The following is a 51,489-nucleotide window of genomic DNA, read 5'->3' on the forward strand; positions in this document are numbered from 1 at the left end:
GTTGCAGCAGGTCGTGGTCGCTTAGTCTCATGGGTGATACTGTACAATTTTTTTAGGCGACTTGGTGATTTTTTAATTTAGAGGGGTCTGAATTTTTACTACCTTTATAGCCTTTATATTCAATCAGTATTGGGAAAAATTTTAAATTTTTATCTTTCAGTAGTAGTTTTGTATCAGGACGATTTGCTCCTACCCCACCATTTTTAGTAAAGTAATCAGCAAGTGCTTTGTCTATTTCAGTATTTAAAGATTCTTGTTCTAATTTGTAATCTAACTTATAAGATTTAAGCCAGCCATTAGCTAAATCAGCAATATTTGGCTCTATTGATTGTGCCATTTTCTGTCCTTTTGTTTCTTTGTGCGGTTGCTACATAATGCCGGGCAATATTTGGAATAGATATAATTCCTCGAAAACATCCACGCTTGCATTGGCCAAAACCTCATCTTCCATTTCCAAAATCAAGTCTTTGAGCGATTTCTTTTGGTTGACGAGCTTGTCCATTCTGATCAAGTCGTCAATTTTCCAGCGTTCACTCAAAATGTCAGAAAGTTTTTCGTATGCCGAAGGGATTGTTGGAATATCTTCAAAGTAGTTTGGATCTTTACGGTGATAATAAGAAATACTGTCACCGTTGCTCCACACCCCCATCGGTGCGCCAGTAGCCTTGAATTTGGGCGGGTTTAAATTGCGTGAGTTTGTAGGCAGAATCGCGTAACAATTCGGCTAATGTGATGGATTGGGACATTATTTCCTTCGGATGGAATGCGGTGTAAAAATGAGTGGCAATGTACTACAACGGCAAATACATAGCTATTCTAATGTGAGTTCAGTATTTCGTTTTACGAATCCGAGTAAAAGGGTGGGGATTCATGCTATCTTGCTGCTTTTAACGCAGCGATGGTTTAATCCAAGCAAAAATATTGCTATTGGTACATTGAAAATGTATTTATCACCAAGCAGGTTGGGATTGGAAATGAAATATTCAGTTGTTTTGCACAAAGACCCTCAGTCAGATTACAGCGTTACCGTTCCTGATTTACCGGGCTGTTTTTCCGCCGGAAGCACCATTGAAGAAGCATTATCAATGGCTAAGGAAGCTATAGAGTGCCATATTGAAGGTATGTTTTTGGATGGTGAATTCATCCCAAAATTGCTTCCCTTTGAAGAACATCAAGCCAACCCTAAATACTCGGATGGCATTTGGGGAATTGTCGAAATAGATATAAGCCAATTATCTTCAAAATCCAAACGAGTCAATATCACATTGCCCGAATATCTTTTAAACACCGTTGATAATTATGCAAAAAAACATGGCGAAACAAGGTCTGGTTTATTGGCTCATGCGGTTACGGAATACATAAGAAGTCACGAATAAAATACCGAACAAGAGCTTTTTGTTGAAATTTGTCTTCTCGCAAATCCCAACAAGCCAAGTTCGTGGTTCGATCAACTCACCACGAACGACTTGATTAACTTAATTACCAACTACCCGTATTAACCATAGAAAGCCACGGCTCTTGTGGCGGCAAAGCCTGACCTTTTTGCAAAAACTCAATAGAAATATTGTCCGGCGAGCGTATAAATGCCATATTGCCATCGCGTGGCGGGCGGTTAATCAATACCCCGGCATCCATCAATTTCTGGCAGGTTTCATAAATATCATCCACTTCAAAAGCCAAATGGCCAAAGTTACGGCCTCCGCTATAGTCTTCCGTATCCCAATTAAAGGTTAACTCTATTAGCGGGACATGTGTTTCAAGCGCCTGTTTTTTATCGGCTACCGTACACAAATAGACCAACGTAAAACGCCCCGCTTCACTGTCTATTCTGTCGCATTCAATCATGCCCAACTTAGTACAAAAAAAATCCAGTGATTGTTGTAAATCACGTACTCTTATCATAGTGTGTAAATAACGCATTGTTATTGCTCCTGTTTAGGTTGGTTTAATTGGGCATGTCGATAACAATCAACAGTATGATCATTCACCATACCGGTAGCCTGCATATGGGCATAGCAAATAGTGCTGCCCATAAACTTAAAGCCACGTTTTTTTAAATCTTTGCTGATTAAATCGGATAATGGGGCAGAGGCGGGCAATTCATGATGATTTTTCCAGGTATTTTGTATCGGATTGCCATCGACAAAACCCCAAATATAATCATTAAAACTATCGAACTCCTGTTGAATTTTCAAAAATGCCTTTGCATTGCTGATGACAGAACGAATTTTAAGTTGGTTTCTAACAATATTTGCATTAGTTAACAAGCGACGGATTTTTTCATCGTCGTATTGGGCTATTTTCAAGACATCAAAGTTATCAAAAGCTTGCCGATAACCTTCACGCTTATTTAAAATAGTCAGCCAGCTTAAGCCAGCCTGAGCGCCTTCCAAAGTAATAAACTCAAATAATAAGCGATCATCATGCACCGGAACACCCCATTCCCTATCATGGTAGTGTTCTTCAATGGAAGTTTTAAGTGCCCATGTGCATTTTTTGTTCATAAGTTGTCCTAAAAATTACTGCTATTGTACTGATTATAAAATGACAGAAATAAATCAACTGACTAAAAATGACAAATACTGCTTTTCTATGCCAAAAACTTTAAAAATAGTTAGCCCCTAAAATTTAATTTAAAAATAATAGCTTATAAATCAATCGATTTATATTATTACTCAATAATGGTACGCTATGTGCTATATAAATCCTATAGGGCATAACTCGTTATTTAATGGAGGGGGCGCGAACCTCCTGCTGTGCAATATTTTAAAAGCACGTGTCTTGAAAAGACAGTGAAATAACCTATACTTAAGCCAACTATTTGGCATCTTACTTTGAGGCTTCACAATGAGCAATTCAAACCCGCAATCTGAACTACAAAAGCTAGAAAGTAATGCTGACAAGCTTTCAACACGAAGACGCGCTTTCATTAAAGGTTCTGCTGCGGTATTACCGGTGGTATTAACCTTACGGAATGGTTCTGCTTTTGCGGCAGACAGTATTTCTTGTTTAGCAAAACAAGCCAATATAACGCCACCCACCCTTGCAGCAGCACCTGATGGTTATGTCAGAGACCAAACCGTCTACCGGAATTTAAAAGGCAACGGTTTGAAGATTGATGTTTACCAGTATCCCCAAGGTACAGGAAATTGGTTTCCGGTTACGGAGAACAGTAACAATCAGGCCGCTTCTTACGTGATGGTATCTGGAACCAATAAAATGGTTAAATTTGGCACTACTACTCCCCCATATAATGCGGGTACAGTATTACCGTGTTATGTTTTAGCTCAGCTTAGTCCTAATGGCCTGCGTATTGATCCACCTCAAGCCGGTCCCAAAGGCAGTAACCAGAGTGCTATTGTTACCACCAATTCTTGCATGACTTCACTGGCACATTAATGTTGTCTTATTAGTCTTTAATAGATGAATGAAAGCACGAGGTGGCAAAGCGTTAATCATATAGAAACGTATAGCACCCAAGGCGACGACGATACGATTGTATATAATCCGTTATCTGGTGAAACGCATCAACTGAATTTAATGGCCATTGATGCGTTAAACTTTATGCAGCAACCAGCCAATTTACAATCCTTAACCGATCATATTTGTTTGCTTTATCAATCACCTAACACCGATGAAATAAACCAGCAAATGCGGCAACTTGTTGAACAATTTGATGATCTCGGTTTAATCACAGTTTGCTGGCCATGAATATAGGCCATTATTCGCTACAAGAATTACTGAAAAAAACCTCTTGCACTCAAGGTGTGTGCTTTGATGTCGGTTCATTTACGGTACGGCTGCGCAGTAGCCATAAAGACTTTATCAGCACGTTTCGGCAGTTGTATTTCGACTTTCCGGTTATTAGCGACGATCAGCTGATCGATTTTTTTATCGATATGCAAGCCCCAAAAAGTTTACGACGCTGGATACGACCACAAATTATCGCCCGCATTGATGGCCAGGAACCTTTCCAGCCCTTTGCACCCAGCCATGCTATGCCTTTATTTGAGTGGGCATTAAACTGGTGTATTGCACGTCAGGGACAGCACCAATTAATGCTCCATGCTGCTGTGTTGGAAAAGCACGGTAAAGCCCTTATTTTGCCGGCGTTGCCAGGTTCCGGTAAAAGTACTCTAGCAGGTGCTTTAGCGCAACGCGGCTGGCGTTTTCTGTCTGATGAGTTTTGCTTGATTCACCTACAACATGGGCAAGTCATCCCTATACCTAGGCCAACGCCTTTAAAAAACGAATCCATTGATGTCATCCGTAATTTTGCCGACAGTGTTTTTATTGGGCCGTTATTTGAAAAAACCCGCAAAGGCACTATTGGCCATTTAAGGGCGCCAACGGCAAGCATTGAACGCATGAAAGAAACTGCAACGCCCGCCTGGGTTATTTTTCCACAATATCAAAGTCAGTCTCCGGTAATCCTCGAGCCACTTAACAAGTCGGCGGCCTTTCTTAAATTGGCTACCAACTCGTTTAATTATAGCTTGCTCGGCGATAGTGGTTTTAAGGCTATTAAATCAATAATAGAAAGCTGCGCTTGTTACAATCTTAATTACAGCAACTTAAATGACGTTATTGCCCAACTCGATGCCCTGTCAAACCATGCCGAACCAGCGCTATAAAATAGGTCAAGACTTACTGTTGAGTTGCTTAATAAATCCGCATAGCGTCACTGGTTTTACTGTTCCTCAGTGGTCGCTGTTGCTTAGAATGGCTAAAACCTGCAAGCTGACTGCGCATATTGCGTGGTTGATAGAACAGCATAATCTGGGTCATTGCATACCTGCCAAAGTTGTCAATCATTTTCAGGCTGCACAGGCAATAGTTGTGTACCGTCGACGTATAGCATTTTGGGAGATGAACCGGTTGCAACGCGCTTTGGCAGATTGCAATATTGATATTATCGTCTTAAAAGGCTGCGCTTATTTACTCACCGACATTCCATTTGCTAATGCACGCCTGTTTTCGGATGTCGATATTCTGGTTGAAAAGTCTGCAATTGATCATATCGAACAAAGTCTGCTGGCACAAAACTGGCAAACTTTAACGCTTGATGATTATGATCAAAGTTACTACCGACTTTGGATGCACGAAATACCGCCATTACGCCATGTATCAAGAACAATGGAAGTGGACATACACCACGCCATTATTCCCCCCACTAGCGATTTACAGCCTAATCCAATGTTGTTGATTCTGGATGCTATTGGGCTGGATAACAGTCGATTTAAAATTTTATCACCTTGCGATATGGTATTGCACAGCGCGGTGCATCTGTTTTTTGATTCTGACCTTAGCAACAAGCTGCGTGATTTGGTGGATTTAGATCAGCTGTTAAAGTATTTTGATGCGAGGAATGTCGGTTTTTTTGAGAAGTTGCTAAAGCGTGCCGAGGTGTTGGGCTTGCAACGACCACTGTATTATACGTTGCGTTATAGTCATCAGTTACTTGCTACGCCTATTTCCAATGATATATTGCAGCGCAGCCAAATCTCCGCTCCTTGCACGCCAATAAAGATGCTTATGGATGCTTTAATACCGTTAGCTTTATTGCCAGAACATCCGGATGAATCTTCGCAAACAGTAAGATTCGCACGCTGGCTGCTTTACGTGCGTTCGCATTATTTACGTATGCCTCTTAAGCTGCTGATACCGCATCTGGCACGTAAAAGCCTGATGCGGTTTACTTCCGTACAAAGCGTTAACTAGCGTTACGCAAAAACGCATCAAACATCAACAAGCTCCATATTGCCGAGCTGTAATCGCGTAAGCCGCTTTGATGCTGGTTGAGCATGTGCAGAATAAAATCCTGATTAAATAAGCCGCACTGCTGGATTCTTTCCCCTAACAGCGCTTTCTTTACCTTGTCTTTTAAAGCACCTTTAAACCAGGCAGTTAACGGCACAGAAAAGCCCATTTTCGGGCGGTATAAAATCTCATTGGACAAGTACTTTTCTAAAGATTTTTTGAAAATATATTTGCCTTCCCCGCCGTTAAGCTTCATTTCAGGTTGCAGTCCCGCTATCCATTCCACTAGTTTATGATCCAGCAAGGGTACGCGCACTTCCAAAGCATGCGCCATGCTGGCGCGATCCACTTTGGTTAAAATATCGCCGGGTAAGTAAGTTTTAAGATCCAGATATTGCACCACTGATAAAGGATTGTCAGTTGGTGCTTTAGCCATGTGCTTTCTAAACACTTCGATAGCTTGATAACCTTGCAGGTCAGTCTTTAGTTGCTCACTGAACAGTTGGTTACGTATTTCATTGGACAGCACTGATACGCTATGAAAATAACCTTCTACCGAGTCTCTCGCTAGCGATTCAAAGGTTGATTTAGCGCGAAATATTTTTGGTGCCCAATCGGCTTTAGGATAGATTTGCCCTAATAAACCAAATACCGGTTTTCTTACCGAGTAGGGTAATTTTGAGCGCACCCGCTCTTCATACAAGTGCCAGCGGTGTCGTCGATAACCGGCTAAATTCTCATCGCCTCCATCGCCGGACAATACCACGGTCACCTGTTTTTTGGCCAACTCACAGACCCGATAGGTAGGTAAGGCCGAGCTGTCGGCGTAAGGCTCATCATAAAGTCCAGCCAATTGTTCAAGTAGGCTAAAATCGTCAGGATCAACTTGTTCAACACGGTGGGAAGTGTTGTAGCGTTTGGCAACTTGCGCGGCAAACTTGGCTTCATTAAAAGCAGGATCGCCAAAAGAGATTGAACAGGTATTAACCGGATCAGGCGATAACCCAGACATCATGGCCACAACAGCACTGGAATCTACTCCGCCCGATAAAAAAGCGCCTAACGGTACATCGGCAACCATGCGGATTTTTACCGCTTCACGCAACCGCTCTACTAGCTCATCAGCTATTGCCTGTTCTTTTTGAATGGGTCCGGGGGCGAAATTTATATCCCAATATTGACGCGGCTGATAAATGTCACTGCCATGGGTGATGGTTAAACAGTATCCGGGTTCTAATTTATAAACGTTTTTGTAAATGGTTTTGGGGTCGGGAATATAGCCAAAACCAAAATAGTCTTCAACCGCAGTCGGATCCATTGTTTTAGAACATTGCGGATGCTGCATTAATGCTTTTAATTCAGAGCCAAAAATAAATTGCCCGTTCGCCAATTCTGTATAAAAAAGCGGTTTAACACCAAGGCGATCTCTTGCTAAAAACAAGCATTGCTGATCTCGATCCCAAATAGCAAAGGCAAACATACCGCGAAATTTGTTTATGCAAGATTCGCCCCACGCTTGCCAGGCATATAAAATAACTTCGGTATCACAATGGGTATCAAAACTATAGCCTAATGATTCCAGCTCTTGCCGTAACTCAATAAAGTTATACACTTCACCGTTGTAAGTGATGATCACATTTTTATCGCGGCTGACCATGGGTTGTTGTCCGCTGGCCAGATCAATAATCGATAAGCGCCGATGGCCGAATCCCAATCCTGGTTCAATATACAACCCGCCTTCGTTTGGCCCTCTATGGAACTGGATTTCATTCATTCCAGAAAGCAAATCGCGGTTGATTTCACGTTTTTCTCTTATATCAAAAATACCGACAATACCGCACATAATGCATTGAGTCCTGTTATAAAGATTGAATCACAAATCGGTAAGTGTCGGCTTGAAGAGCAATCCGGGGCACTTATTTGCTTTACCTAGCTTTTTAAAGTTAGCAGCAAATAATATAGTACAAATTTTTACTTTCGGCAGATCAAGTGTGCTGTTAGAAAAGGATCAAATCAAGGGATAAGGCTTGCTATTGATAGCAGTAAGTTTCAACGCTGAACGCGATAAGAACTAAAAAAGAGGATAAGTATTGATTTCAAGCGCATATTATCAACGAATTGACATTGGCTTATGTAAGGCAGGGAACCTTGTAGAAGAAACCGAGTGTTACTTCTACAAGGTGTTGTGTCGCAGGTTAGGGTGTTAAACCTTGGCCGACAATAATAACTTTTAACGCGTTAGTACCGCCTTCTACGCCATTTAAATCGCCTTTGGTAATAATGAACTTATCACCGTCCTTGGCCAAGCCCCATTTACGTAATTCTTTCACTATATCCCGATTAACTTCGGCATGATCGTTATGTTCTTTTAAAGTGAAATGAAGCGGAAAAACACCACGGAATAAGGTCACTTTACCCAGGGTTTTTTCACGGCCGCTCATAGCAAAAATAGGAATACCGGAACTGATTCGGGACATCCACAACGGGGTTGAGCCTGATTCAGTTAAGGCAACAATACCCTTAATTTTAGTATGGTTTGCCATATACATCGCAGACATAGCAACGGCTTCGTCATCACGTTCAAACTGGATGTTAACGCGGTGATCAGACATACGGACGCTAGGCTGTTTTTCGGCTTCCAGGCAAATACGATCCATTGCTTCAATCGCTCTGACAGGATATTTACCAGATGCCGTTTCTGCCGATAGCATAATCGCATCGGTACCGTCATATACCGCATTGGCCACGTCAAACACTTCGGCGCGTGTGGGGATCGGATTGTCAATCATCGATTCCATCATTTGCGTTGCAGTAATGGCAACACGGTCAAGCTCGCGAGCGCGTTTAATGAGTTGCTTTTGAACGGCAGGTAAATTAGCATCGCCAATTTCAACACCCAAGTCGCCACGCGCCACCATCACCGCATCAGATGCGAGTATGATTTCGTCCATAGCGCTGGGTACAATGGCTTCTGCGCGTTCTACTTTGGCCACGATACCGGCATAACAGCCCGCAGCGTGCAATAAACGACGCGCTTCGTGAAGATCTTCAGCGCAGCGTGGAAAAGATACCGCCACGTAATCACATTCCATCTTGGCGATAGTGAGGATATCTTCTTTATCTTTATCGGTTAAAGCTGCCGCAGAAAGACCGCCCCCTAACAAATTAATACCTTTGTTATTGGACAAATCACCAGCGACAACCACTGTACAATTAACGCGCATGTTAACGACATTGACGACATCCAGGACAATACGGCCATCGTCGAGTAATAACCGGCTACCCGGTACAACTTCCAGGGCTAAGGGTTCGTAGGTAATACCGACTTGGGTATTATCGCCGGCTAACGGGTCAAAGTTAATATCCAAAGCAAAATCCTGACCTTCAATAAGGTTTACTTTGGTGTCTTTAAAACGTGCAATACGAATTTTAGGGCCTTGCAAATCAGCAAGAATGCCTACGCGCCGTCCCACTTTTTGGCTAATCTCACGAACGGCTTGCGCTCTATCGATATGATCTTGTGCGGAGCCATGCGAAAAGTTCATACGAACCACATCGACACCCGCTCTAATCATCTGCTCAAGAACGCCTGGCTTGTCTGACGCAGGTCCCAATGTTGCTAAAATTTTGGTTCTTCTTAACATTAGGCTATTGAATCCTTATTTGGCGTTAAATAACGCAACAGTGGTGTCTAGCATACGGTTTGAAAAACCCCATTCGTTATCGTACCAAGACAGGACTTTAACAAAATTACCGCCGGTAACTTTGGTTAACGCAGACTCGTAGATTGAAGAATGTGGGTTGTGGTTAAAATCTGATGATACTAATGGCTCATCATTGACAGCCAAAATACCTTTTAAAGAATCTGCCGCAGCAGCTCTTAACACGCTGTCGACTTCTTCTTTGGTGGTGTTGCGTGAGGCTTGGAAGCACAAGTCAACAACAGAGACGTTAATCGTCGGTACGCGCATCGCGAAACCATCCAGCTTGCCTTTCATTTCAGGCAATACCAAACCTACCGCAGCGGCTGCACCGGTTTTGGTTGGAATCATGGATTGAGTAGCAGAGCGGGCACGCAGTAAGTCACTGTGATACACGTCAGTCAATACTTGGTCATTGGTGTATGAGTGGATTGTTGTCATCAAACCGTGATCCACACCGATGGCATCCATCAATGGTTTAACTAAAGGCGCTAAACAGTTGGTGGTGCAAGAAGCGTTAGAGATAACGGTATCAGACGCTTTTAAGGTATTGTCGTTAACGCCGAATACAATCGTGGCATCAACATCGTCACCGCCCGGTGCGGAGATGATTACTTTTTTGGCACCAGCCGCAATGTGGGCAGAGGCTTTGGCTTTGCTGGTGAAGAAACCAGTGCATTCATGGACCACATCAATGCCTAATTCTGCCCAAGGTAATTTAGACGGATCTCTTTCGGCAAAAACACGGATTCTGTCGCCATTAATAACAATGTAATCACCGTCAACACTGACGTCAAACGGAAATTTGCCATGAACGGTATCATATTTTGTCAAGTGTGCATTGGTTTTGGAATCGCCTAAGTCATTAATAGCAACCACTTGAATTTCATTGGTGCGGCCTGACTCGTACAACGCACGCATGACATTTCGGCCGATGCGTCCATAACCGTTAATTGCAACTTTAATTGGCATTGAGTTTCTCCAGAAGGTGAAATGAAAACTTAAAAAAGAAGGGTGAAAATACCCATAAAGCTTTAGAGTATACCAAAATTTGTAGTCTTTAGTCTACGTGGTGGCAGGGCTTAATTATAATTTGTCAATACGACAGCAGTATTAAATCGATTTGTTTGAGACGCTGTATTTAGCGTGGATGCTGAGTATAAGCTTGGCCTATATAGCAGGCAGCATGCTTATTCATCAGTGCTTAGTTGTCGATAAGCGCCGCGATAATATAGCAACGGATCACCGCTACGACTGATGGCTTCCATGACTTCGCCGATGATAATCCAATGCGTACCTGCTGCAATTTTTTCAACCACTTTGCACTCTAGCGACATAATGCTTTCCGTGAGCACAGGTGTGCCGTGTGGGCCGATTTCCCAGGTGGTATTTGAAAAGCGTTGTTCTTGATTGCTACCGCCAGAAAAATTATTGGAATCGGCTTGTTGGTCGGCATTTAACACATTAACAGCGAACGCGCCGCTAACATCAATATTTTCGCCGGTATCGGCAGATTGATTAATACACACCAATATTTGTGGCGGTTGTGCAGAAACACTGGAAAATGCCGTTACTGTCATGCCGCGGACGCCGTGTTTTTCTGATAGTGTAGTGACTATGGCGACACCACTGGCCCACAGTTGTAAGGCTTTTTTAAAATCATCTGCATTTGCCGCCATTGATTACTCCATAAATAAATATTTGCGTTTTAGGCCTGCTTTGCTGATGTGAAACAACGCAAGCCTGTGGAACATTAACACTATTTTAGCACTATTAGCACGGCTGTTCTGCTCTTTGCAGTCTTAAAAATCATGGTTATAATAACTACCATGAACAGTAGAGAATTGATTAGACAATTACAAAGCGATGGCTGGACATTGCGTGGCATCAAAGGCAGTCATCATATCTTTGTGCATCCGGCCAAGCCAGGGCATATCAGTGTGCCGCATCCCAAAAGTGATTTGGGTAAAGGCTTGCTGAGTAAATTATTAAAACAAGCGGGGTTAAAGGTATGAAGTTTATTATTGCGATTGAACCAGGCGATGAAAATCATGCTTTTGGTGTGGTGGTATCGGATTTACCTGGCTGCTTTTCGGCGGGTGATACGCTGGATGAAGCGTTTGATAATGCCCGTGAGGCGATTGATTTATGGTGTGAAACCGTGATTCAGGATAATGGGATGATTCCGGCGGGTAAGAGTTTGGCACATCATCAGGCCGATCCTGAATTTGCGGGCTGGATATGGTCCGTTGTAGATGTACCGGTTGAGCGCTATATGGGACCTGCTGAAAAAATCAATATTACCCTGCCAAGAATGTTATTAAGTCATATTGACGATTATGCCAAAGCCCACGGCATTAGCCGCAGCGGTTTTTTGGCACAAGCTGCACAGCAAGCCATGCGGCAATGATGACCATCAACCAGCTCAATTGGGTGTCACCCTAAGTATTGTAATAATGCCATGCTACAATTATAGAGCATCAAGCTATCTAGCTACTGTATTGCCTAACCTGTAATGGAACAAACATGGTATTTCAAAAAGCAAGGGCTACTCACAAGCCTATTGCAGCGAGCAGTGCGTTTATTATTTTTGGTTTAATTATTTTAAGTTCATTGCTTTCCGGCTGTATGGTAGGGCCTAATTTTAAAAGACCTATCGGCCCCAGTTTAAAAACTTATAAAACTAACGGGCACAAACCAAACAATTCTTTAACTGCAATCGCTCAGCAAAAACTGATATTGGGTAAAGATATTCCACGGCAATGGTGGACGGTGTTCCGTTCGCCGCAACTGAATCAGCTCATTGAAAAGGCAATTAAAAATAATCCTAATCTGCAAGCTGGGCAAGCTGCACTCGCTCAAGCGCAGGAAAATGCATTTGCCCAGCGCGGCGCATTATATCCTTCTGTAGATGCTTCTTTTAAAGGCAATCGACAACAGGTGTCTGGTGCCCAGTTCGGTAACCCCAGTTTTAAGGGTTCGGTGTTTAATCTGTATAACGCGTCCGTTCAAGTCTCTTATACGCTGGATGTTTTTGGCGGTATCCGGCGGCAGATTGAAAGCTTGAAGGCACAAGCAGAATACCAGCGCTTTCAGCTAGAGGGTGTGTTTTTAACATTAGCCGCTAATGTGGTCACTACTGCCATCGAAGAAGCCAGTTTACGGGAGCAAATTGCGCTTACCGAAGAAATTATCCGCACCCGTGAAGATCAACTGAACATTACCCGGCAGCAATTTGAGTTGGGTACCAGTTCAAAAGCCCCCTTGGTTGCTCAACAAACCGATCTGGCACAGCTACGCACAACCTTGCCGACATTACAGCAACAGCTCGCAGTTGCACGGCATCGTTTATCGGTATTAGTCGGTGACTTGCCCACACAAGAAGAGGCCAGTCAATTTCAACTGGCTGATTTAACCTTACCTGATGACGTACCGCTCAGCTTGCCATCCAGATTAGTTGAGCAACGCCCGGACATTCGTGCGCAAGAGGCCGTATTACATGCCGCCAGTGCGCAAATTGGCGTAGTGCAAGCCAGTATTCTTCCCGATTTCACCCTGAATGCCAATATCGGCACTATTGCTACGCAAGTAGGAAACCTATTTATGCCCGGTAGCTTGATCTGGAGTGTTGGCGGTAATTTATTACAGCCGATTTTTAAGGGCGGGGAATTTGTCCATAAAAAACGTGCAGCGCTAGCCAGTTATCAAGAAGCGGCCGGATATTACAAAAACACCGTATTACAATCTTTTCAGAATGTGGTGGATGTGCTGAGTGCTTTAGAATTTGATGCCGCGCAATTACAAGCTCAGGACAACGCTGCACAGGTGGCTCTAGAAAATGTCGAGCTGACCCGTCAGCAATTTCAGTTGGGAGCAAGCAGCTATTTGCCGCTGCTCGATGCGCAAAGAAGCTATCAGCAAATACAGTTAGGACAGATTAAAGCGAAGGCCATGCGCTTAGCGGATACCGCTGCTTTGTTTCAAGCTTTGGGTGGTGGTTGGTGGAATCGGCCGGAAATTGCCGCACCCACTAAACCTATCAAAAAAACTAAAAGCGCCATGCCCTGGTTAGACCCTATTAAAGAAACCTTTCAGGAAATCCAAAAATGATTAAACGCATGCTCATTATGCTGCTTATTGTCGGGCTGTTGCTGGGGGGGATTTTTGGCTTTATCCGTTTTAAAAATCAGATGATTAAAAAATTCATCACCGCAGGAGGCGTGCCGGTACAAACCGTGTCTACTACCATAGCTTCGGCAATAGCATGGACGTCTGGACTGGAATCAGTGGGCACTGTGCGTGCTGTGCAAGGCGTAGAGGTCAGCTCGGAAATTGCCGGCATTGTAGAGCGCCTTTATTTTCAGCAGGGCGATAATGTTAAAGCCGGTACAGCGTTGCTGCAATTACGCGACAAAGAGGAACGGAGCAAATTAAAGTCATTAACCAGTGCCGCTGAAATAGCCCGTATCACCTATAGCCGCGATCAATCATTGCTGCGCGTTAATGCTATTAGCCAGCAGATTGTTGATAACGACAAGGCAAATCTTGATATTGCACTGGCTAATATTGCTGAGCAACAGGTGTTAATCGCTAAAAAACGCATAGCTGCACCCTTTGATGGCAAGCTCGGTATTCGTAATGTGGATGTAGGGCAATATCTGAATGTGGGTACACCTATTGTTAGTTTGCAGACGTTGCAACAAGTGTATGTCGATTTTTTTATGCCCCAGCAGGCATTGGCTAGCTTAAAAACCGGGCAACAGGTTGTGGTAAAAACCGATGTTTATCCAGAACTGACGTTTCCTGGCGAAATTTTAGTCATCAACCCTACTGTGGATGAAAAAACCCGAAATGTTAAAGTGAGAGGGCTATTCGCAAATTCTGCCCATAAGTTACTGCCGGGTTTATATGTTACCGTCACTATTGCCACTGGCCGCGAGCAGCATTTTATTACTTTACCACGCACAGCAATTAGCTTTAACCCTTATGGGGCGCTAGTGTATAGAATAGAAAATAAGGGCAAGGACGATAAAGGCAATCCTAAGCTGCTAGCCAAACAGGTTTTTGTAACGACGGGCGAAAGCCGCGGCGATCAAATTGCGGTTATTAAGGGGTTGCAGGAAGGCGATACTATTATTACTTCCGGGCAGATTAAGCTACGAAATGGTTCGGCGGTGCGTGTGGATAATAGCGTACAGCCGAAAAACGATGCTGCGCCTACTCCAATCGACCGCTAAGCTCTATGAATATTACTGATATTTTTATTCATCGTCCGGTATTGGCCACTGTTGTCAGTATGATATTGCTGGTATTAGGCCTGCGGGCTTTGGCTAGTTTGCCGGTATTGCAGTATCCGCGCACGGAAAATGCCGTAGTCACCGTTACTACAGCGTATTATGGCGCTGATCCGGATGTTATCGCCGGATTTATTACCACACCCTTAGAAAACATTATTGCAGAAGCTAATGGCATAGATTACATCACTTCCAACAGCCGAAGTGGCATTAGTACCATTACCGCTAATTTACGGTTGAATTTTGATCCTAATAAAGCCCTGACTGAAATCAATTCCAAAATCAGCTCAGTGTTAAACCAGTTGCCCCCTGAAACCCAGCGTCCTGTAGTGAGTATTTCTGTAGGTCAGACCATTGATGCCATGTACATTGGTTTTTCCAGTGCCAGTCTACCGGCGAATAACATCACCGATTATTTAATCCGCTCGGTACAGCCCAGATTGCAAGCCGTGGAAGGCATTCAAACTGCGGAACTTTTAGGCGGTAAGAATTTTTCCCTGCGGGTGTGGTTAGACCCCAATAAGCTGGCAGCTTATAGTTTAACGGCATCGGATGTTAAAGATGCGTTGCTTAAAAATGACTTTATCGCCGGATTGGGCGCCAGCAAAGGCCAAATGGTGCAGGTGAATTTAAGCGCCTCGACCAGTTTGCATTCGGTCACTGAGTTTGAAAACCTGATTCTTAAGCAAACTGATGGCGCCATCATGCGTCTTAAAGATGTCGCCCGTGTAACCTTGGGTGCCGATGATTACGATGCCAGCGTTAGTTTTGATGGCAACAAAGCGGTTTATATTGGTTTAAAAGTGGCGCCCAGTGCTAACTTATTAGAGGTCATTGGCCGGGTTCGCGATGTTTTTCCGGATGTACAAGCCCAGTTACCCGAAGGCATTCATGGTGAAATTGTTTACGATTCTACTAAATTTGTCGACAGCTCCATCCACGAAGTCATACACACCTTGTTAGAGGCTTTGGTGATTGTTGCGCTGGTGGTGTTTGCTTTTTTGGGAGCGCCGCGTTCCGTACTTATTCCGGTAATCGCGATTCCGTTGTCCTTAATTGGCACTTTTATTTTAATGCTGGCGCTAGGGTTTTCAATTAATTTGTTAACGCTACTGGCTTTGGTGCTGGCGATTGGTCTGGTGGTGGATGATGCCATTATTATCGTCGAAAATGTTAACCGCCATCTCGAAGAAGGTATGCAGCCTATACCTGCTGCACTGCTTGCCGCCCAGGAACTTACAGGGCCTATTATTGCCATGACCATTGTACTGGTGGCAGTTTATGTGCCGGTGGGTTTTCAGAGTGGCTTGACCGGCGCTTTGTTTTCAGAGTTTGCTTTTACCGTGGTTGGCGCGGTAACGGTTTCAACTATTGTGGCTTTAACCTTGTCACCGATGATGTGTTCCAAGTTGTTAAAGCCGCACAACGCTGACAATAAAGGTCTGGAACAGCGTCTTGTGCAATTGATTGACCGCAACTTTGAGCGCATAAGCCAGCGTTATGCTAAATCATTGCATGGATCACTTAATTATTTACCGGTTACCAGTGTATTTGCCGCCCTTATTTTGGGTAGTATTTATTTTCTGTACAGCAGCTCTAACAGTGAGCTGGCACCGCAAGAAGACCAGGGTGTTATTTTTGCTTTTTCTACGGCGGCGCCCGATGCTACGCTAGAGCAGCGCCTGCTATACGCTGAGCAGGTCTACAAAAAATTTGTGGGTCATACAGAACACGATCACGTTTTTCAATTGGATATGCCCGGGCAATCCATATCGGGATTGGTGTTAAAGCCGTGGGAGCAGCGTAGCCAAACCAGCAACCAGTTGCAACCTATTATTCAAGAAGAAATGAACCAGATTGCAGGCGTCAGTGTGGCCGCGTTTCAACCGCCACCACTGCCAGGCAGTAGCGGTTTGCCTGCGCAGTTTGTTATTGGCAGTACCGAATCTTTTGAGCAATTACATACGGTAGCACAGCAGTTTATGCAAGAGGTGCAGGCCAGCGGCATGTTTATCTTTTTAGATACTGATTTAAAATATGACCAACCGCAAGCCCGTGTTGATATAGACCGTGATAAAGCGGCGTTATTAGGGTTAACCATGCAGGATATCGGCTCTTCGCTGTCTTCAATGTTGGGCGGTGGTTATGTGAATTATTTTAGTATGGCGGGGCGTTCTTATAAAGTAATTCCCCAAGCGCAGCAACAGGCGAGGCTAAATCCACAACAGTTAAGCAACTACCGCATACGTGTTGCCGATGGCTCTACCGTACCTATATCGACGTTTGCTACACTCAGTACGCAAACTGTGCCGCAATCGTTAAACCATTTTCAGCAAATGAACGCCGCTACGGTTTCTGGTGTGCCTTTTCCGGGGGTCACCTTAGGTGATGGCATTGCGACGATGAAGGAAATTGCTGCGCGGGTATTGCCACCGGGTTATACCATTGATTTTGGTGGGCAGTCGCGGCAACTGGAACGTGAATCCAGCGGTTTTGTATTTACGTTTTTATTTGCGATTATCATTATTTTTTTAGTGCTGGCTGCCCAGTTTGAAAGCTTCCGTGATCCATTAATTATTCTGGTTTCGGTGCCGATGTCGATTGCGGGTGCTTTGGTGTTTATTGCTTTAGGCATAGGCGGGGCTACGTTAAATATTTATACCGAAGTGGGCTTGGTGACGCTGATGGGTTTAATCAGCAAGCACGGTATTTTAATTGTGGAGTTTGCCAATAATAAGCAAAAACAGGGTTTTTCCAAACGTGATGCGATTGAATCGGCAGCCCGTACGCGTCTTCGACCTATTTTGATGACCACAGCCGCCATGGTTTTGGGCGTATTACCGCTTATTTTTGCCACCGGTGCAGGCGCAATATCACGCTTTAATATGGGATTGGTAATTGCTACCGGTATCTCTATTGGCACTTTGTTTACGCTGTTTGTAGTGCCTGCGGTGTATTTGTTAATTGGTGAAAATCATACAAAGCAAGCTACTCAAAATAAGTAGATTAAATGGCGCACACCGTGGTTTTAAAAGCAGTTAGCGAATCTCGGCAATAAGCTGCGCCATAATGTTTTCGGCTTGTTTTAAATAGCCTCCACCAAACATATTCAAATGATTTAAAATATGGTAAAGGTTATAAAGATTTTTTCGGGTTTTATAGCCTTCATCCAAAGGCCAAACCTGTTGGTAACTGGCATAAAAATCATCACTGAAACCGCCGAATAACTCGGTCATGGCTATATCGGCTTCCCGGTCGCCATAGTAACAAGCCGGATCAAATATGACCGGTTGCCCTTGCTTATCAACAGCAGCATTGCCAGCCCATAAATCGCCATGTAGCAACGAAGCTTGGACAGCGTGTCCGGCAAATAACGCGGCCATATCGTTGCAAAGTTGCTCACCCAACGTTTGTAAACGTCCATCGTAGCCGTTTTTTACTGCCAGATTTAATTGAAATACAAGGCGATTATCGCGCCAAAAACTCTGCCAATTCTGTTGCGGCGTGTTAATTTGTAGAGTAATGCCAATGGTATTATTTCTAGACCAGCCATAATAGCCTTGGCATTTTTGATGTAGCAACGCCAGTTGCTGGCCTAGCAATTTATCTGAAACCTTGCTGGCTCTGCTAAACTCAATATATTCCAACACTAAAAAAGCTTGGTGGTCTGTTTTGCCATAAACAATAGGATGAGGCACAGCAATAGTGTCGGTGTATGCTATTTCTTGCAAACCCACAAACTCCGCTTCAAACATGGTGATTAAATCACTGCTGTTTAATTTTATAAAATAAGATTGATCGGCGCTTTTTAAATGATAGGCCGCATTAATGTCTCCGCCGCTGAGCGCTTGAGCAGAGATAATTTTAAACGCGTTTCCCGTTGCTTGTTCAATGTGTTTTGAAATTAAATGCCAATTCATAAGGTTACCATTACAAAATTTTAGGCAAAGGTATTAATATGGAGACTTGTTTGAATAAAATGGATAGATAATACACCGCTGGAACTCCTGTGATTTTGAAGTGTATTAAAACTTGGCCTGCAAGGGTGCTGTGTATTCTACCCATTTTATGTTTTGCCGATATTACAAGATGCTACCTAAGTTTGCCTAGTGTTCAGCCCTTAGTGAAATGCAGTCAGCATTAAGCTTTGTTTTCTCCGCCAAATAACTCCAACAAACGCGGCAAAAAATTAGCCAGTTCCGCAGACATAATAGAGAAGTCAGCATCAAACCTTGCAGCAGCATCATCAGCACTGCTTTCTGCCACCTGATCTTGAACCATATCCAGAAACTTCAAACGTTTAATGGATAAAATATCATCAATCACAAATGAAATTCGTTGATCCCAACTGATGGCCAGTTTAATCACTTCTTTGCCGGTATCTAAATGATTTTTAATTTCCGGCACAAACAGATTATGGCGCTTACAACGGATACTGCCGCCTTCTTCTTCCGGTGAACGCAATTCGCACTCATCTTCTATATTAATGTCGTCTGGGAATTGTTCTGTAGTCAGCCATTCCGTCATCACCGTGGTGGGTTTATTGATGGTATTAAGCGGTACAGCAGGCAACGAACCCAAACTTTTACGTAACAAACTCAGTAAATCTTCGGCCTTTTTGGCAGATGCGCTATCCACCACTAACCAGCCACCTTTAGGGTCAATGTAAGCGTAGGTATTGTTGGAAAAGGTGAAGGCTCTGGGCAGCAATTCAAAAATCAGCTCATCTTTAATCTCAGTGCGCTCTTTTTTGGATAATTTGCGGCCTTGTTGTTCTTCTTTTTCAAAAATCTTTTCTGCCGTCATTTCATTAACCACAGAAGAAGGTAACACGCGCTCTTCTTTTTTGGCACATAGCATCATGAAACCATTGGTACTGTGCAGGAGTTGTTGAGCCGATTTACCTAATGGCGCAGTCCAGCCCATGGCAGATAATTCGTGTGGCCCACAGGCACTAAACTGCATAGGCTCAAGTTGTTGTTCCAATTCTTCAGGGGTGAGGGTGAATGTTTCAGTAAGACGAAAAACGCTAAGATTTTTAAACCACATGGTGTGTAGATACTCTCTGAAATAAGGATGGACTATTATCGCAAATTTAACCCGTTAAGCCGGAAGTAAATTTGCTTGTGTTAACTATAGCAAAACTTATAAATAACAACGTGTTTTATGGTCTATGGTAAAGTACCTACCATTTGCTGGAGGTGTGTATGCAAGCATTGTCTACGTGGGAAAATTTGTTACTGGGCGCAATAGTCGTGTTGATGATTTTTTGGGCAGGACCTGGTATTAAACAATCAATCGCCCGTAGCAAACAGGCCAAATCTGATTGGCCCGCGTTTTTATTGCCTTTAGCGGTGGTAGTTTTATTTGTAATTTTTTTGATTGCGATGGTTTGAAGACATGATGGAACACGAGTACCTGTACGAAGAACAAGAAGATGAGGTTGAATACTATGCGGTTCGGCCTAATAAAACACTGATTAAAAAAGAGATTGGTGTGCTTTTTAAATTAGCCGAGGAAATGTCTGTGTTATCGGCGGCGCATTTGAAAAGTTTGGAGCTGCCAGAGAAGATTCACAACGCCGTGGTTGAAGTGTCGGTGATGAAACTGAATGGCGCACGTAAACGTTTATTAAAGTTTATTGCCGGGCAGTTGCATAAAATGGATGTCGATCCTATTTTAGAAAGATTGGCTCGCATTAAAACCCAAAGTGCGCACGTAGTCAGAGAGCATCATATTACCGAGCGCTGGCGTGATCGTTTGATTAACGATGGCAACGATGCCTTGGCTGAGTTGATGGAGGAGCATCCGCAAGCTGATCGGCAAAAACTACGGCATTTGGTGCGTAGTGCACAAAAAGAAGCAGAGCTTGCTGCGCCACCGAAGTCATCACGCTTGTTATACCAATATTTGAAAGTGTTGTTCAGCAGCTTAGAAGATGAGGAAAACGATGACGCTGAGTATGACGAATTTGACGATGGGGATGAAGAAGGGGACGATTAATTAATGGGAAAGCTTTGTCCACGAAAAACACGAAAGGTACGAAAAAAGCCATAGACAGACTTGTTCGTTTGCAATCCGTTAATCCAATCAAAATATTACACTTAATCCCTGCAAAGTAGAACCTGCATTTTTTTTGTGTCTTCCGTGGACAGAAAATCTCTTATAAATTGTTAAACATTAAACAAGTCGATTTGCTGGGGTGGTTGCAACTGAGATGCAGGGTTTAACGATGATAGCGTGATGCCCAGCAAACGCACGCCGCGCTTGCCTACGTCGGTATTTTTCAGCAAGTCTTCTAAAATGCCGTATGAGCTTAGCGCGGGTGTAATTGCCTGTGTTAGGGTACGGCTGCGGGTAATTTGTATAAAGTCATGATATTTGATTTTCACTGTCAATGTATACGCAGACAGATGCTTGTCAGCGACCTTGCTGGCCGCATTTTTTAACAGCACTTGCAAATGATCAAGAATTTCCTGTCTGGTAGTAATATCCTGCTGCAACGTGGTTTCTACCCCTATCGACTTACTGGCTCTGTGATTGTTAACAGGGCGATGATCGATACCCCTACAAATCGCGTAGTAGTGCAAACCCGCTTTGCCGAAATGCTGCTGTAAAGTTTCAAGTGGTATTTTTTTCAGGTCACTGCCGGTATGCACATCCAAATCGTGCATTTTTTCCGCAGTGGCTTTACCAATGCCATGAAATTTACCAATAGCAAGCCGTTCGGCAAATGCCTCGCCTTGTGCGGGTGTAATCAAATATAAACCGTCGGGCTTATTAATGTCTGAGGCCATTTTGGCCAGAAATTTATTGTAAGAAATACCAGCAGACGCGGTGAGTCGCGTTTTTTGCTGGATGGCGGCTTTAATGGCATTGGCGATTAACGTTGCCGAACCTTGATGCAAAGCTACATCGCTGACATCCAGATAGGCTTCATCCAGCGATACGGGTTCAACAATGTCAGTGTAGTCAGCAAAAATGCTGCGGATGATGTTGGAGGCTTCTTTGTAGGCCTCAAAACGTGGCTTAACAAATATGGCCTGAGGGCATAATCGGTAAGCCTTGGATGAAGGCATGGCAGAATGAATGCCATATTTTCGGGCTTCGTAGCTACAAGCAGCAACCACGCCACGAGCAAAGGGTTGGCCACCGACGATAAGCGGTTTATTTTGATATTGGGGGAAATCACGTTGCTCTACAGCGGCAAAAAAAGCATCCATATCAATATGGATGATTTTGCGTGTAGAGCTCATAAACGTTTATTTGCCGGAAGCGTCCGGTATTTTTAACTCAGCAGTTAAGTTCCAGGCGGCAAACGGAAAAGGCAGTATATCGGTATTGAAAGATAAAAATAGCCAGATGTGGTAGGTATAAATAGACAGGCTACGCCCAAAATCTAAAATATTAGTGTTGATTTTGCCGGTTAATAACAAGGAAGCAATTTGCAATATAATCACAGCCCATAACAACATCCGGACCAACATGCCAATAGCGGCGAAAATCAGCATAAAGAAGATTCTTTTCCAGGTACTGAGTTTTTTTAAATTTTCGTTGATTTGCTCATCCATAATTTTTAACCTCTGTTCATAATATCGCGTAAATCCAGTGCCGCAGCGTTAGCGCGAGCAATGTAGGTTGCCATTGTTAATGAATAATTGGCAAACAAACCATAACCGCCACCATTGAGAATCATGGGGCTTAAAATCGGGTTCATGGCATTTTCTAAAGCTTTAATCATAATATCCACGGTACGCATGGCACGCTTATCAAGCAAAATATCTTTAAAATCATGCTTAATAGCCCGAAGAATATGCAGCAACGCCCAGCTTGCGCCGCGGGCTTCATAAAAAACGTCATCAATTTCTAACCAAGATATTTTGGCTAATGGCGTGCCTAGTTTTTCGGCTTCTTCTCTTTCTTCAATAGATATACCAGGGCCTAGGTTTTCGCTAGAGCTATTGGCGCTAAGACGCGTAGAAAGTCCGCCTAAACGTTTAATAACCACTTCGGTATATTGCCATAGGTTGTCGGCTCTTGAATAAAATTGCGCCTGTTTTACGTTGCCACCATATTTTTGCAAACGTATCATGTACTTATGCAAGGCATCAATGCCTTTTTGGTACTCAGCCTCTGTGGAAGGCAGCGCCCAGGAATCATTTTCATAATAAAAATAAGGCTCGGCAATGGCTAAGTCAGAATCTTCGGCAGATTGCGATTGATCTCGGGCAAAGTGATTCCTGAGCGCCGAGGTTGCATCGCGTAACATAACCAACGCACCGTACTCGAAGTTTTTGACGTTATCCAGTAATAATCCTGGGGGGGCTACGTCGTTGGTAATGTAACCACCGCTTTTGTGTAGCAGAACCTCAGAAATATGTGCCAAGGTGTTCGTGTAGGTATAACCAAGAGGCGCTTCGGTTGTATTGGTTTCCTTCATCCGCTTAGTGGCTTCATCGTTGATGTTGAACTGCTCTGGCTCTGCCCCCCACCATGCGCCCAATATAATAAGAACGATTGTTGTGACCAAGCCAAGCACACCAAACCCCCAAAGTATGCCTTTAGATTTTTCGTCGTGCTGCGTATCGCTGTCCGCCATTTTGGTATCCTAACTAAAAGAGGTATGTTTGGTGATAAAAAGATTGCTTTCTGTATTGAAATTTTTTTCACATGGTAGCAGGTTTTTCAGTTTTTTGCTTATTGACAGTAGGGCTGTCAATTTTTTTTTTGGCACGCGGATGGGCGTTATCATAGACTTGGGCCAGATGCTGAAAATCCAGATGGGTATAGATTTGCGTGGTGTTAATATCGCTATGGCCAAGTAATTCTTGTACGGCACGCAAGTCTTGGCTAGATTCTAACAGATGGCTGGCAAAGGAATGCCTGAGCATGTGGGGATGAATGTGTTCCGCGATGCCTTTTTTTTGACACCATTGCTTGAGCCGAGCTTGAATGCTGCGTTGCCCCAATCGCGTACCTTTGTGCGACACAAATAAGGCTGTTTCACAGGTTTGGGCGATTTTGGCGCGTAATGCTAACCACGTCATGAGGGTGCTAATGGCCTTGCTGCCTATGGGGAGTAAGCGTGCTTTTCCGCCTTTGCCAACGCGTACAATCAGCGAATGATCAAGTAGATCAATGTCATTAACATCGAGTGCAGCCAGTTCGCTAAGACGAAGGCCCGATGAATAAAACAACTCAAACATGGCGATATCACGTGTTTCCAAATGCGAGCTGGTTTCAGCTTCCAACAGACCGGTTATTTGGTCGACATCTAAAGTTTTAGGCAGTTTCCGTACTGGTTTAGGCGATTTAACATACTGAGCCGGATTACTGTTTGTATCATTATTTTTAAGTAAATAATTGTAAAAACTACGAATGGCTGATAATTCACGCTGCAAGCTTTTGCCGCTAATGCCTAGACGATAACGGCTGGCAATATGATAGCGGATATCGGCTTGTTTAACTTCTGAGCAATTTTTAATGGCTTTGTCACTACAGTAGCGCATCAGTTGCTTGAGGTCGCGTTGATAGCTTTTTAGGGTATGGGGTGATGCGCTTTGTTCAACACTGAGCTGTCTTAGAAAATCATTTAACAGCTGCTCAAAATCCGCTGACATTTAAGGCTTCGGAATAAACGAAATGAGTCGGGTGGCGATAATTTCGCTCATTTGTGTTAATAACATATTGCCCATACCGTATTGAAACCGGCCTTCTTTACGGCTACCAATGGCCAGTATGCCTTCCAGCTCAGTAAATAACAGCGGAATAATGACGCATGAGCGAACTTCTAATGCTGAATCGCCAAACAGTGTTTTGGCCTGGGTTAGCGTAGGGCGTCCGCAACTGGGTTGATTGCTGGCCAGTTCACTGGCAAATGGTTTTAAGCTGTCAGTGTCGGAGCCGATAAATAAATCGGCCAGCGTAGAATTGCCAGTCGGTTTAATAATGCGCAAGGCAACAAAATCGGTTAAAAAATATTCCGATAACACGATATTAAGATGATTTATAACTTCTTCCAGGCTAGTCGCATCAAGCAAAGCCAAGGTGAGCTTGTGCATGCGGGTGCAAGCAATATCATTTTCACGGGCGATTTCTATTAAATTCACCAGCTGCTTTTCTTGTTCATCGTGCTTGGTTCTAAATATTTCCAGTTGTTTAGAAACCAATGAAACCGCATTGCCACTGGGATGCGGGATATGCATGTGTTCCAGTAAAGCCAGGTGTTTATTGAAAAAATCGGGGTGTTGTTGCAGATAAGCTTCAACCTCTTGTGCTGTTATCAGAGATTGTTGATTATTCATAAAGCGATGCTCCCATCATAAACGGAGGTGGCAGGGCCGGTCATGAACACCGGTTCACCTCGCCCCGCCCAGTTTATTTTTAGGTTGCCGCCCGGTAATTCAACCAGAACGTCATGTGAAAGTGTGTGTTGTTCAATGCCTATGATTACCGCAGCACAAGCACCGCTACCACAGGCAAGGGTTTCTCCTGCGCCGCGCTCGTACACCCTGAGTTTAATATGGTGTTGATCTATGATTTGCATAAAACCAATATTGGCACGTTCAGGAAAAATGACATGACTCTCTAACTCCACCCCAATACTGTCGACCTGTGCGGTTTTGATATCATGCACTTGCAGTACGGCGTGGGGGTTACCCAGAGAAACCGCACCAAAAGCCCGTTGGCTGACATGATTGGAAAGGTTATCCGCTTGGTGGTGTTTTGGTGCGATATCAGCGCTGTAAAATTTGGATTCTTCTGTTGCCAATAAGGGGATTTCAGCAGGTTTGTGCTTGGGAATCCCCATATTAACGGTAATCATATTGTCATCATCAAAGCGTAATATCAACATGCCTGAGTTGGTACGCACACAAATTTCATCTTTGTCTGATAGGTGTTTATCACGTACGTAACGCGCAAAACAACGTGCACCATTACCACATTGTGCCACTTCGCTGCCATCGGCATTAAAAATCCGGTAGGTGAAATCGCTTTCATTATCCATGGCCGTTTCGACCAGCAGTAATTGGTCAAAACCGATACCAAAATGCCGATCGGACATAAAACGGATTTGCTCGGGAGTGAGAGAAATCACTTGATTGATGGCATCAATAACCACAAAGTCATTGCCAAGGCCGTGCATTTTGGTGAAGTTAATCATAGTCTATCGCTTAAGGTAATAAATGTTCGCCAGCCCACAGTTGCGTTACAGTTTCTCTTTCTCTAACCAAGTATAGTTGACTTCCATCAACCATCAACTCAGGTACACGAGGTCTGGAATTATAGTTAGAGCTCATGGAAAAACCATAAGCGCCGGAAGAGCGTATCGCCAATAAATCGCCTTGGGCAATTTTAAGCTGGCGTTCTTTACCCAGAAAATCACCTGTTTCGCAAACAGGCCCAACAATATCCCACGTTTGTTCAATGGCATGGCTGTTTTGATTAACCGGAATAATTTCTTGCCAAGCGCTGTAAAGGGCTGGGCGTATCAGGTCATTCATGGCCGCATCAACAATGGCAAAGTTTTTACTGTCGGTGGGTTTTAAATATTCCACTTGTGTGACCAAAATGCCGGCATTGCCGACAATGGCACGACCAGGCTCCAATAAAATCTCGTAATCACTGCCGTGTAATCGCGCTAACAATTGCTCAATATAATACGCAGGTTCCGTGGGTTGCTCATCTTTGTAACGAATGCCAAGACCGCCGCCAAGATCAAGATGGTGCAGAGTAATGCCTTCTGCTTTTAGAGTATTGGCCAGCGTCAGCACCCGATCCAGCGCATCCAGGAACGGTTGGATTTCGGTCAGTTGCGAGCCAATATGGCAATCAATACCCACGATGTTGATATGCGCCATGGTAGCGGCGCGACGGTATTCATCAAGCGCATGTTTAATGTCGATACCGAATTTGTTTTCTTTCAATCCGGTAGAAATATAAGGGTGAGTTTTGGCGTCCACATCAGGATTGACCCGAAACGACACATTGGCAATAACGCCCAATTGCTCTGCCAGCAGATTAATTCTATCCAGCTCGCCGCTTACTTCAATGTTAAAGCAACGGATACCGATTTTTAAGGCGGCGAGAATTTCATCTTCTCGCTTCCCTACGCCAGAAAAGACGATTTTTTTAGGATCGGCACCCGCCGCAATAACGCGCTCCAGTTCGCCACGTGAAACAATATCAAATCCTGATCCTAGCCGCGCCAAAATATTGAGGATGGCAATATTAGAATTGGCTTTAACGGCATAACAAATTAAATGCGGATGGTCGCCAAAAGCGTGGTCAAAAGCGTGCCAATGTTTTTCCAGTGTGCGGCGTGAATAAATGTAGCAAGGGCTACCGTAGGTGTAGACAATATCGTGTACTGAAACATCTTCGGCGAACAGTTCATTGTTCTTATAGTTAAAATAATCCATTGTTATTGTTAGTCTTTTTTAAGTTCTTTAGGTTCGGGTGCGGGTTTAACAAGTACCGGTTCGGGTTTGGTGGGCAAGTACAGCGGGCCGGGTTGTCCGCAACTCGTTAAAGTCAAAATCAGTGATACAAAGAGTAATTTTTGAGGCATCAGCAGTTCATTTTTACAATGACAAAATATGTGCAATGATAAGCTGATTTTTAATAAAAGGCATTATAAATACGGGGAACTATTGCGCGTTTTAAAAAATTTTCTTGAATAGTGAACATATTTTTTTTGCCAAAAACCAGTATAAAAACATTAAAAGGAGAAGATTTATGGCGATAAAGCAAATTTTGGCAACGGAATTAAAAAATAAATTGCAGCACAATGACCATGTGGTTTTGCTCGATGTCAGAGAAGCTGACGAATTTCATTATGCCCATATTGAAAATAGCGTGTTAATTCCATTAAATCAACTGCCACAAAGTTTGGCGCAATTAGATGCCAATGATGACATTGTTGTTATTTGTCATCATGGGTTGCGTAGTCAGCAAGCGGCACAGTATTTGGTACATTCAGGCTTTATCAATGTGACAAATTTAGTGGGTGGTATTGATGCCTGGTCGTGTTTATGCGACAGTTCGGTACGTCGTTATTGAATAGTGACGTTATTTTACACGGTTAACGCGGACTCTTTCGAGATTGCGATTTGGCAAAATGCACGTTTTTTTGCTCTAAATCGGCAAATTTTTGTTCCATACGTGCTACAGCTGTGGAATCGAGGAAACGGGGTTCAGGTTTTTCATCCGCTGTTATTAACGGCGGGCTGAACTTATCAGAATAGAGTCGGATGATAAGATTTTTAAACCATTTCGGCCGTCTGCGCACAATATACAGTGCCGTTGGAATGACAATCGGGACTAAAAGATCGGCAATGAATATAACTACTAAGCCTACCGTACAGTTTTTACGCACCACTAGAGGATCGTGAGCCGTTAAGACGGCTGAGTTATAGGTTTCAGAAGTATCTGCAATTGTTTCGTTATAAAGGTCATGGGTAACGCGTGGCAACCAGTCCGGCCTTTTTCTGATGGCATATAAGCTGTAAAGAGAGGTAAAGGGTACTGGAAGAATTTCAATAATTAATAAACCAATGATGACCAGTGTGCATTTTGTTTGCAGTTTCATTTTTTTCCAGGAGTATGGTTTACAGCGCCGAAAGCGTAACAAATAATCCCGTATGAAGCAAAGGTCGACTGCTTAAAAAAGGGGCGTGTGCGGGTATTTAAATAAACTTACGAAGAATAGGCGCTAATATTGTCTTGGCCACGTAACTGGATGCTACCAACGTAAAGTGGCCGTAATCGTAAGTGATTAAACCTTCTTTACGATCGCCGTTAAGGTAGGTTATGCAGCCTTTGCTATTGCATAGCTGATTGACTAGCGACACATAAGTGACATCGGGGGATTGCTTGTACTTGGCTTGCATTACCTCATCGGTATGAATAATGGTTTTATCCAGATGCGTAGCCATTCTGTCCTGGTAATCTGTCCAGTGTTTTCTGAGCATAATTTTGTATAAAAAAGGTTGCCATTGCGGCACAGGGCCTACCAGGACAACATGTTGTACACCGGCTGCTTTTAAGCGTGCAATGGTGTCATCGTAATTGGTGTGTTCATGGCCTCTTTGTTGAGCCAAAATAACGATATTAGGTTTAAGGGCTTGAATTTTTTGCCATACAAATTGGTTGGCTTTATTGCAGGTTTGCAAAGGATCTGGCGTTAGGTTTGTTAAAGACGGTGGGCAGCCGGAAGAGCCTGCCTGCAACAATGACACATCGGCGGGCAGGTTTTGCATTAAGCCATAATTTAAATGCTGTACATGAGAATCACCCCACAGAAAAACTACTTTTTTTGAATGGGGCGTGTAGCAAAGACGGTCAATTTCTCCTCTAGGTACAGATTTTTCGATGTCATAAAAATTGCATTCATGGTGTTCTAAGGCGATTAAATGGTGGCTATGGGTATAATTTAAGTCGCCAAAAAATGCGCTGTAATCTACTTTATCCTGCATACGAAACGTAAAACCATTGGCTATTTGTGTGCCGTAACCCACAATCAGCAACGCTGACAATAAAAAACAAAGCCCTGCGGTTTTATTATGTGGTTTTGCGCCAAAGCGTATGGGCTGCTCGATAATACGGTAGGTTAGCCACGCTAATAAAATACTGGCAGCGACCAACATTACGCGCATTTCCAGTGTGGGTGTACCTAATGCCATAATGCGGGCGAAGCTTAGTAGCGGCCAGTGCCACAGGTACAAGGGAAAGCTGATTAAACCGATGAAAACCAAAACAGGATGAGCCAGCAGTTTTTGATTAATCCACGTTGTTTTTCCTGCAAAGATTAGTAATGCTGCGCCCAGCACGGGCAAAATCGCCCACCAGCCTGGAAAGGCTTTGCTTTTATCCAGATAGACAACGGCAGTAGCAATCAATAAACAACCTGTCAGTGCGGCTATATTATTGTATCGTGAAGTGTTTTTGTGCTCCTGAAAAGTGTTGCTATCATTTGTTTTCAAGCTCAGATAAGCCAGCAGTGAACCTGCCATTAATTCCCAAAAGCGCGTGAGAGGTGAATAGAAATCCCTGACAGGATCGGCACTTGCACTACGGATATTGAATATAAAGGAGGCCAGTATGAGTAGTAGCAACAACCAAAGTACGTTGAAGCGTTTTTTAATGGCCAACACCAGCAATACTGGCCACAGGAAATAAAATTGTTCCTCAATGCCCAGAGACCATAAATGCAGTAACGGTTTTAGTTCAGCCTGGTTATCAAAATAACCGGATTCGCTCCACAGGACAAGATTGGCAACAAAGCCCGAACCGCCAGCGATATGTTTGCCCAGTTCCTTGAATTCATCGGGCAATAGCACAAACCAGCCAAAAATAAAACACGCGGTTAAGACTACAATCAGCGCCGGAAATATACGCTTGATGCGTTTGGCGTAAAAACCGCTAAAGCTGAATTGTTGGCGTTTAATATCAGTAAGAATAATACCCGATATAAGAAAACCTGAAATAACAAAGAAAATATCGACACCGATAAAGCCGCCTTTCAGCCATTCTGGGAAGGCATGAAAACCCACGACCAATAACACGGCAATGGCGCGTAGGCCGTCTATGTCGGGGCGATAGTTTGGATGGATGGTTAGGGGATTGGCGGTTTTTTTTGTTGTCATGGATTGATATTAACTTAAATCAGGCGATGCACAAAATTTCGATTGTAAAGCGACTTAAGCAAATTTGCGATGTGTTTCCAAGTAATGTGGACAAAAAGCATACGCAGATGAACAGCCTGTCCTACAAAGGTAGAACAGGCCACCATTGCTGCCTTTCTTAACCGCGAAACTGCCAAAATAGACGAACTCACCGCCGAAGCCAAAACGGCCCATCACCTTCTTAAAGAACGCCGCACCGCCCTGATTTCCGTCGCCGTCACGGGCAAAATTGATGTGCGCGGTCTTGTTGTTTCGGACAATAGGTTATAACATAGTTATTACTTTTATTGTTTTTTGAGACAGGAATAATGCGTACTCATTTAAGAAAAATCGGTAATTCACGTGGGGTAATTATTCCGTCTGCATTATTGGAAGCCTGCGAGTTAGGCGAAGAGGTGGAATTGCGGGTCGAGGGCAAAACCTTGGTGATCGAGGCGTTGCAAGTGCCGCGTAGTGGCTGGTTTGACGGCTATCAGGCAGAAACCGATAGTGATGTGTTGGCATCGCTGCCTGTTGACGAGGATAGCGGAGAGTGGGAATGGTAAGGCGCGGCGACGTGTATTGGGTCAACCTTGATCCAACAGTCGGCACGGAAATCAAAAAAACGCGTCCAGCTTTGGTGGTATCGCCTGACGACCTTAACACGGTGTTGCCACGTGTGATTATTGTGCCCTTAACCAGTAAAGGGCAATCGTTAGGCTGCCGACCAGAAATCATTTTTGATGGTCGCCCAGCACGCATTTTGTTGGATCAAATCCGCTGCGTTGATAAACGGCGGTTGCTCGGCAAAATGGGCGAAATTGAAAGCGCTGTGTGGCATTCCTTGTTGATGGAAATGCTAGCTTAATCTGAAATCAAGCCTCCAGCATTGCTACTATGACGATCAACACGTTCACCTAATCCGTTTGGGTAGCCCATGCCCAATTGTTTAAAAATAGGTTGAGTTGATCAAAGGCAAAATCATGTTGATGTCGCCTGCGCCGAATGTGAATCATCAGCATATTTCAGTAGACTTAAGTAGCGTTATACACCAATTTTTTAGGCATAAAAAATGTGAAGTTTTTGTCGCATCGTTTGATGTGCGTTTGTATGATCGCAAAAAATCCCTGCTAGCCAATACAGATATACACACGGTGGTACAGCCAGATTTATGTGTAATTTGTAATTCTGATGTACTGGATCAGCAAGGCTGTAACGGTGCGCCGGATTGGATTATTGAAATTTTGTCCAAAGGTAATTCCAAACGGGAAATGCAGATTAAATATCAACTTTACCAGGAAAGTGGCGTACAGGAATATTGGCTAGTGTATCCAGAATTGCAGGCTGTGCATCAGTTTGTGCTGGATGACAAGGATTGTTATCAACTTAAGTGCATGGCGGCGGAGGATGATATTGTCACGCCATATTTATTTCCTGAGCTGGCTATTGATTTGGCCGAAGTTTTTGAAAGCTGGGTGGAGGAATAAATTATTACCGCTATTGCATTAATGGGTGTTGTGGCACTTACTATGACGTGTTGGTTAACGCCCGCTAATTTGAAAGTTCGCTACTTTTTTGAGGTGAATTATGTCCAGCATCATTAAACAAACACGTTACAGCGCAGAAGAATACTTAACCTTGGAACGCAATGCGCCGTATAAAAGCGATTTCCACAACGGTGAGATTTTTGCAATGACCGGTGCAAGTCGCAAGCATAATCTGGTTTCAGGAAATATTTACCGAGAGCTCAGTTTGCAACTCAAAAAACGCCGTTGTGAAGCCTACATGAGTGATATGCGTGTTAAGGCTGCTAAAGCGCGTAGCTACCATTATCCCGATATTGCTGTGGTGTGTGGGAGACCGGAATTTGAAGATGCTCATGCTGATACTTTATTGAATCCAACAGTGTTGATTGAAGTGCTGTCGCCTTCCACGGAAGCGTATGATCGGGGTGGCAAATTTGCCCATTACCGTAAGATTGCCAGTCTGTGCGAATACCTGCTGGTAACGCAAGACCAGCCCAGCATTGAGCGTTATATGCGGCAAGGTGATGTTTGGATATTGTCGGAATCGGTGGATATTGAAGCTTCCATGTCCATAGAGAGCATAGGCTGTACGCTTAATCTACGTGAGGTTTATGACAAAGTTCTGGATGATGTGGATCAACCTGAAATTGAATGAGCTAATCAGATTTCGACATAGGATTTTAAATAACCCTATCCCCAGGCTCTTCACCTGCAAAAAAAGCCTTAATATTCTGTAAAACCCGTTCGCCCATGGCAACGCGTGTCTCTTCGGTAGCACTGCCTAAATGCGGTAATAATGCCACATTGTCCAGTTCCAAAAAGCTAGGATCAATATTCGGTTCATTCTCGAATACATCCAGGCCAGCACCCGCAATCCAGTGTTCTTTAAGGGCTTTGATGAGTGCCTTGCTATCAACAACATCCCCGCGTGCAGTATTAATAAGATGAGCCGATGGGCGCATCTGTTTGAGAGATTGTTCATTAATCAAATGATGGGTTGCCGGAGTGCCTGGGCAATGCAAGGACACGAAATCCGATGCTTTCAATAATTCTTCAAGCGTGTCGCAGCGCATCGCTTTTAAATTATCGACAATTTTTTGTGCCGGTGCAGAAGGCGCAAAAAACAGAATATTCATATCGAAACCAAAATGGGCTTTTTTAGCCATGGCTTGGGCAATGCGGCCAAACCCAATCAAGCCTAAGGTTTTGCCAGTCACTTTCTGGCCGACCAATTGTGTTGGACACCAGCCAGCCCATTGCTGGTTTTTTATCATACGACTGCCTTCTGCGGCACGGCGCGCGGACATTAATAGCAGCAACATGGCAATATCTGCGGTGCAATCGGTAAGTACATGCGGCGTGTTGGTAACGATTAAGCCTTGCGTCTTGGCGGCAGTGATATCAATATTGTTATAGCCTACGCCAAAGTTAGCAATGAGCTTGGCGCGTTTATCGGGGACGTTGATGATGTCAGCAGTGATTTTATCGGTTACCGTGGGCAGTAAAGCATCAGCAATTTGCAACGCGTCTTTGAGTTCAGCGTCCGTCATGGGGATGTCAGTTGCATTCAGCTGGACATCGTAAAGGGCACTGAGTTGATCTTCAACGTTTTTTGGCCATTTTCGGGTTACTACGATTTTGGGTTTGTTCATGGGGAGTTGTTTAGATGTAAATTTAAATAACAAAGGTAGCTATTCATTTGAGCAGCATATCTACGCTCATATTATCAGAACCCGTATTGCACAGGCTTATTTTGTTGGTGGATTACGGTTTTCAAAAAGTCTTCAATTAGGTTAATAATTTTATTGTGGGTTATCTGGCAAACATGGCAGTTTCAAAGAATATGAACAGGCCTCCAAGTTAAGCTGCTACGGTTTATCGCCCGACGCAATAGCTGACGTATTGGGTAAAGATCCTCGAACCATTACCGGTGGTTACAGGCGATTTCCAAAAAAGCCAACCTTATTTCATAATGTTATCTGCCTATCGATAACCTTGGCTGCCTTATTCATACAAATGGATGAATTTTGAAGTCGGCAGCCGCAAAACCCATACAGCAACCCAGCTGGTGGCACGCTTGAAACACTATATCGGCAATCAATAATCACCCCATTGTCGTGTTCAAGATATTCCAGAACGGTATGTGCGGAAATAACAGTAGTCAGTGGCATGTTTTTATACCGTTAAGATGATTTTGCCAATATGCTGGCTGCTTTCCATCAGTTGATGTGCCTGCATAGCTTCAGTCAGTGCAAAAGTGGAGTGTGTAACCGGTTTAATGGTTCCAGCTTCCAGTAAAGGCCAGACATGTTTTCGTAGTTTATTAGCAATAGCTGCTTTAAAATCATCGTCTCTGGCTCTTAAAGTCGAGCCGGTAATGGTCAGGCGTTTTAGCATAATGGGCAGCAGATTTATAGTGGACTTATCGCCTTTTTGTAAGGCTATCTGCACCAGGCGGCCATCAAAAGCCAAGCAACTGAGATTGCGTGGGAAGTAATCGCCACCCACCATATCCAAAATAACATCGACACCTTGGTTATGAGTTAGTTGTTTAATAGTCTCTACAAAATCCTGAGTATTGTAATTAATAGCGGCATCAGCGCCCATATTTATGCAGAATTGACATTTTTTTTCAGAACCGGCCGTAATTACTACTTTAGCGGCAAAAGCTTTAGCCAGTTGGATGGCGGTTATGCCTATGCCGCTGCTACCGCCGTGTACCAATAGCCATTCATTACTGACTAGCTTGGCTCGATCAAACACATTGCTCCATACGGTAAAAAACGTTTCAGGAAGCCCGGCGGCTTCGGTGAATGAAATATTTTTAGGAATGGGTAAGCAGATTGCTTCGCTGGCTAGGCAATATTGGGCATAACCGCCGCCGGTAACCAATGCACATACCGGATCACCTATTTTTAAATAACTCACCTTAGCACCGATAGCCACCACCTTACCGGCTAATTCCAGGCCTGGAATATCAGAAGCACCGGGGGGGGGGCGGATATAAGCCTGTGCGCTGCATGATATCTGGCCTGTTAACTCCCGCCGCTAGCGTTTTTATCAATACTTGATAACCGGTCGGCTGAGGCGTAGGGCGCGTTGTGGGGCGCAAAATAGAATCAATAATTTCAATGGCGAGCATATCCGTAGGTATTTGCATAGCCTGGGTTCTGTAAACTGCGTAAAATAGTTATTATAAGCAAAATTTGTAATGACTTCGTAGCTAAAATTAAAACCTACTAAAGTTACCATTACCGTGGGGGAACTGATAAAAAAAATTGTTTTTAAGGAAGTTGCATGGCGCTATGGGCAGGTTCTCCCTGATCTTGATGTAAAGTGCGCACTAAATAGTTATCCTATTTTTTAATTAGCGAGTGATAGGTCAAATAGAAATGATTCAAGCGGGCATTGTGGGCGGAACCGGTTATACCGGTGTGGAATTATTACGGATTTTGGCGTTGCATCCGGAAGTGAACGTATCAGTGGTGACATCACGTAACGATATTGGAACCCGGGTTGATGCGTTGTATCCCAGTTTACGCGGCGCTATTGATGCTGTGTTTAGTGCGCCCGATATTGTAGGATTAAGCACTTGCGATGTAGTATTTTTTGCGACGCCTAATGGTACCGCTATGTTAATGGCTGAACAGCTATTGGAACATGGGGTAAAAATAATTGATCTTTCTGCTGACTTTAGACTGAAAGATGCACGCGAATGGCAACATTGGTACGGCATGGAACACGCGTGTCCGGCGTTATTAACAGAAGCAGTATATGGATTGCCAGAAACCCACCGGGCTGCCATTAAAAATGCCAGGCTGGTGGCTAATCCGGGATGTTATCCTACGGCGGTACAACTGGGTTTTTTACCGTTGCTTGAAAACGACCTCATTGATCCCCATCATTTGATTGCCGATGTTAAATCCGGTGTCAGTGGGGCAGGGCGCAAAGCTGAACTGGGTACTTTAATGAGTGAAACCGGCGAAAGTTTTAAAGCCTATGGCGTTGCAGGGCATCGGCATTTGCCGGAAATTCGTCAACAACTTGCTTTGGCTGCCCAGCAATCGATAGGTTTAACGTTTGTGCCGCATTTAACGCCGATGATTCGGGGTATTCATGCAACACTTTATGCGCGTCTTAATGCAGATGCTAGTAGCTTACAAGCCCTGTTTGAACAAAAGTATGCCGATGAGGTCTTTGTAGATGTATTACCTGCCAATTCGCATCCAGATACGCGTAACGTCAGAGGCAGCAATTATTGCCACATTTCCATTCATCAGCCACAAGGACAAGATACGGTTGTGGTGTTATCGGTGATTGATAATTTGGTAAAAGGTGCAGCAGGGCAGGCCGTTCAAAACATGAACCTGATGTTCGGCTTACCCGAACAAACTGGTTTAAACACGGTGGCGCTTTATCCTTAACATGAGGTAAATGATCAGTTTCTTTTAAAATGATTCAACTCAGTACAGCTTGACTAAGCAATAACAGCTGTTCATAATCAAATAACTTTTATTTTTGTGGTATTAAACTTTTATGGCTAATCCAATAATTTTTACTGACAGTGCTGCGGCTAAAGTGAGTGAATTAATTGCTGAAGAAGGTAATGACAACCTGAAGCTGCGAGTGTACGTTTCAGGCGGCGGTTGTTCCGGTTTTCAGTATGGCTTTACTTTTGATGAAGAAATCAACGAGGATGATACCCACGTTGAAAATGGCGGCGTTACTGTATTGATTGATTCAATGAGTATTCAGTACTTGACGGGGGCACAAGTCGACTATAAAGAAGATGTGTCCGGTGCGCAGTTTGTTATCCGTAATCCCAGTGCAAAAACAACGTGCGGCTGCGGATCATCGTTTTCAGTTTAAATCTAGTTTTTGGGAAGCCTGCAACAGCGGGGTTTTCCTTCTCACGCTTATAGCTAACCGTATTGAATACGGTTAGCTTGCCAATCCATGATTAATTGTATCTAGAATAAGCTCTGGCAAATAACGTCTTTGCTTTGGCTTGGTTCAACTGCGCCAACGTATGTTGGGTTTGCATTTTAAAATCAGTCATCGATGCCGTATTGCTAGGCAGTGAATGCGATAATTGTGCGGTGACTGTTAAAGGATTACGGTGTTCGCCGTCCACACGGAATTCGTAATGCAAGTGCGGCCCTGTAGCCAGACCTGTTTGTCCGACATAGCCAATCACTTCACCTTGACGAACATGACTGCCGTTTTGTATACCGTTTTTAAAATCCGACAAATGCGCGTAAAGCGTTTCGTAATGCTCGCCGTGGCTAATGATGACAACTTGTCCGTAACCGCCTTTGCGACCTAGAAAAGTAACTTCACCGTTACCCGTAGCCTTAATGGGCGTACCGGTACGCGCGGCGTAATCGACACCTTTGTGGGCACGTATTCGGTTTAAAATCGGGTGTCTGCGATTGAGATCAAAATGCGAACTGATGCGGGCATAATCAACCGGCGTACTTAAAAACGATTTTTGTAAACTCATGCCTTCCGGTGTGTAGTACCCCGTATTGCCTTGCTGATCAATATAGCGTACAGCGCGGTGAGTCCTGCCTTCATTGGTAAATTCAGCAGCAACAATCTCATCATCGCCACCAAAACCGCCACGTTCATACACTACAGTAAACCGGTCTCCACTGTGTAAATCTGTTGCAAAATCAATATCCCAAGCAAAAACCTGCGCCAGCTGTTCCATGACATCCGCTGACAATCCCGCACTATGGCCTGCTGCCGCCAAGGTTGAGCGAATAGTGCCTTGTGCGCTGAACACCGGTTTAGCACCATAGCGTCTAAAATGGTGAGTGTTTATTTTTGTCGTCTCTGGTGGTCTTAAGAAAAACCGGCTACGCCCAATGGCAGATAGGTTGCGTACATCATCTCTGCCTGCATAAGACAGATGCCCAAATTGGTAAGCATTCCCTCTTATCGCTTGCAAAGGAGTGCGGCTTGATATTGTGGCAACGCGTGTACCATTATTATTTGCACTGACCAGTTCATGATATTCAGCGTCGTTAGCACGTACTCTTGCGTAGACATCAGCAAGGGTTTCGCCGACTTGTAGCCGATGGCTCATGATGCGGGTATGCGTCACACCACGAAATGACTTTATTTTAGCCGATTTGGCATGCCCAGTGCTTGCCGCAAAAACCAAAACCATCCCGGTAAATAAAGAAGCATAAATTTTATTTTTCACGTTAGCTTTGTCAAGTTTTTGAAATTTAATCAAAATAAAAACCCATAATTTAATAATAACTACATTTTAAAATGTTTCACGGTTATTTACCAATAATAGTTCAAATTGAAGATTTTATTCTGTTGATAATGCACATTAACCCTATAATAACCGTACTTTAGTTCGCATGCGTGGAGAAAATAGTGCAAGCAGATGTCCTGTCAAATCTACTTCGAGGAGTAGATGAAGTTTTAGTTGAGCATGAATTGGTAAAAAAACTGCAAGAAAATCGGCCATTAAGGATTAAAGCCGGTTTTGATCCGACTGCTCCCGACCTGCATTTGGGGCATACGGTTTTAATTAATAAATTAAAACAGTTTCAAGATTTTGGCCATCAGATTTTATTTTTGATTGGTGATTTTACCGGCATGATCGGCGATCCAACCGGTAAAAATGTCACTCGCAAGCCATTAACACGGGAAGAGGTTTTGGCCAATGCTCAAACCTATCAAGATCAGGTATTTAAAATTCTTGATCCTGACAAAACTCAGGTCATGTTTAATTCTACCTGGATGAATGCCATGTCGCCTGCGGATTTAATCCAGCTAGCTGCCAAACATACCGTAGCGAGAATGCTGGAGCGTGATGACTTTAGCAAGCGTTTTAAAGGCGGCCAGCCCATTGCCATCCATGAATTTTTATATCCTTTGATTCAAGGTTATGATTCGGTCGCTATGCAATCGGACGTAGAACTGGGTGGTACTGATCAGAAATTTAACTTGCTGGTCGGACGGCAGTTACAGGAAGTGTTCGGGCAAAAGCCGCAGGTGGTAATGACCATGCCGATTTTGGAAGGCCTGGATGGCGTGCAAAAAATGTCCAAATCACTTAATAATTATATTGGCATAGCCGATTCAGCTGATGATATGTTCGGAAAAATCATGTCTATTTCCGATGATTTAATGTGGCGGTATTTTGAACTATTGAGTTTTCGGCCAATGATCGAAATCAACACCTGGCTGGAAGAGTGCAAACAAGGTGCAAATCCTAGAAATTACAAAATAAAACTGGCACAAGAGATTATCGAGCGTTTTCATAATGCCGATGCTGCCAATAAAGCCTTGGAAAGTTTTGAAGCCCGTTTTCAGCGCGGCGCCATGCCGGATGAAATTGATGAAATTGAGTTAATAATAAGCGCAGACAGTTGCGGTATTGCCAATGTGTTAAAAGAGACTGGATTAACCGGCAGTACCTCCGAGGCGATACGCATGATTAACCAAGGTGCGGTAAAAATTGACGGTGAAAAAATCTCTGATCCAAAAATGGCGATTGCGGTTGGTACTGAACATGTGTATCAAATCGGTAAAAGAAAGTTTGCGCGGGTTCGCATAGTCACAGAAACTTGATAATATTTTAGATAAAAAAAAGCCGATGCATAAAATGCATCGGCTTTTTTAATATAGCTAATTTATAAAGAATTAACCGCGTTTAAATCTGAAAACGCCTGTTCCAAACGAGTTACTATGCTCACTTCACTAGCACGTTGCCATACGCGTGGGTCATAGTATTTTTTGTTCGGTTTGTCATCGCCATCCGGGTTGCCGATCTGGCCTTGCAAATAACCTTCATTGTTTTTGTAAAATTGTCTAATACCGTCCCAAGCTGCCCATTGGGTGTCGGTATCGATGTTCATTTTGATAACGCCATAACTAATGGATTCGCTAATTTCTTGCTCAGAAGAACCAGAGCCACCGTGGAAAACGAAATTAAGGGTATTGGTAGGCACTCCGTATTTTTCGGACACATAAGCTTGTGAATTAGCCAAAATAGACGGTGTTAATTTAACATTACCCGGCTTATAAACACCATGCACGTTACCGAAAGACGCTGCAATGGTAAAACGTGGGCTGATTTTGCTTAATTCTTCATAGGCATACGCGACATCTTCAGGTTGGGTATACAACAAAGAATGGTCTAAGCCACTGTTGTCTACGCCGTCTTCTTCGCCGCCGGTAACACCTAATTCAATTTCCAGTGTCATGTCCATTTTGGACATGCGTTTTAGGTATTCGCCACAAATCTCAATATTTTCTTTCAAGCTTTCTTCAGAAAGATCAAGCATGTGTGAACTGAACAATGGTTTGCCTGTTGCCGCAAAGTGTTTCTCACCGGCATCTAACAGCCCATCTATCCAAGGCAATAGTTTTTTAGCGGCATGGTCGGTATGCAAAATAACCGGTACGCCATAAGCTTCAGCCATTGCGTGTACATGCTGTGCGCCAGAAATAGCGCCCAAAATAGCCGCTTGCTGGCCTTCAGCCTTAAGGCCTTTACCCGCAACATACTGCGCGCCGCCATGCGAAAACTGAATGATGACAGGAGCTTTAACTTTAGCTGCTGCTTCTAAAACAGCATTGATGGAACCAGTACTGATGACGTTAACAGCAGGCAGTGCCATTTTATTTTCTTTGCAAATGGCAAATACTTTTTGAACATCTTCACCGGTCACAACACCGGGCTTTACTACATCTAAAATTTTCTGTGACATATTTAATTTTTTATAAAAACAGGAGTTTGAGTCGTGCAGTTAAATACACGACCGAAATAAACTTTTTTAGGCATTAGCTTGCAGTGTTTAAGCCGAGACTAATAGCCCCGGCTTAAACAGAAAGATTTAACCTTCCAAACTTGCCAAACGGGCAGATAGCAATTCTTCCAAGGCTTCCAGGGCTTTTTCAAAACCTACGATACCTTCGGCCAATTTGTCAGTTGCCATGCGGTTTTCCGCGTGCATACTTTCAAATGTAGCTTTATCCATGTGTATTTTTTCAATAGACATCGCCGCCGCTTTAGCTGGATCAAGCTTGCGAGGTAAATCACCTTCAGTAGCTTGCAACTCAGCCAGTAAAGATGGTGCAATTGTCAATAAATCGCAACCGGCCAATTCGGTAATTTCGCCGATATTACGGAAACTTGCGCCCATAACTTCAGTTTTATAGCCAAATTTCTTGTAGTAATTGTAAACATCAGTCACTGATACTACACCTGGATCTTCATTAGCCGGATAAGAATCGCGACCGGAATCTTTTTTATACCAATCCAAGATTCTACCGACAAACGGTGAAATCAGCGTGATGCCGTTTTCAGCACAGGCAATGGCTTGGTGCAATCCGAACAACAAGGTCAGGTTGCAATGGATGCCTTCTTTTTCTAATACAGCCGCGGCTTGAATACCTTCCCAAGTAGAGGCAATCTTGATTAAAATACGATCAGAGTCAACACCATTTGCCACATATTGGGCAATGATCTCACGGCCTTTGGCAATCGTCGCTTCAGTATCAAAAGATAAACGTGCATCCACTTCAGTAGAAACACGGCCTGGAATGATTTCCAATATTTTAAGGCCAAAAGATACGGCCAAACGGTCAAATGCTAAGTTAGCTACTTCTGCGGCTGACGCATCGGCACCTAAGCTTGCACGCGCAGCTTTCAAGGTATCATCAACAATGCCTTGATATTGTGGCATTTGTGAAGCGGCTGTAATTAATGAAGGATTTGTCGTCGCATCTTGTGGCTTAAATTTCTCAATCGCCTCAATATCGCCGGTATCAGACACAACTACCGTCATTTTTCTCAGTTGGTCTAACAAATTATTTGCCATACGTAACACCTATATTTCAAGTTAAAAAACCTACAACCCAGCTTTCATAAAGTCTTACAAAAGGTTTAATTAGACTTTTATGGAAGCGGAAAATTCATTCAGTGGCAATACCGAAGCTAACGCTTGCTCGGTATAAGTGGCGGGCATGGGATAAAACCTCGACACCCCACTGTATAACGGACTTCGGGGTATCGCCACGTATGGCATCTACCCCGATGTTAAAATACCGACAGAAAACGGTACGCTTTATACGATACGCGGACGTTAAGACACCGCTACATTATTGCGAAGATACTTAGCGACACCTGTCACAGCCTCTTGACCTGCTGGAATAAATTCACCTTCTAGCAACTTAGTTTGGCTGTGTTTTTCTAAATAGCGAGAAAGTCCCGTTGTGCCTGGCTCAAAATTGACAACAATGATATTGCTTTGTTTGATGTCGGAAAGCACTGTCGCCTGCTGGGCAAGATACTTGGCAACCTTGCTTTCTAAAGGTTTGGCTTTAGCATTGTCGGCTTCTTTAATAAGATATTTCTCAACACCGCTGACCACAGGATACACCCGTGCTGGCAAGCTGGCTTGCGATTTTACGTATTTACTGACACTACTGACGACCGGCTTGGGGTTTGCGGTACGCTGTTGTAAAGCAACATACTTATCAACGCCGCTTTGCGGTGGCCGTTTTATTTCTGCAATCAGCAGCTTAGCCAAATACTTGGCAACACCGCTGGCACGCGGCTTATTAGCCGCAAGTTTTGCTTGTTGTTGGGCATATTTTTCAACGCTGGTTAATGCCGAATCATCTTGCGTTACTTGCGGTTCTGTTACGATAGAGGCAGCGACTAAGGCAGCTTCTGCTTTATCTTGGGCAAGTTTGGCTTCTTGTTCAACGAAGCGGGCAATAATCGCAGCGGCAGCGGTTTTTCGGGCAGCACAATCCTTCTCTGCCTGATATTTAGCCACACCGGTTAAACTTATAATACGGTTAGCCTCAACATCCTGTTTAGCAAGATAGCTTGCCACGCTGCTTAGCTTAGCCGCCGTAACTGGAACTTCAGTTTTCAGTTTGACGGTATATTTTGCAACACCGGTCATAACAGGGGTTGCCCTGTCAATAACCGCTTGTTTAAGCAAGTATTTAGCAACGCCGGTTATGGGAGATGACAGGTCTTTTTTCCTTAAATACTTGCCCACCGATGACACGGTTTGCATGGTATCCATATACTTGGAGACACCTGTAATGGATGGCCGAGCCGCCAAATATCTCGCCACACCGGTCACTTCATTGCTAGGATTAACAGCAACCAAAAAATTCTCCTGGCTTTCAGTCGGTTTACGACGAGATAACGATTTATCGACTAAATCGATTGCGCGACTGCGTACCATCTATTATCTCCGGTTACGTAGGTATTTTTCAACGCCAGTAGCGGCGCTAGCTTTTACCGATTGAACATGCTTATCTAAATAGCGGCTCACACCGGTACCTGAGGCTTTGCTCAAATACTTAGCAACGCCGGTCAATCCACCGCCGCCATTCGAATTACCTGCATTAGATGAGCTAGCTGAGGTTTTTTCTGATTTTGTACATTTACCACACTGACGGGTTTTAAAGAAGGCAACACCACCTAAAGCCATCACGATCAAGCCAGTCCAATAGCTGGTTGAAGTATCGGCAGGTGCTGCGGAATCAGCCGGTGCGGCACTCACTGTTGCTGAGCCAGCACTTGAACCCGATGAGGCAGCGGGCATTTTACTGGGCTTGTAATCAGGATCGTTATAAACAACTTGTGGCTCAAAATTGGCCGCAGGGTATTTATCGTCTGAAGCAGAGCTTGAGGCTTTAGCTGCTGGTGCAGCTTGGCTGCTGGTTGCAGACTTGCTGTCTTTGGCAATGTAAGCATCATCCGAATAAACTACGGACGGTTGGAAATCTGCAGCCGGATATTGGTCATCAGCACAGACAATGCCGCTGCTCAACACTAATACGGCTAATAGACCATTTTTCAAATTATTCTTTTTCACGTTGTTCACCTATGAGTCAAAAGAAGTGGTGAGGATTTCTGAATCTGTTGTCATCAGAAATTCTCACCTAATGGTATGTCGTAAGCTTTTCTAGTATCGTCTTAGGATTAAAGTACCATTTCGACGTGTTTTACTACGTTTTCAACGGTAAAGCCGAACTCTTTAAAGAGCTCGCCTGCCGGTGCAGACTCACCAAAACGATCCAAACCTACGATCTTGCCATTCGTGCCCACGTATTTCCACCAGCCATCAGTAACGCCCGCTTCCACCGCAACGCGTTGCGTAATGTTGGCAGGTAAAACAGATTCACGGTAAGCGGCATCTTGTGCATCGAAAATGTTGGTAGATGGCATTGAAACCACACGAATATTTTTACCCGCCGATCTTAATTGTTCAGCCGCTTTTACAGCCAATTCGACTTCAGAACCGGTAGCAATAATGATAGCATCAAGTTGTCCTTCGCTATCCGTCAAAATATAGCCACCACGAGATATTGCATCAATTTGTGTTTGCGTGCGTGGCATATGCGGTAAGTTCTGACGAGAGAACACTAAAATGGATGGGCCATTTTGATGTTCAATAGCCGCTTTCCAGGATATTGTAGTTTCAACAGCATCACATGGGCGCCACACTTGAATGCCTGGAATCAAACGCAAAGTCGCTGTTTGTTCAACTGGTTGATGAGTAGGGCCGTCTTCGCCAAGACCAATAGAGTCATGGGTATAAACAAAGATAGAGCGTATCTTCATCAACGATGCCATACGTAACGCGTTACGCGCATATTCAGAGAACATCAGGAAAGTTGCGCCAAACGGAATAACACCGCCATGCAAGGCCAGCCCATTCATAATGGCCGACATACCAAACTCACGGACACCATAATTGATGTAGTTAGCATCAGGTTTATTGGCACGCATGGGTCTATGACCTTTCCATTCTGTCATATTGGAACAGCCCAAGTCCGCAGAACCACCGAAAATTTCTGGCAGTAAATTAGCGAAACCTTCAATTGCAGATAAAGAAGATAGCCGCGTTGCCGTAGTTTTTGCTTCAGCGTTGATTGCCGCTACAAATGCATTCGCATCAGCAGCCCAATTTTTTGGCAAATCACCTGCCATACGGCGGGTAAATTCACTGGCTAATTCTGGGTGAGCAGTTTGATACGCGGAAAATTTTTCATCCCAGGCTTTTTCAGCAGCAACACCTTTGGTTTTAGCATCCCAGCCGGCATACACATTTTCTGGAATTACAAACGCTTCATGATCCCAGCCAAGTGCTGCTTTAGTGAGATTTATTTCGTCATGGCCTAATGCAGCACCATGACACGCATGAGAACCTGCTTTATTAGGGGAGCCAAAACCAATGGTTGTTTTGCAACAAATCAAAGTAGGCTTGTCGGTCATTGCTTTAGCTACGGTAATCGCTTTCGATATGGCTTGATGATCATGGCCATCGACATCAGCAATAACATGCCAGCCGTACGCTTCAAAACGCATGGGCGTGTTGTCGGTAAACCAGCCTTCCACATGTCCGTCAATGGAAATGCCATTGTCGTCCCAAAAAGCCATTAAATTACCCAGCCCCAACGTTCCGGCTAAAGAGCACGCTTCGTGAGAAATCCCTTCCATCAAACAGCCATCACCTAGGAATACATAGGTGTGATGGTCGACAATTTTATGCCCGTCTCTATTAAACTGTGCAGCCAATGCTTTTTCGGCAATAGCCATGCCGACCGCGTTGGTAATGCCCTGGCCTAGTGGGCCAGTGGTGGTTTCTACGCCAGGCGCATAACCGTATTCAGGGTGACCGGGGGTTTTTGAATGTAATTGACGGAATTGTTTTAATTCTTCAATGGGTAACGCATAACCGGTGAGGTGCAACAAGGAATAGATCAGCATTGATCCATGGCCATTAGACAACACGAATCGGTCACGATTTGACCAGCTTGGATTGGTCGGATTATGACTCATGAAGTCATTCCATAATACTTCAGCGATATCCGCCATCCCCATCGGGGCGCCCGGATGTCCAGAGTTTGCCTTTTGTACGGCATCCATGCTCAAAGCGCGTATGGCGTTCGCTAATTCTCGGCGCGAAGTCATATTGTTCCCCTTAAAATTTTCAATAAATAATTAAACACTGCGACACTTAAATTATTGTTATGTATCACGAAATTCCCTGACGACAAAGATCATTCAGCATGACAAGCGGAGCGGATAACCCTAACAGTTATCCGCTCTACTGAGATTATTCCAAGTTAGCGTGGCGCTCTCTCATCACTTCTTCGGTAATTCCCTTATCGTGGATAATGTGGGAAACAGTAGCTTCCAGGAAAACCAATGTTGACAGCTCAAACACTGTCCCCATCGGCATACCTAACAGTTTGCCATACTGGTCCGCGCTACCAATGGTGAATACAGCTTCTGCCATATCGCCAATGGTGGAACTACTTTTTGCAGAGATCAAAATAATGCTTGCGCCTATTTTCTTAGCACTTTTAGTGAATGCTATCAATTGCTCGGTTTCTCCAGAGCCAGAGATAATAATCAGTAGGTCGCCATTCTTAATGCTCGGTGTAACCACTTCACCAACAACACTGACATCGTAACCGCTGTGTACCAGTCTCATTGCAAAAAAGTTACCGACGAGCTTAGAACGTCCTGCACCAGCGATATAAATACGCTTAGCATTATCTAGAAGCTGAGTCAGCTTTCCATCATACGAACTATCGGTTGCCTCAAGAATACTTGAAATTTTGTCTATGATAAGCTTCTGATGCATGTGTTTGACTCTCTGTATTATACAGCGTCAACCAATTCACGAATTTCACGTGCTGATTCAGCAGGAGATGGCGCACCGTAGATAGCAGCACCAACAACGATAATGTTCGCGCCGGCTCTAACAACGTCTTGTACGGTAGATTGCTTAATACCACCAGCCACTGAAATTCTAACGGGCAAACCTAATCTAGCGATGTCATTCAAATCACCAAATGGAGTATCGCCAGCTGCTTGAGCATCAAGACCTGTATGGATACCGACAATTTGAGCGCCAGCTTCCGCAGTTGCGCGTGCACAAGCCACTTTATCAGAAACGTTAATCAAATCGATTTGCGCTTCAGCACCGTGTGCGTTAGCTGCTTTAATAACACCTTTGCAAGTGGCAAGGCCAGATACACCCAGAACGGTGCAAATGTCCGCGCCTGCTGCGTAAAATGGTGTTGCTTCGTATTCGCCAGCATCCATTGTTTTAAGATCAACTAAAAGCAATTTATCTGGAAATTTAGCTCTTAATGCTTTAACCAGATTAACACCGTTGTGTTTAATGCAAGGTGTGCCAATTTCAAAAATATCAACGTGTGGCGCAACTTGCTCTGCAAGCGCAACGGTTTGGTCGAAATCCAATGAGTCTAAGGCCATTTGAATTAAGGGTCTTGCCATGATATACACTCCAAAATGATTAAATAGTTATTGTTGATTACATATTCTTTATGCGGCAGTAACTGTAAAGTAGAAAGGGGACACATGTCAATGCCCAATACTTAACACCGACTATTGAATCTACAAAATACGGCTGCCCAAGCAACATAATAATACTTCAAAAATCACAACACAAATATTAAAAATTTGTAGTAGCAATATGTGCGGATTTTAGTGTTTTACCGTCGAGTGTTTCAACACTGAAAAATACATAATCCAAAGATATGCTCTATAATGCCTGCCGCGTTTTAACGGATTAGCCGCCATATAAAATCAAAAACTAACGAGAGTACTATTTATGAAAGCTCTAACTGATGTGCGTGCTCTCATCATCGATATGGATGGCGTATTATGGCATGGCACCACGCCACTGCCTGGATTGCCCGATTTTTTCCAGACGCTCCGCACTCTGGGCATTCGCTTTATTTTGGCTACCAACAATGCCAGCCTAACGCAAATGCAGTATGTCACTAAACTGGCAAACATGGGCGTCACCGTCGCACTGCATGAAATTTTCACTTCCGCCATGGCAACAGCGTTTTATTTGGCTGAAAACAATAATCCGCTAACAACACGGGTATTTGTAGTGGGCGAAGAAGGTGCTACGCAGCCATTAATCGAACGCGGCTTTACCTTAACGGGGCTATATGAAATCAAAAAGCCCAGCGATCCTTCCCAAAAAGGCGCTGATATTGTGGTGTGTGGAAAAGATCAAACCTTAACCTGGGATAAATTAGCCACGGCTACGTTAAATATACGCGCAGGCGCACAATTTATCGCAACCAATGCAGACACCACTTTGCCGACAGAACACGGCATTACCTTAGGGAATGGTGCAATTTTAGCGGCATTGCAAGTCGCAACCGGTGTTGCCCCGATTTGTATTGGTAAACCCGAACCTATAATGTATCAACAAGCCATGAAAATTTTAGGATCTGATCCTGCTGAAACCATAGCCATCGGTGATCGCCTGGAAACTGATATTCTTGGCGCAGTGCGGGCTAATATTCGGAGTATCATGGTGTTAACAGGAATATCTAGCGAGGCCGATTTAAATGCCTTAGATTACCAGCCCACCTGGGTTATGCCAGATATTATTGCCGTCACGCAGGCCTTGCAGAACATGGCTTGAGCGGGAAAAACGCAGGGTTTAACTATCTTGTGAACCGTTAAAATTACTCAGTTAACGAGCTCTAATGCGCCTATGAAAAAACTAATTAATGACGTGGATACTTTACTGGATGAGAGTTTAAGCGGTTTTGCTAAAGCCCATGCTGATATTATTCAACTTAGCAGTCAGCCGCATTTTGTGCGCCGATTGCAGGCCAAGACTTCTGGTAAAGTGGTGCTTATTTCCGGTGGTGGTTCTGGGCATGAGCCTTTGCACACGGGTTTTGTAGGATTAGGTATGTTGGATGCTGCCTGCCCTGGACAAATATTCACCTCCCCTACGCCAGATCAAATGCTGGCCGCAGCACAGGCACTTGAAAATGACGCTGGCGTGTTATTTATCGTTAAAAATTATGCCGGTGATGTCATGAGTTTTGAAATTGCCGCTGAAATGCTGGATTATCCCAATGCCACCGTGTTGGTTTCTGATGATGTATCACTGGACAAAAATCACAGCACAGGGCGGCGCGGCGTGGCAGGCACGCTGATTGTGGAGAAAATGCTCGGCGCGGCGGCAGAAAATGGCGCGGATTTGGCTTTTTGTAAATCTTTAGGCGATCGCATTAACCAGCACACCGCATCAATGGGTGTTGCGCTGACCAGTTGCACTGTACCGGCATTGGGCAAGCCGACTTTTCATCTGGATGATAATCAAATTGAAATGGGCGTAGGCATACATGGCGAACATGGACGAGAAACAGTGGGTTTAATGGTGGCCACGGATATTGTAGAACGCTTGCTAATAACAATTACCGATGGCTTACAGCTCAAGCCAGGGCAGCAGGTGCTATTGCATGTCAACGGTTTTGGCGCTACGCCGTTGATGGAGTTGTACCTGATCTATGATCTCGCTAGCCAATTCCTACAAAAGCTGGGGCTTAGCATAGTGCGTTCTTTGGTGGGGAATTACACGACATCATTGGATATGGCGGGTTGCTCACTCACGTTAACAATTGTTGATGATGAACTAATACGCTTATGGGATGCGCCAGTGCATACCGCCTCCTTAAGGTGGGGATGTTAAATGTGCCAGCAATACATCAACCACGGCGCAAATAATTAGCTGACTGCTCATGGCGCCAGCATCGATATGGCCTTTGCTGCGCTCCCCTAAAAAAGATGCTCGTCCTTTAGTGGCCAGCATGTCGCGTGTTGATTCCCTACCCATTATCGCCACCTGTTTGGTTTGTACTAGCAACGTCGATAATGGCATAGACACTGCCGCGGACTTTTGTAAGTATTCTGCGACCGGCACTAAAACATCCAGCATGGTTTTTTCGCCCACATCTGATTTGCCCCGGTGCTTAACGGCTTCAACTGCCTGTGTAAATACTTCTGAAAATCGCTGCACATTCATATCTTTACCTAATGCCATTTTGCCCATAGCTAGAAACAATGTGGCATATAAAGAACCAGATGCACCGCCCACAGCAGTCATCACTGTCATGCCTATTTTTTGCCATGCGGCAGGCCAATCTAATTGGCTAAGGTCTACTCTTTGTGTCATCAGTGTCGCAAGCCCGCGCTGCAGATTAGTGACGTGATCACCATCGCCGATAGCTTGATCTAGCAAGGTGATTTTATCGGAATTTTTTGTAATAGCCTCTGTTACGGCTTCAATTAATTCAGGTAAAAATGAGGGTGTAAGTAGCATGATTTTTCCCTATGCAGGCTAAGACCTGATGAGCATAGCTTGAAATCCAAACCATTGTCTAGTGGCTAAGTTGTATCTTTGTGCATAAGTAGAATCTACAGCTATTTTAGACTAAAATTAAGCATGTAAACTTTGCCGATGTAGCTCAGTTGGTAGAGCAACTGATTCGTAATCAGTAGGTCGAGGGTTCGACTCCCTTCATTGGCTCCAATAAAATCAAGTTGTTAGTCGTGTTGTATGGCTATTAAGTTCTACAAAAAGCACGGATTACGCTTTTTGGTGACGGCTATAGTTACGGTTATTTCTGCCGCTGCAATCCATAATGATCGCCTGAAACAATTCAACGCCAATAATAGAAGTTTCTTATTTGGCGTTGTGCTAAATCACCTAGGCTGGGTATATTTTCGCGATTCTCACGATTCTCGCGATTGATAAGTTTTGCCAGCGCCGTGTAAAACTTTCAAACCATGTTCACAGACTTTAATCGGTTGAAAGCTTGTCTATTAAGGGGCGTGTCTGGGCTTCGTTTTGTGGGAAAACTTCGTGTTTTTTCTCCACAATTGTGGAGTTTTCGGCAGACAATTTAAGGATAAATTCAGCAGTATTTATTAATTGATAACCTCGGCTTTCAGAATAATTCCACCGCTTTTCCAGGTATTCTAAAAACGTGCCGTACTTTTCTTTGTACAAACCCTCGTCTTTTTTGTCGCCAATTGGCGAGTTTTTAGCGCTAGAAAACCCTTATCCATTGCGGGTTGTAGCGGTTTTGTACGCAAAAAAAAGCCACCTGTTACAGTGGCCTTGTTTGGTTAATGATTAAGCCATCGCCGCCTCAAGCCTGTTAAGCAGTTCGTTTGTAGCACAATGGCGTATTGCGGCTAAACTTTCATAATCCACGGCCAGGGTCGAATCGGGGTTGTCTTTTTCAACCTTGACAATCAACCACTCAAAATCACCTATTTCCTTGCACAGTTCCTGTAATTCCTGCGCGATACCGCCGGACTGTTGCGCGGTAAACATCGCCGCGTCAGAAACATCCGGGTAATAATCCTTCAAAAATTCAGCGCTTTTTAAATCAGATTCTTGCGCTGAGTCCAGCGCTTCAAGTGCCGACAATTCCGCATATTCCACTGCCGCGCTAGCCCATCTAATTTCGGCTTGTTTAACAATCTGGTGTGATTCGGCTATTTTATCAAAGTTGTAAAATTTAACCGCCCGTTGCAACTTGATTGCATTAACTGGATTAATCGGTGTGATATTGCCTTTAACGGGTGCTGATTTAATTAGATGTTCTTAAGCACAAATCTGAGTCCCAAATTGGTCAACCTTATCCCAAAACTGTTGCCACCGACCCTTTGTCTGAATTA

Annotated in this window: 57 protein-coding genes and 1 tRNA gene; 23 read left to right on the forward strand and 35 right to left on the reverse strand. The window is 43.9% G+C overall.

The features are described 5' to 3' along the window. Positions 1-52: 52 nt before the first annotated feature. A complete protein-coding gene (locus tag ACHZC4_RS08770) occupies positions 53-337 on the reverse strand; it encodes a hypothetical protein (RefSeq protein WP_394753456.1) in 285 nt (94 codons plus the stop codon). A gap of 30 nt (positions 338-367) precedes the next feature. Beyond that, positions 368-649 (reverse strand): hypothetical protein, encoded by a 282-nt coding sequence (locus ACHZC4_RS08775; protein WP_394753457.1) that lies wholly within the window; start codon positions 647-649, stop codon positions 368-370. A 127-nt stretch (positions 650-776) separates the two neighbouring features. Here ACHZC4_RS08775 and ACHZC4_RS08780 point away from each other — a divergent pair, with 127 nt between their 5' ends. Continuing rightward, positions 777-1,376, forward strand: coding sequence for a type II toxin-antitoxin system HicB family antitoxin (locus ACHZC4_RS08780; protein WP_394753458.1), 600 nt, complete (start codon positions 777-779; stop codon positions 1,374-1,376). 103 nt (positions 1,377-1,479) lie between these two features. Here ACHZC4_RS08780 and ACHZC4_RS08785 read toward each other — a convergent pair whose 3' ends face one another. Together ACHZC4_RS08785 and ACHZC4_RS08790 are read right to left on the reverse strand one after the other, a co-directional pair. Further along, complete coding sequence (locus tag ACHZC4_RS08785; protein ID WP_394753459.1) at positions 1,480-1,920, reverse strand: VOC family protein; 441 nt, start codon at positions 1,918-1,920, stop codon at positions 1,480-1,482. A 2-nt stretch (positions 1,921-1,922) separates the two neighbouring features. Next, the gene (locus ACHZC4_RS08790; RefSeq protein WP_394753460.1) at positions 1,923-2,504 is read right to left on the reverse strand and encodes a DNA-3-methyladenine glycosylase I; all 582 of its coding nucleotides are present in this window, start codon (positions 2,502-2,504) and stop codon (positions 1,923-1,925) included. Positions 2,505-2,847: 343 nt separating this feature from the next. Between ACHZC4_RS08790 and ACHZC4_RS08795 the strand changes: the two genes are divergently transcribed. The 4 genes from ACHZC4_RS08795 to ACHZC4_RS08810 are packed head-to-tail and all read left to right on the forward strand — an operon-like array spanning position 2,848 to position 5,721. Beyond that, positions 2,848-3,399: a hypothetical protein gene (locus ACHZC4_RS08795; RefSeq protein WP_394753461.1), complete on the forward strand. Its 552-nt coding sequence runs from the start codon at positions 2,848-2,850 to the stop codon at positions 3,397-3,399. Positions 3,400-3,423: 24 nt separating this feature from the next. Then, positions 3,424-3,711: an HPr-rel-A system PqqD family peptide chaperone gene (locus ACHZC4_RS08800; RefSeq protein WP_394753462.1), complete on the forward strand. Its 288-nt coding sequence runs from the start codon at positions 3,424-3,426 to the stop codon at positions 3,709-3,711. Beyond that, the gene (locus ACHZC4_RS08805) at positions 3,708-4,634 is read left to right on the forward strand and encodes an HprK-related kinase A (protein ID WP_394753463.1); all 927 of its coding nucleotides are present in this window, start codon (positions 3,708-3,710) and stop codon (positions 4,632-4,634) included. The genes ACHZC4_RS08800 and ACHZC4_RS08805 overlap by 4 nt, the downstream gene beginning before the upstream one ends. Further along, entirely contained in the window at positions 4,615-5,721 is a 1,107-nt protein-coding gene (locus ACHZC4_RS08810) for a nucleotidyltransferase family protein (protein WP_394753464.1), read from the forward strand. The genes ACHZC4_RS08805 and ACHZC4_RS08810 overlap by 20 nt, the downstream gene beginning before the upstream one ends. On the opposite strand, the gene ACHZC4_RS08815 is transcribed toward ACHZC4_RS08810, so the two are convergent. From ACHZC4_RS08815 to ACHZC4_RS08830, 4 genes are all read right to left on the reverse strand, one after another. After that, positions 5,714-7,603 carry an XrtA/PEP-CTERM system amidotransferase gene (locus ACHZC4_RS08815; RefSeq protein WP_394753465.1) on the reverse strand — a complete coding sequence of 630 codons (1,890 nt, stop codon included), beginning with the start codon at positions 7,601-7,603 and terminating at the stop codon, positions 5,714-5,716. The two genes, ACHZC4_RS08810 and ACHZC4_RS08815, sit on opposite strands and share 8 nt — an antisense overlap. Positions 7,604-7,955: 352 nt before the next feature. Further along, positions 7,956-9,404 carry a pyruvate kinase gene (pyk, locus tag ACHZC4_RS08820; protein WP_394753466.1) on the reverse strand — a complete coding sequence of 483 codons (1,449 nt, stop codon included), beginning with the start codon at positions 9,402-9,404 and terminating at the stop codon, positions 7,956-7,958. Between the two features lie 15 nt (positions 9,405-9,419). Then, the gene (gene gap, locus ACHZC4_RS08825; RefSeq protein WP_394753467.1) at positions 9,420-10,433 is read right to left on the reverse strand and encodes a type I glyceraldehyde-3-phosphate dehydrogenase; all 1,014 of its coding nucleotides are present in this window, start codon (positions 10,431-10,433) and stop codon (positions 9,420-9,422) included. Between the two features lie 218 nt (positions 10,434-10,651). Beyond that, on the reverse strand, positions 10,652-11,140 hold the full coding sequence (locus ACHZC4_RS08830; protein WP_394753468.1) for a flavin reductase family protein: 489 nt from the start codon (positions 11,138-11,140) through the stop codon (positions 10,652-10,654). Between the two features lie 150 nt (positions 11,141-11,290). Here ACHZC4_RS08830 and ACHZC4_RS08835 point away from each other — a divergent pair, with 150 nt between their 5' ends. The 5 genes from ACHZC4_RS08835 (at position 11,291) to ACHZC4_RS08855 (ending at position 17,760) form a co-directional block, all read left to right on the forward strand. Then, entirely contained in the window at positions 11,291-11,476 is a 186-nt protein-coding gene (locus ACHZC4_RS08835; protein WP_394753469.1) for a type II toxin-antitoxin system HicA family toxin, read from the forward strand. Then, positions 11,473-11,871, forward strand: a complete 399-nt coding sequence (locus tag ACHZC4_RS08840; protein WP_394753470.1) for a type II toxin-antitoxin system HicB family antitoxin — start codon at positions 11,473-11,475, stop codon at positions 11,869-11,871. The genes ACHZC4_RS08835 and ACHZC4_RS08840 overlap by 4 nt, the downstream gene beginning before the upstream one ends. Positions 11,872-11,987: 116 nt before the next feature. Next, positions 11,988-13,571, forward strand: coding sequence for an efflux transporter outer membrane subunit (locus ACHZC4_RS08845; protein WP_394753471.1), 1,584 nt, complete (start codon positions 11,988-11,990; stop codon positions 13,569-13,571). Further along, positions 13,568-14,698, forward strand: coding sequence for an efflux RND transporter periplasmic adaptor subunit (locus ACHZC4_RS08850; protein ID WP_394753472.1), 1,131 nt, complete (start codon positions 13,568-13,570; stop codon positions 14,696-14,698). Before ACHZC4_RS08845 ends, ACHZC4_RS08850 begins: the two co-directional genes overlap by 4 nt. 5 nt (positions 14,699-14,703) lie before the next feature. Continuing rightward, the gene (locus ACHZC4_RS08855; protein WP_394753473.1) at positions 14,704-17,760 is read left to right on the forward strand and encodes an efflux RND transporter permease subunit; all 3,057 of its coding nucleotides are present in this window, start codon (positions 14,704-14,706) and stop codon (positions 17,758-17,760) included. 33 nt (positions 17,761-17,793) lie between these two features. On the opposite strand, the gene ACHZC4_RS08860 is transcribed toward ACHZC4_RS08855, so the two are convergent. Both ACHZC4_RS08860 and rdgC read right to left on the reverse strand, forming a co-directional pair. Further along, entirely contained in the window at positions 17,794-18,675 is an 882-nt protein-coding gene (locus tag ACHZC4_RS08860; protein ID WP_394753474.1) for a fructosamine kinase family protein, read from the reverse strand. A 220-nt stretch (positions 18,676-18,895) separates the two neighbouring features. After that, positions 18,896-19,804, reverse strand: a complete 909-nt coding sequence (gene rdgC / locus ACHZC4_RS08865) for a recombination-associated protein RdgC (RefSeq protein WP_394753475.1) — start codon at positions 19,802-19,804, stop codon at positions 18,896-18,898. Between the two features lie 158 nt (positions 19,805-19,962). Here rdgC and ACHZC4_RS08870 point away from each other — a divergent pair, with 158 nt between their 5' ends. Further along, positions 19,963-20,151 (forward strand): hypothetical protein, encoded by a 189-nt coding sequence (locus ACHZC4_RS08870; RefSeq protein WP_394753476.1) that lies wholly within the window; start codon positions 19,963-19,965, stop codon positions 20,149-20,151. A 4-nt stretch (positions 20,152-20,155) separates the two neighbouring features. Further along, positions 20,156-20,758 (forward strand): ribosome biogenesis factor YjgA, encoded by a 603-nt coding sequence (yjgA, locus tag ACHZC4_RS08875; protein WP_394753477.1) that lies wholly within the window; start codon positions 20,156-20,158, stop codon positions 20,756-20,758. A gap of 170 nt (positions 20,759-20,928) precedes the next feature. Here yjgA and dinB read toward each other — a convergent pair whose 3' ends face one another. From dinB to ACHZC4_RS08915, 8 genes are all read right to left on the reverse strand, one after another. Continuing rightward, positions 20,929-22,011: a DNA polymerase IV gene (dinB, locus tag ACHZC4_RS08880; protein WP_394753478.1), complete on the reverse strand. Its 1,083-nt coding sequence runs from the start codon at positions 22,009-22,011 to the stop codon at positions 20,929-20,931. Between the two features lie 6 nt (positions 22,012-22,017). After that, on the reverse strand, positions 22,018-22,326 hold the full coding sequence (locus tag ACHZC4_RS08885; RefSeq protein ID WP_394753479.1) for a DUF4389 domain-containing protein: 309 nt from the start codon (positions 22,324-22,326) through the stop codon (positions 22,018-22,020). Between the two features lie 5 nt (positions 22,327-22,331). Then, positions 22,332-23,354 (reverse strand): DUF2333 family protein, encoded by a 1,023-nt coding sequence (locus tag ACHZC4_RS08890; RefSeq protein ID WP_394753480.1) that lies wholly within the window; start codon positions 23,352-23,354, stop codon positions 22,332-22,334. Positions 23,355-23,421: 67 nt separating this feature from the next. Next, on the reverse strand, positions 23,422-24,375 hold the full coding sequence (xerC, locus tag ACHZC4_RS08895) for a tyrosine recombinase XerC (protein WP_394753481.1): 954 nt from the start codon (positions 24,373-24,375) through the stop codon (positions 23,422-23,424). Continuing rightward, positions 24,376-25,059: a DUF484 family protein gene (locus tag ACHZC4_RS08900; RefSeq protein ID WP_394753482.1), complete on the reverse strand. Its 684-nt coding sequence runs from the start codon at positions 25,057-25,059 to the stop codon at positions 24,376-24,378. It lies immediately after the preceding gene. Beyond that, on the reverse strand, positions 25,056-25,919 hold the full coding sequence (dapF, locus tag ACHZC4_RS08905; protein WP_394753483.1) for a diaminopimelate epimerase: 864 nt from the start codon (positions 25,917-25,919) through the stop codon (positions 25,056-25,058). The genes ACHZC4_RS08900 and dapF overlap by 4 nt, the downstream gene beginning before the upstream one ends. A gap of 10 nt (positions 25,920-25,929) precedes the next feature. Next, positions 25,930-27,177, reverse strand: coding sequence for a diaminopimelate decarboxylase (gene lysA, locus ACHZC4_RS08910; RefSeq protein WP_394753484.1), 1,248 nt, complete (start codon positions 27,175-27,177; stop codon positions 25,930-25,932). Between the two features lie 8 nt (positions 27,178-27,185). After that, positions 27,186-27,326: a lipoprotein gene (locus tag ACHZC4_RS08915; RefSeq protein ID WP_394753485.1), complete on the reverse strand. Its 141-nt coding sequence runs from the start codon at positions 27,324-27,326 to the stop codon at positions 27,186-27,188. 167 nt (positions 27,327-27,493) lie between these two features. On the opposite strand from ACHZC4_RS08915, the gene ACHZC4_RS08920 reads away from it, so the two are divergent. Next, on the forward strand, positions 27,494-27,817 hold the full coding sequence (locus ACHZC4_RS08920) for a rhodanese-like domain-containing protein (RefSeq protein ID WP_394753486.1): 324 nt from the start codon (positions 27,494-27,496) through the stop codon (positions 27,815-27,817). Positions 27,818-27,839: 22 nt separating this feature from the next. On the opposite strand, the gene ACHZC4_RS08925 is transcribed toward ACHZC4_RS08920, so the two are convergent. Beyond that, positions 27,840-28,346, reverse strand: a complete 507-nt coding sequence (locus tag ACHZC4_RS08925) for a hypothetical protein (protein WP_394753487.1) — start codon at positions 28,344-28,346, stop codon at positions 27,840-27,842. Between the two features lie 97 nt (positions 28,347-28,443). Next, a complete protein-coding gene (locus ACHZC4_RS08930; protein ID WP_394753488.1) occupies positions 28,444-30,402 on the reverse strand; it encodes an acyltransferase family protein in 1,959 nt (652 codons plus the stop codon). 347 nt (positions 30,403-30,749) lie between these two features. On the opposite strand from ACHZC4_RS08930, the gene ACHZC4_RS08935 reads away from it, so the two are divergent. The 4 genes from ACHZC4_RS08935 (at position 30,750) to ACHZC4_RS08950 (ending at position 32,601) form a co-directional block, all read left to right on the forward strand. Beyond that, positions 30,750-30,986: an AbrB/MazE/SpoVT family DNA-binding domain-containing protein gene (locus ACHZC4_RS08935; protein ID WP_394753489.1), complete on the forward strand. Its 237-nt coding sequence runs from the start codon at positions 30,750-30,752 to the stop codon at positions 30,984-30,986. Further along, on the forward strand, positions 30,980-31,288 hold the full coding sequence (locus tag ACHZC4_RS08940; protein ID WP_394753490.1) for a type II toxin-antitoxin system PemK/MazF family toxin: 309 nt from the start codon (positions 30,980-30,982) through the stop codon (positions 31,286-31,288). Before ACHZC4_RS08935 ends, ACHZC4_RS08940 begins: the two co-directional genes overlap by 7 nt. A 97-nt stretch (positions 31,289-31,385) precedes the next feature. Then, positions 31,386-31,907: a Uma2 family endonuclease gene (locus ACHZC4_RS08945; protein WP_394753491.1), complete on the forward strand. Its 522-nt coding sequence runs from the start codon at positions 31,386-31,388 to the stop codon at positions 31,905-31,907. A 100-nt stretch (positions 31,908-32,007) separates the two neighbouring features. Then, positions 32,008-32,601, forward strand: coding sequence for a Uma2 family endonuclease (locus ACHZC4_RS08950; protein WP_394753492.1), 594 nt, complete (start codon positions 32,008-32,010; stop codon positions 32,599-32,601). 25 nt (positions 32,602-32,626) lie between these two features. Here ACHZC4_RS08950 and ACHZC4_RS08955 read toward each other — a convergent pair whose 3' ends face one another. From ACHZC4_RS08955 to ACHZC4_RS08970, 4 genes are all read right to left on the reverse strand, one after another. Beyond that, positions 32,627-33,598 carry a 2-hydroxyacid dehydrogenase gene (locus tag ACHZC4_RS08955; RefSeq protein ID WP_394753493.1) on the reverse strand — a complete coding sequence of 324 codons (972 nt, stop codon included), beginning with the start codon at positions 33,596-33,598 and terminating at the stop codon, positions 32,627-32,629. Between the two features lie 315 nt (positions 33,599-33,913). Then, on the reverse strand, positions 33,914-34,117 hold the full coding sequence (locus ACHZC4_RS08960) for a hypothetical protein (protein ID WP_394753494.1): 204 nt from the start codon (positions 34,115-34,117) through the stop codon (positions 33,914-33,916). Positions 34,118-34,121: 4 nt separating this feature from the next. Beyond that, positions 34,122-34,895 carry an NAD(P)H-quinone oxidoreductase gene (locus ACHZC4_RS08965; RefSeq protein ID WP_394753495.1) on the reverse strand — a complete coding sequence of 258 codons (774 nt, stop codon included), beginning with the start codon at positions 34,893-34,895 and terminating at the stop codon, positions 34,122-34,124. A 28-nt stretch (positions 34,896-34,923) separates the two neighbouring features. Continuing rightward, the gene (locus tag ACHZC4_RS08970; RefSeq protein WP_394753496.1) at positions 34,924-35,106 is read right to left on the reverse strand and encodes a hypothetical protein; all 183 of its coding nucleotides are present in this window, start codon (positions 35,104-35,106) and stop codon (positions 34,924-34,926) included. A gap of 232 nt (positions 35,107-35,338) precedes the next feature. Here ACHZC4_RS08970 and argC point away from each other — a divergent pair, with 232 nt between their 5' ends. Together argC and erpA are read left to right on the forward strand one after the other, a co-directional pair. Further along, a complete protein-coding gene (gene argC / locus ACHZC4_RS08975) occupies positions 35,339-36,370 on the forward strand; it encodes an N-acetyl-gamma-glutamyl-phosphate reductase (RefSeq protein WP_394753512.1) in 1,032 nt (343 codons plus the stop codon). 112 nt (positions 36,371-36,482) lie between these two features. Next, entirely contained in the window at positions 36,483-36,815 is a 333-nt protein-coding gene (erpA, locus tag ACHZC4_RS08980; RefSeq protein ID WP_394753497.1) for an iron-sulfur cluster insertion protein ErpA, read from the forward strand. Positions 36,816-36,906: 91 nt separating this feature from the next. Here the strand turns inward: erpA and ACHZC4_RS08985 are convergent, their stop codons facing one another. Beyond that, a complete protein-coding gene (locus ACHZC4_RS08985; protein WP_394753498.1) occupies positions 36,907-38,157 on the reverse strand; it encodes a peptidoglycan DD-metalloendopeptidase family protein in 1,251 nt (416 codons plus the stop codon). Between the two features lie 182 nt (positions 38,158-38,339). On the opposite strand from ACHZC4_RS08985, the gene tyrS reads away from it, so the two are divergent. Next, positions 38,340-39,542, forward strand: a complete 1,203-nt coding sequence (gene tyrS / locus ACHZC4_RS08990) for a tyrosine--tRNA ligase (RefSeq protein ID WP_394753499.1) — start codon at positions 38,340-38,342, stop codon at positions 39,540-39,542. Between the two features lie 62 nt (positions 39,543-39,604). On the opposite strand, the gene fbaA is transcribed toward tyrS, so the two are convergent. From fbaA to hxlA, 7 genes are all read right to left on the reverse strand, one after another. Further along, positions 39,605-40,684, reverse strand: a complete 1,080-nt coding sequence (fbaA, locus tag ACHZC4_RS08995) for a class II fructose-bisphosphate aldolase (RefSeq protein ID WP_394753500.1) — start codon at positions 40,682-40,684, stop codon at positions 39,605-39,607. 126 nt (positions 40,685-40,810) lie between these two features. Continuing rightward, on the reverse strand, positions 40,811-41,797 hold the full coding sequence (locus tag ACHZC4_RS09000; protein WP_394753501.1) for a transaldolase: 987 nt from the start codon (positions 41,795-41,797) through the stop codon (positions 40,811-40,813). A 264-nt stretch (positions 41,798-42,061) separates the two neighbouring features. Further along, entirely contained in the window at positions 42,062-43,183 is a 1,122-nt protein-coding gene (locus tag ACHZC4_RS09005; RefSeq protein WP_394753502.1) for a hypothetical protein, read from the reverse strand. A 3-nt stretch (positions 43,184-43,186) separates the two neighbouring features. Then, positions 43,187-43,819 (reverse strand): hypothetical protein, encoded by a 633-nt coding sequence (locus ACHZC4_RS09010; protein WP_394753503.1) that lies wholly within the window; start codon positions 43,817-43,819, stop codon positions 43,187-43,189. A 107-nt stretch (positions 43,820-43,926) separates the two neighbouring features. Further along, positions 43,927-45,921, reverse strand: coding sequence for a transketolase (gene tkt / locus ACHZC4_RS09015; RefSeq protein ID WP_394753504.1), 1,995 nt, complete (start codon positions 45,919-45,921; stop codon positions 43,927-43,929). A 145-nt stretch (positions 45,922-46,066) separates the two neighbouring features. Further along, positions 46,067-46,600 carry a 6-phospho-3-hexuloisomerase gene (hxlB, locus tag ACHZC4_RS09020; protein WP_394753505.1) on the reverse strand — a complete coding sequence of 178 codons (534 nt, stop codon included), beginning with the start codon at positions 46,598-46,600 and terminating at the stop codon, positions 46,067-46,069. Positions 46,601-46,617: 17 nt separating this feature from the next. Continuing rightward, positions 46,618-47,259 carry a 3-hexulose-6-phosphate synthase gene (gene hxlA / locus ACHZC4_RS09025; RefSeq protein WP_394753506.1) on the reverse strand — a complete coding sequence of 214 codons (642 nt, stop codon included), beginning with the start codon at positions 47,257-47,259 and terminating at the stop codon, positions 46,618-46,620. A gap of 337 nt (positions 47,260-47,596) precedes the next feature. Between hxlA and ACHZC4_RS09030 the strand changes: the two genes are divergently transcribed. Both ACHZC4_RS09030 and dhaK read left to right on the forward strand, forming a co-directional pair. Further along, positions 47,597-48,430, forward strand: coding sequence for an HAD-IIA family hydrolase (locus tag ACHZC4_RS09030; RefSeq protein WP_394753507.1), 834 nt, complete (start codon positions 47,597-47,599; stop codon positions 48,428-48,430). Positions 48,431-48,502: 72 nt separating this feature from the next. After that, entirely contained in the window at positions 48,503-49,492 is a 990-nt protein-coding gene (gene dhaK / locus ACHZC4_RS09035) for a dihydroxyacetone kinase subunit DhaK (RefSeq protein ID WP_394753508.1), read from the forward strand. Here the strand turns inward: dhaK and dhaL are convergent. Next, positions 49,475-50,122 (reverse strand): dihydroxyacetone kinase subunit DhaL, encoded by a 648-nt coding sequence (gene dhaL / locus ACHZC4_RS09040; RefSeq protein ID WP_394753509.1) that lies wholly within the window; start codon positions 50,120-50,122, stop codon positions 49,475-49,477. The genes dhaK and dhaL overlap by 18 nt on opposite strands. Positions 50,123-50,256: 134 nt before the next feature. Between dhaL and ACHZC4_RS09045 the strand changes: the two genes are divergently transcribed. Continuing rightward, a tRNA-Thr gene (locus ACHZC4_RS09045) sits at positions 50,257-50,332 on the forward strand. A gap of 270 nt (positions 50,333-50,602) precedes the next feature. Here ACHZC4_RS09045 and ACHZC4_RS09050 read toward each other — a convergent pair. Both ACHZC4_RS09050 and ACHZC4_RS09055 read right to left on the reverse strand, forming a co-directional pair. After that, a complete protein-coding gene (locus ACHZC4_RS09050; protein WP_394753510.1) occupies positions 50,603-50,812 on the reverse strand; it encodes a hypothetical protein in 210 nt (69 codons plus the stop codon). 126 nt (positions 50,813-50,938) lie between these two features. Further along, entirely contained in the window at positions 50,939-51,346 is a 408-nt protein-coding gene (locus tag ACHZC4_RS09055) for a hypothetical protein (RefSeq protein WP_394753511.1), read from the reverse strand. Positions 51,347-51,489 lie beyond the last annotated feature (143 nt).

This window comes from Crenothrix sp. (assembly GCF_043729335.1).
GTDB lineage: Bacteria > Pseudomonadota > Gammaproteobacteria > Methylococcales > Methylomonadaceae > Crenothrix.

Excerpts from the sequence above, each read along its gene's own strand:
- ACHZC4_RS08840 (WP_394753470.1), top strand. The coding sequence starts at position 11,473 with ATGAAGTTTATTATTGCGATTGAACCAGGCGATGAAAATCATGCTTTT.
- ACHZC4_RS09005 (WP_394753502.1), bottom strand. The coding sequence starts at position 43,183 with ATGGTACGCAGTCGCGCAATCGATTTAGTCGATAAATCGTTATCTCGT.
- ACHZC4_RS08955 (WP_394753493.1), bottom strand. The coding sequence starts at position 33,598 with ATGAACAAACCCAAAATCGTAGTAACCCGAAAATGGCCAAAAAACGTT.
- erpA (WP_394753497.1), top strand. The coding sequence starts at position 36,483 with ATGGCTAATCCAATAATTTTTACTGACAGTGCTGCGGCTAAAGTGAGT.
- xerC (WP_394753481.1), bottom strand. The coding sequence starts at position 24,375 with ATGTCAGCGGATTTTGAGCAGCTGTTAAATGATTTTCTAAGACAGCTC.
- ACHZC4_RS08815 (WP_394753465.1), bottom strand. The coding sequence starts at position 7,603 with ATGTGCGGTATTGTCGGTATTTTTGATATAAGAGAAAAACGTGAAATC.
- hxlA (WP_394753506.1), bottom strand. The coding sequence starts at position 47,259 with ATGGCAAGACCCTTAATTCAAATGGCCTTAGACTCATTGGATTTCGAC.
- ACHZC4_RS08805 (WP_394753463.1), top strand. The coding sequence starts at position 3,708 with ATGAATATAGGCCATTATTCGCTACAAGAATTACTGAAAAAAACCTCT.
- ACHZC4_RS08780 (WP_394753458.1), top strand. The coding sequence starts at position 777 with ATGAGTGGCAATGTACTACAACGGCAAATACATAGCTATTCTAATGTG.
- ACHZC4_RS08970 (WP_394753496.1), bottom strand. The coding sequence starts at position 35,106 with ATGCAAATACCTACGGATATGCTCGCCATTGAAATTATTGATTCTATT.
- ACHZC4_RS08850 (WP_394753472.1), top strand. The coding sequence starts at position 13,568 with ATGATTAAACGCATGCTCATTATGCTGCTTATTGTCGGGCTGTTGCTG.
- ACHZC4_RS08890 (WP_394753480.1), bottom strand. The coding sequence starts at position 23,354 with ATGGCGGACAGCGATACGCAGCACGACGAAAAATCTAAAGGCATACTT.
- yjgA (WP_394753477.1), top strand. The coding sequence starts at position 20,156 with ATGATGGAACACGAGTACCTGTACGAAGAACAAGAAGATGAGGTTGAA.
- ACHZC4_RS08845 (WP_394753471.1), top strand. The coding sequence starts at position 11,988 with ATGGTATTTCAAAAAGCAAGGGCTACTCACAAGCCTATTGCAGCGAGC.
- dapF (WP_394753483.1), bottom strand. The coding sequence starts at position 25,919 with ATGATTAACTTCACCAAAATGCACGGCCTTGGCAATGACTTTGTGGTT.
- ACHZC4_RS08925 (WP_394753487.1), bottom strand. The coding sequence starts at position 28,346 with ATGAAACTGCAAACAAAATGCACACTGGTCATCATTGGTTTATTAATT.
- dhaK (WP_394753508.1), top strand. The coding sequence starts at position 48,503 with ATGAAAAAACTAATTAATGACGTGGATACTTTACTGGATGAGAGTTTA.
- ACHZC4_RS08935 (WP_394753489.1), top strand. The coding sequence starts at position 30,750 with ATGCGTACTCATTTAAGAAAAATCGGTAATTCACGTGGGGTAATTATT.
- lysA (WP_394753484.1), bottom strand. The coding sequence starts at position 27,177 with ATGGATTATTTTAACTATAAGAACAATGAACTGTTCGCCGAAGATGTT.
- ACHZC4_RS08795 (WP_394753461.1), top strand. The coding sequence starts at position 2,848 with ATGAGCAATTCAAACCCGCAATCTGAACTACAAAAGCTAGAAAGTAAT.
- pyk (WP_394753466.1), bottom strand. The coding sequence starts at position 9,404 with ATGTTAAGAAGAACCAAAATTTTAGCAACATTGGGACCTGCGTCAGAC.
- dhaL (WP_394753509.1), bottom strand. The coding sequence starts at position 50,122 with ATGCTACTTACACCCTCATTTTTACCTGAATTAATTGAAGCCGTAACA.
- rdgC (WP_394753475.1), bottom strand. The coding sequence starts at position 19,804 with ATGTGGTTTAAAAATCTTAGCGTTTTTCGTCTTACTGAAACATTCACC.
- tkt (WP_394753504.1), bottom strand. The coding sequence starts at position 45,921 with ATGACTTCGCGCCGAGAATTAGCGAACGCCATACGCGCTTTGAGCATG.
- ACHZC4_RS08930 (WP_394753488.1), bottom strand. The coding sequence starts at position 30,402 with ATGACAACAAAAAAAACCGCCAATCCCCTAACCATCCATCCAAACTAT.
- ACHZC4_RS08870 (WP_394753476.1), top strand. The coding sequence starts at position 19,963 with ATGCAAGCATTGTCTACGTGGGAAAATTTGTTACTGGGCGCAATAGTC.
- gap (WP_394753467.1), bottom strand. The coding sequence starts at position 10,433 with ATGCCAATTAAAGTTGCAATTAACGGTTATGGACGCATCGGCCGAAAT.
- ACHZC4_RS08960 (WP_394753494.1), bottom strand. The coding sequence starts at position 34,117 with ATGCCACTGACTACTGTTATTTCCGCACATACCGTTCTGGAATATCTT.
- ACHZC4_RS08855 (WP_394753473.1), top strand. The coding sequence starts at position 14,704 with ATGAATATTACTGATATTTTTATTCATCGTCCGGTATTGGCCACTGTT.
- ACHZC4_RS08900 (WP_394753482.1), bottom strand. The coding sequence starts at position 25,059 with ATGAATAATCAACAATCTCTGATAACAGCACAAGAGGTTGAAGCTTAT.
- ACHZC4_RS08810 (WP_394753464.1), top strand. The coding sequence starts at position 4,615 with ATGCCGAACCAGCGCTATAAAATAGGTCAAGACTTACTGTTGAGTTGC.
- ACHZC4_RS09030 (WP_394753507.1), top strand. The coding sequence starts at position 47,597 with ATGAAAGCTCTAACTGATGTGCGTGCTCTCATCATCGATATGGATGGC.
- ACHZC4_RS08800 (WP_394753462.1), top strand. The coding sequence starts at position 3,424 with ATGAATGAAAGCACGAGGTGGCAAAGCGTTAATCATATAGAAACGTAT.
- dinB (WP_394753478.1), bottom strand. The coding sequence starts at position 22,011 with ATGAGCTCTACACGCAAAATCATCCATATTGATATGGATGCTTTTTTT.
- fbaA (WP_394753500.1), bottom strand. The coding sequence starts at position 40,684 with ATGTCACAGAAAATTTTAGATGTAGTAAAGCCCGGTGTTGTGACCGGT.
- argC (WP_394753512.1), top strand. The coding sequence starts at position 35,339 with ATGATTCAAGCGGGCATTGTGGGCGGAACCGGTTATACCGGTGTGGAA.
- ACHZC4_RS08885 (WP_394753479.1), bottom strand. The coding sequence starts at position 22,326 with ATGGATGAGCAAATCAACGAAAATTTAAAAAAACTCAGTACCTGGAAA.
- ACHZC4_RS08790 (WP_394753460.1), bottom strand. The coding sequence starts at position 2,504 with ATGAACAAAAAATGCACATGGGCACTTAAAACTTCCATTGAAGAACAC.
- ACHZC4_RS08785 (WP_394753459.1), bottom strand. The coding sequence starts at position 1,920 with ATGCGTTATTTACACACTATGATAAGAGTACGTGATTTACAACAATCA.
- ACHZC4_RS09000 (WP_394753501.1), bottom strand. The coding sequence starts at position 41,797 with ATGGCAAATAATTTGTTAGACCAACTGAGAAAAATGACGGTAGTTGTG.
- ACHZC4_RS08920 (WP_394753486.1), top strand. The coding sequence starts at position 27,494 with ATGGCGATAAAGCAAATTTTGGCAACGGAATTAAAAAATAAATTGCAG.
- ACHZC4_RS08915 (WP_394753485.1), bottom strand. The coding sequence starts at position 27,326 with ATGCCTCAAAAATTACTCTTTGTATCACTGATTTTGACTTTAACGAGT.
- ACHZC4_RS08940 (WP_394753490.1), top strand. The coding sequence starts at position 30,980 with ATGGTAAGGCGCGGCGACGTGTATTGGGTCAACCTTGATCCAACAGTC.
- ACHZC4_RS08860 (WP_394753474.1), bottom strand. The coding sequence starts at position 18,675 with ATGAATTGGCATTTAATTTCAAAACACATTGAACAAGCAACGGGAAAC.
- ACHZC4_RS08835 (WP_394753469.1), top strand. The coding sequence starts at position 11,291 with ATGAACAGTAGAGAATTGATTAGACAATTACAAAGCGATGGCTGGACA.
- ACHZC4_RS08775 (WP_394753457.1), bottom strand. The coding sequence starts at position 649 with ATGGGGGTGTGGAGCAACGGTGACAGTATTTCTTATTATCACCGTAAA.
- ACHZC4_RS08770 (WP_394753456.1), bottom strand. The coding sequence starts at position 337 with ATGGCACAATCAATAGAGCCAAATATTGCTGATTTAGCTAATGGCTGG.
- ACHZC4_RS08830 (WP_394753468.1), bottom strand. The coding sequence starts at position 11,140 with ATGGCGGCAAATGCAGATGATTTTAAAAAAGCCTTACAACTGTGGGCC.
- ACHZC4_RS08950 (WP_394753492.1), top strand. The coding sequence starts at position 32,008 with ATGTCCAGCATCATTAAACAAACACGTTACAGCGCAGAAGAATACTTA.
- hxlB (WP_394753505.1), bottom strand. The coding sequence starts at position 46,600 with ATGCATCAGAAGCTTATCATAGACAAAATTTCAAGTATTCTTGAGGCA.